Annotated in this window: 50 protein-coding genes (2 of these 50 running past the window's edge); 29 read left to right on the forward strand and 21 right to left on the reverse strand. The window is 35.7% G+C overall.

The genetic code is table 11. The features are described from left to right. On the reverse strand, positions 1-1924 hold the 5' portion of the coding sequence (locus CG11_RS21415; protein WP_052598891.1) for an acyl-CoA dehydrogenase. It extends 377 nt beyond the left edge of the window; the window shows 1924 of its 2301 coding nt (coding positions 1-1924); the start codon lies at positions 1922-1924; its stop codon lies beyond the left edge, outside the window. A gap of 504 nt (positions 1925-2428) precedes the next feature. On the opposite strand from CG11_RS21415, the gene CG11_RS21420 reads away from it, so the two are divergent. The 6 genes from CG11_RS21420 to CG11_RS21445 all read left to right on the forward strand — a co-directional run bounded on the left by CG11_RS21420 (position 2429) and on the right by CG11_RS21445 (position 8044). Then, complete coding sequence (locus CG11_RS21420; RefSeq protein WP_052598892.1) at positions 2429-2878, forward strand: MarR family winged helix-turn-helix transcriptional regulator; 450 nt, start codon at positions 2429-2431, stop codon at positions 2876-2878. A gap of 60 nt (positions 2879-2938) precedes the next feature. Beyond that, complete coding sequence (locus tag CG11_RS21425; protein WP_052598893.1) at positions 2939-3457, forward strand: NADPH-dependent FMN reductase; 519 nt, start codon at positions 2939-2941, stop codon at positions 3455-3457. 410 nt (positions 3458-3867) lie between these two features. Further along, positions 3868-4725 carry an SDR family NAD(P)-dependent oxidoreductase gene (locus tag CG11_RS21430; RefSeq protein ID WP_052598894.1) on the forward strand — a complete coding sequence of 286 codons (858 nt, stop codon included), beginning with the start codon at positions 3868-3870 and terminating at the stop codon, positions 4723-4725. Positions 4726-4942: 217 nt separating this feature from the next. Continuing rightward, positions 4943-5671 carry a pyridoxine 5'-phosphate synthase gene (locus CG11_RS21435; protein WP_052598895.1) on the forward strand — a complete coding sequence of 243 codons (729 nt, stop codon included), beginning with the start codon at positions 4943-4945 and terminating at the stop codon, positions 5669-5671. A gap of 372 nt (positions 5672-6043) precedes the next feature. Further along, complete coding sequence (locus tag CG11_RS21440; RefSeq protein WP_052598896.1) at positions 6044-6583, forward strand: EB domain-containing protein; 540 nt, start codon at positions 6044-6046, stop codon at positions 6581-6583. Between the two features lie 273 nt (positions 6584-6856). After that, a complete protein-coding gene (locus tag CG11_RS21445) occupies positions 6857-8044 on the forward strand; it encodes an acetyl-CoA C-acyltransferase (protein ID WP_052598897.1) in 1188 nt (395 codons plus the stop codon). 122 nt (positions 8045-8166) lie between these two features. On the opposite strand, the gene CG11_RS21450 is transcribed toward CG11_RS21445, so the two are convergent. Together CG11_RS21450 and CG11_RS21455 are read right to left on the reverse strand one after the other, a co-directional pair. Then, a complete protein-coding gene (locus CG11_RS21450; RefSeq protein ID WP_052598898.1) occupies positions 8167-8886 on the reverse strand; it encodes a LytTR family DNA-binding domain-containing protein in 720 nt (239 codons plus the stop codon). Between the two features lie 101 nt (positions 8887-8987). Next, positions 8988-10130, reverse strand: a complete 1143-nt coding sequence (locus CG11_RS21455) for a sensor histidine kinase (RefSeq protein ID WP_063833168.1) — start codon at positions 10128-10130, stop codon at positions 8988-8990. Positions 10131-10468: 338 nt separating this feature from the next. Here CG11_RS21455 and CG11_RS21460 point away from each other — a divergent pair, with 338 nt between their 5' ends. From CG11_RS21460 to CG11_RS21500, 9 genes are all read left to right on the forward strand, one after another. Further along, complete coding sequence (locus tag CG11_RS21460) at positions 10469-10840, forward strand: MotA/TolQ/ExbB proton channel family protein (RefSeq protein WP_052598899.1); 372 nt, start codon at positions 10469-10471, stop codon at positions 10838-10840. Positions 10841-11194: 354 nt separating this feature from the next. Continuing rightward, on the forward strand, positions 11195-12016 hold the full coding sequence (locus CG11_RS21465; RefSeq protein ID WP_156039849.1) for a hypothetical protein: 822 nt from the start codon (positions 11195-11197) through the stop codon (positions 12014-12016). Between the two features lie 215 nt (positions 12017-12231). Further along, on the forward strand, positions 12232-13167 hold the full coding sequence (locus CG11_RS21470; protein WP_052598901.1) for an ADP-ribosylglycohydrolase family protein: 936 nt from the start codon (positions 12232-12234) through the stop codon (positions 13165-13167). 179 nt (positions 13168-13346) lie between these two features. Continuing rightward, a complete protein-coding gene (locus tag CG11_RS21475) occupies positions 13347-14231 on the forward strand; it encodes an ABC transporter ATP-binding protein (protein WP_052598902.1) in 885 nt (294 codons plus the stop codon). Positions 14232-14465: 234 nt separating this feature from the next. After that, the gene (locus tag CG11_RS21480; protein ID WP_052598903.1) at positions 14466-18053 is read left to right on the forward strand and encodes a M1 family aminopeptidase; all 3588 of its coding nucleotides are present in this window, start codon (positions 14466-14468) and stop codon (positions 18051-18053) included. Positions 18054-18293: 240 nt separating this feature from the next. Further along, on the forward strand, positions 18294-20141 hold the full coding sequence (sppA, locus tag CG11_RS21485) for a signal peptide peptidase SppA (protein ID WP_052598904.1): 1848 nt from the start codon (positions 18294-18296) through the stop codon (positions 20139-20141). A 269-nt stretch (positions 20142-20410) separates the two neighbouring features. After that, positions 20411-20923 (forward strand): DUF2628 domain-containing protein, encoded by a 513-nt coding sequence (locus tag CG11_RS21490; RefSeq protein WP_052598905.1) that lies wholly within the window; start codon positions 20411-20413, stop codon positions 20921-20923. Between the two features lie 3 nt (positions 20924-20926). Beyond that, positions 20927-21439: a DUF2628 domain-containing protein gene (locus CG11_RS21495; RefSeq protein WP_052598906.1), complete on the forward strand. Its 513-nt coding sequence runs from the start codon at positions 20927-20929 to the stop codon at positions 21437-21439. A 136-nt stretch (positions 21440-21575) separates the two neighbouring features. Further along, positions 21576-22295 (forward strand): hypothetical protein, encoded by a 720-nt coding sequence (locus tag CG11_RS21500; protein WP_052598907.1) that lies wholly within the window; start codon positions 21576-21578, stop codon positions 22293-22295. Positions 22296-22350: 55 nt separating this feature from the next. On the opposite strand, the gene coaD is transcribed toward CG11_RS21500, so the two are convergent. From coaD to CG11_RS21515, 3 genes are all read right to left on the reverse strand, one after another. After that, positions 22351-22812 (reverse strand): pantetheine-phosphate adenylyltransferase, encoded by a 462-nt coding sequence (gene coaD / locus CG11_RS21505; RefSeq protein ID WP_052598908.1) that lies wholly within the window; start codon positions 22810-22812, stop codon positions 22351-22353. Between the two features lie 92 nt (positions 22813-22904). Beyond that, positions 22905-24701, reverse strand: a complete 1797-nt coding sequence (locus CG11_RS21510) for a DUF4139 domain-containing protein (protein ID WP_052598909.1) — start codon at positions 24699-24701, stop codon at positions 22905-22907. Positions 24702-24773: 72 nt separating this feature from the next. Beyond that, on the reverse strand, positions 24774-25346 hold the full coding sequence (locus CG11_RS21515) for a hypothetical protein (protein ID WP_052598910.1): 573 nt from the start codon (positions 25344-25346) through the stop codon (positions 24774-24776). Positions 25347-25742: 396 nt separating this feature from the next. On the opposite strand from CG11_RS21515, the gene CG11_RS21520 reads away from it, so the two are divergent. The 3 genes from CG11_RS21520 to CG11_RS21530 all read left to right on the forward strand — a co-directional run bounded on the left by CG11_RS21520 (position 25743) and on the right by CG11_RS21530 (position 28761). Then, entirely contained in the window at positions 25743-26597 is an 855-nt protein-coding gene (locus CG11_RS21520) for a DUF1853 family protein (protein ID WP_052598911.1), read from the forward strand. A gap of 181 nt (positions 26598-26778) precedes the next feature. Beyond that, a complete protein-coding gene (locus tag CG11_RS21525; RefSeq protein ID WP_052598912.1) occupies positions 26779-27339 on the forward strand; it encodes a hypothetical protein in 561 nt (186 codons plus the stop codon). Between the two features lie 201 nt (positions 27340-27540). Beyond that, complete coding sequence (locus CG11_RS21530) at positions 27541-28761, forward strand: acyl-CoA dehydrogenase family protein (protein WP_052598913.1); 1221 nt, start codon at positions 27541-27543, stop codon at positions 28759-28761. 89 nt (positions 28762-28850) lie between these two features. On the opposite strand, the gene CG11_RS21535 is transcribed toward CG11_RS21530, so the two are convergent. The 5 genes from CG11_RS21535 to CG11_RS21555 all read right to left on the reverse strand — a co-directional run bounded on the left by CG11_RS21535 (position 28851) and on the right by CG11_RS21555 (position 33732). Then, positions 28851-29189: a hypothetical protein gene (locus CG11_RS21535; protein WP_052598914.1), complete on the reverse strand. Its 339-nt coding sequence runs from the start codon at positions 29187-29189 to the stop codon at positions 28851-28853. A gap of 61 nt (positions 29190-29250) precedes the next feature. After that, positions 29251-29811, reverse strand: a complete 561-nt coding sequence (locus tag CG11_RS21540) for a hypothetical protein (RefSeq protein WP_052598915.1) — start codon at positions 29809-29811, stop codon at positions 29251-29253. A 329-nt stretch (positions 29812-30140) separates the two neighbouring features. Continuing rightward, positions 30141-31979: a 6-phosphogluconolactonase gene (locus CG11_RS21545; protein ID WP_052598916.1), complete on the reverse strand. Its 1839-nt coding sequence runs from the start codon at positions 31977-31979 to the stop codon at positions 30141-30143. A 211-nt stretch (positions 31980-32190) separates the two neighbouring features. Then, positions 32191-32433, reverse strand: coding sequence for a hypothetical protein (locus tag CG11_RS21550; protein WP_052598917.1), 243 nt, complete (start codon positions 32431-32433; stop codon positions 32191-32193). Between the two features lie 45 nt (positions 32434-32478). Continuing rightward, entirely contained in the window at positions 32479-33732 is a 1254-nt protein-coding gene (locus tag CG11_RS21555; RefSeq protein WP_052598918.1) for a DNA/RNA non-specific endonuclease, read from the reverse strand. A gap of 555 nt (positions 33733-34287) precedes the next feature. Between CG11_RS21555 and CG11_RS21560 the strand changes: the two genes are divergently transcribed. The 4 genes from CG11_RS21560 (at position 34288) to CG11_RS21575 (ending at position 38324) form a co-directional block, all read left to right on the forward strand. Beyond that, positions 34288-34794: a hypothetical protein gene (locus CG11_RS21560; RefSeq protein WP_052598919.1), complete on the forward strand. Its 507-nt coding sequence runs from the start codon at positions 34288-34290 to the stop codon at positions 34792-34794. 389 nt (positions 34795-35183) lie between these two features. Further along, positions 35184-36140 (forward strand): MbnP family protein, encoded by a 957-nt coding sequence (locus CG11_RS21565; RefSeq protein ID WP_052598920.1) that lies wholly within the window; start codon positions 35184-35186, stop codon positions 36138-36140. Further along, a complete protein-coding gene (locus tag CG11_RS21570) occupies positions 36133-37224 on the forward strand; it encodes a cytochrome-c peroxidase (RefSeq protein ID WP_052598921.1) in 1092 nt (363 codons plus the stop codon). The genes CG11_RS21565 and CG11_RS21570 overlap by 8 nt, the downstream gene beginning before the upstream one ends. Before the next feature lie 62 nt (positions 37225-37286). Then, a complete protein-coding gene (locus tag CG11_RS21575) occupies positions 37287-38324 on the forward strand; it encodes a cytochrome-c peroxidase (protein WP_052598922.1) in 1038 nt (345 codons plus the stop codon). A gap of 17 nt (positions 38325-38341) precedes the next feature. Here CG11_RS21575 and CG11_RS21580 read toward each other — a convergent pair whose 3' ends face one another. After that, on the reverse strand, positions 38342-39562 hold the full coding sequence (locus CG11_RS21580; RefSeq protein WP_052598923.1) for an SUMF1/EgtB/PvdO family nonheme iron enzyme: 1221 nt from the start codon (positions 39560-39562) through the stop codon (positions 38342-38344). Positions 39563-39799: 237 nt separating this feature from the next. Between CG11_RS21580 and CG11_RS21585 the strand changes: the two genes are divergently transcribed. After that, positions 39800-41488 carry a T9SS type A sorting domain-containing protein gene (locus CG11_RS21585; RefSeq protein ID WP_052598924.1) on the forward strand — a complete coding sequence of 563 codons (1689 nt, stop codon included), beginning with the start codon at positions 39800-39802 and terminating at the stop codon, positions 41486-41488. Between the two features lie 67 nt (positions 41489-41555). Here CG11_RS21585 and CG11_RS21590 read toward each other — a convergent pair whose 3' ends face one another. Beyond that, the gene (locus CG11_RS21590; RefSeq protein WP_052598925.1) at positions 41556-41948 is read right to left on the reverse strand and encodes a hypothetical protein; all 393 of its coding nucleotides are present in this window, start codon (positions 41946-41948) and stop codon (positions 41556-41558) included. A gap of 101 nt (positions 41949-42049) precedes the next feature. Between CG11_RS21590 and CG11_RS21595 the strand changes: the two genes are divergently transcribed. Beyond that, positions 42050-42790, forward strand: coding sequence for a D-Ala-D-Ala carboxypeptidase family metallohydrolase (locus tag CG11_RS21595; protein ID WP_052598926.1), 741 nt, complete (start codon positions 42050-42052; stop codon positions 42788-42790). Positions 42791-42797: 7 nt separating this feature from the next. On the opposite strand, the gene CG11_RS21600 is transcribed toward CG11_RS21595, so the two are convergent. Beyond that, positions 42798-43484, reverse strand: coding sequence for a YdcF family protein (locus tag CG11_RS21600; RefSeq protein WP_197043904.1), 687 nt, complete (start codon positions 43482-43484; stop codon positions 42798-42800). Positions 43485-43719: 235 nt separating this feature from the next. On the opposite strand from CG11_RS21600, the gene CG11_RS21605 reads away from it, so the two are divergent. After that, positions 43720-45249 (forward strand): WG repeat-containing protein, encoded by a 1530-nt coding sequence (locus CG11_RS21605; RefSeq protein ID WP_063833169.1) that lies wholly within the window; start codon positions 43720-43722, stop codon positions 45247-45249. A gap of 192 nt (positions 45250-45441) precedes the next feature. Beyond that, positions 45442-46458, forward strand: a complete 1017-nt coding sequence (locus tag CG11_RS21610) for a Rieske 2Fe-2S domain-containing protein (RefSeq protein ID WP_052598928.1) — start codon at positions 45442-45444, stop codon at positions 46456-46458. Between the two features lie 658 nt (positions 46459-47116). On the opposite strand, the gene CG11_RS21615 is transcribed toward CG11_RS21610, so the two are convergent. The 7 genes from CG11_RS21615 to CG11_RS21645 all read right to left on the reverse strand — a co-directional run bounded on the left by CG11_RS21615 (position 47117) and on the right by CG11_RS21645 (position 54884). Beyond that, the gene (locus tag CG11_RS21615) at positions 47117-47797 is read right to left on the reverse strand and encodes a DUF4386 domain-containing protein (protein WP_052598929.1); all 681 of its coding nucleotides are present in this window, start codon (positions 47795-47797) and stop codon (positions 47117-47119) included. A gap of 182 nt (positions 47798-47979) precedes the next feature. Further along, entirely contained in the window at positions 47980-48753 is a 774-nt protein-coding gene (locus tag CG11_RS21620) for a helix-turn-helix domain-containing protein (RefSeq protein ID WP_052598930.1), read from the reverse strand. A 189-nt stretch (positions 48754-48942) separates the two neighbouring features. Then, entirely contained in the window at positions 48943-50055 is a 1113-nt protein-coding gene (locus CG11_RS21625) for a glycosyltransferase family 2 protein (protein WP_052598931.1), read from the reverse strand. Then, positions 50052-50999 carry a bifunctional riboflavin kinase/FAD synthetase gene (locus tag CG11_RS21630; protein WP_052598932.1) on the reverse strand — a complete coding sequence of 316 codons (948 nt, stop codon included), beginning with the start codon at positions 50997-50999 and terminating at the stop codon, positions 50052-50054. The genes CG11_RS21625 and CG11_RS21630 overlap by 4 nt, the downstream gene beginning before the upstream one ends. A 74-nt stretch (positions 51000-51073) precedes the next feature. Next, a complete protein-coding gene (locus tag CG11_RS21635) occupies positions 51074-51547 on the reverse strand; it encodes a GNAT family N-acetyltransferase (RefSeq protein WP_081909621.1) in 474 nt (157 codons plus the stop codon). Between the two features lie 209 nt (positions 51548-51756). Continuing rightward, positions 51757-52356, reverse strand: coding sequence for an SH3 domain-containing protein (locus CG11_RS21640; protein ID WP_052598933.1), 600 nt, complete (start codon positions 52354-52356; stop codon positions 51757-51759). A 383-nt stretch (positions 52357-52739) separates the two neighbouring features. Then, on the reverse strand, positions 52740-54884 hold the full coding sequence (locus CG11_RS21645) for a von Willebrand factor type A domain-containing protein (protein WP_052598934.1): 2145 nt from the start codon (positions 54882-54884) through the stop codon (positions 52740-52742). A 487-nt stretch (positions 54885-55371) separates the two neighbouring features. On the opposite strand from CG11_RS21645, the gene CG11_RS21650 reads away from it, so the two are divergent. From CG11_RS21650 to CG11_RS21660, 3 genes are all read left to right on the forward strand, one after another. Beyond that, entirely contained in the window at positions 55372-56223 is an 852-nt protein-coding gene (locus CG11_RS21650) for a M15 family metallopeptidase (RefSeq protein ID WP_081909622.1), read from the forward strand. A gap of 298 nt (positions 56224-56521) precedes the next feature. Continuing rightward, positions 56522-57571 (forward strand): hypothetical protein, encoded by a 1050-nt coding sequence (locus CG11_RS21655; RefSeq protein ID WP_052598935.1) that lies wholly within the window; start codon positions 56522-56524, stop codon positions 57569-57571. Between the two features lie 27 nt (positions 57572-57598). Continuing rightward, positions 57599-57671 carry the 5' portion of a DUF2254 domain-containing protein gene (locus CG11_RS21660; RefSeq protein ID WP_052598936.1) on the forward strand. It continues 1211 nt past the right edge of the window, so the window shows 73 of its 1284 coding nt (coding positions 1-73); the start codon lies at positions 57599-57601; its stop codon lies beyond the right edge, outside the window.

Below are 57671 nucleotides of genomic sequence, written 5' to 3' on the forward strand. Positions count from 1 at the left end.
GTCCTACCGAAACCATTAAATCTCGTTCTCTATAAACAAAAGCATCTAACTGAAAAGTAGGGTCTTTGAGATGACCTTCGTCGGTGTTGTGAGTATTGACAAAGTTCTTTTCTCGAATCGTTGCAATAAAACGCTCCGAGGCAAAATTGACCATTCCTAGCAACCCGCCACTAACAATCTCTTTGTTAAAATCGCCCAACACTCCTTTTGCCACCAATTGCATGAGCACCGTATTATCTCCTTCAAAGGTGGTAAAAATATCTGAGTCTGCTTTAAAATCAGCAAAACGATTTTCAGCCAAATAGCCTTTTCCCCCACAAGCCTCTCGGCACTCTTGAATTGTCTTGGTCGTATACCAAGTTGCGACAGATTTTAAACCCGCTGCTAAGGTTTCTATTTCTCGCATATCTTCCTCTGTTCGATTTGAAAAACGATCTGTTAGATACGTCAAAGCAAAATCTAAAGCATATGCTTTTGCCAAAGGAGGCATTAATCGACGTTGATGCGAAGGATAATCCATAATAAGCATTTCGGGCTTACCATCTTCACCAAACTGCCTCCGTTTCAAAGCATACCGAATGGCAATTGTCAAACTTGCTTTAGCAGCACTTAAACCCGCTCTAGGCACGCACATACGCCCTCCAACCAAAGTACCTAACATCGTAAAAAATCGCTTTGACTCTTTCTCTATTGGACTCGAATAGATCCCGTGTTCGTCTATATTCCCAAATCGATTCAATAAATTGAAACGAGGTACTCGAACTTGGTCGAACCAAATACGACCATTATCAACACCATTTAACCCCAATTTATACGCACAATCTTCAATACTAACTCCAGGCGCTATATTTCCTTCTTCATCTCGAATATCTACCAATATAGCATGTACCCCGTGATTTTTGCCATCGACAATCAATTGAGCAAAAACCGAAGCCATCTGACCATGCGCTGCTGCATTGCCTATATAATCCTTTCCAGAAGACAGCGTTGGAGAATTGATAATAATTTCATCCCTAACAGGGTCATAAGTCGCCGTTGTTTCACAATCTCGAACATTTGATCCATGTCCAGTCTCTGTCATGGCAAAACATCCAGGCAGTTTCATTGTCCCAATATCATTCAAATAACGCTTGTGGTGTTTTTCAGTACCCAACCACAAGACAGAACCACCCCATAATCCAAACTGTACCCCAAACTTTACTACCAAACTCAAATCGTGATAACCTAACGTTTCAAATACAGCTGCATAAGCTCCCATGTCGTCAATGCCACCATATTCTTTAGGAAAATGCAATGCACCGTATCCTTGTTCAGCAAGTAGGTGTACCCATTTTAATACGTGTTCTCTATACGTTTCTTTGTTCCGAATGGTCTCCAAATTAAACATTGGGTCGTGCAAAATTTTGAAAACATTGGCTCGTATTTCTATATAATCATCATCCAATATGTGTTGCAAGGCTTTCACATCAATGTTAGAATGATTTAGCGTCGCTTCTCTTTCTTCTATAATTTGTTGTTGTGTTAGAAGGTGGCTGTGCAATTCTAAGCTAACAATACCAATCGCCTCTTCTAGTTTTTTTAAAGCTTCAACAACCTTGGGAGTCAACCATGTTTGATTATCGGATTGTATTTTTGCCATTTCAATTCCCAAATCTACCAAAGTTTGTCGTCCATCTGAATTCATGCTTTGAGCGGTCGATTGGATACTTTCTGCCCATTCTTGATGGAGACTATCTGATGGCGGATTCGTTGGATCCATCCATGATAATAAAAGCTGTTTGTCTCTTTCTTTTATCCAGTCAAAATTATTAATCTTATTTTGTATCAACTTTATTTCACTAGGTCCTAGCACCGCATCAGACCATCCGATATAAAACAAAGGAATTAAAGAAGCAACTTGTGGAGAATACTTTTCGGGTAACATGGCGTATTTTTTTTATAATAATTCAATAATCATCATTACTTCACAATAAAATCATACCACACTAATAATCAAAATGATATAACTTAAATTGGCAAAACATTTAAAACCAACATAATTTGAGCTATCTTTTATCAAAAACTCCAACCAACAAGCTAAGTTTGGAAATTTAGGATTGATGAAAAGAATTGAGTAGTGTAGCTAAGTATTACAATTATTAACAGAACAAATAAATGCTGTTTAGGTTGACGCATCACAATTCTAAATTAAATATTTACAAAGGCATAGCTAGAACAAATCATTCTGTTATTGTTATTAAGGTAGCAATACTTCGACAAAAAACAGAGTACTGTAGAATAATTCAAAATAGAAAGTTCGAAATAATCATAATCCATCTGCCTTTTTATTTTAGAGAATACATTTTTTTTTTGAAAAAAGGCACATTTATTTGTAATTACAAATAAAAAGCTATACATTTGTAATTACAAATAACGGAATAACATAAATATGGACATAAACGAAGCAATACAACAAAAGAAATTCGAAAATGAGTGGGAAAAAGCACTTGTCAATCTACACTTCACAAGCAATGTATTTAGTGACCGATTATTGGCAATACTAAAACCTTATTCTATTCATGATCAACACTACAATATTTTACGTATTCTGAATGGAAGATATCCCGATGTAGCTTGCCCTGGAGATATTAAGGCAGTTTTACTCAACAAGCGAGGAGACCTAACTCGGCTACTAGACAAGCTAGATAAACTAGGTTATGTAGAACGAGCTACCAACCCGACCAATAGACGAATGGTAGATATTAAAATCACAGCAGCTGGCATTGCTTTGCTAAAAAAACTCAAATCTGAGATAAAAACTACTGAAGCGATAAAAAAGAATTTAACAGAAGCAGAAGCCACTCAGCTCAGTTTATTATTAGATAAAATAAGAAAATAATTTTTTTTAAATCAACATCTGTAATTACAAATATTGTACAAACACTTAAAATACTATATTATGAAAAAAATACTTGCATTTTCAGGAAGCAACAGCTCAAGTTCTATTAACCAACGATTGGTACACGCTGCTGCAAAGTTAGTAAAAGAGATAGATGTTATTGACCTAAGAGACTATGATGCTCCTATTTATAGCGAAGACATCGAAAAAACAACTGGTCTGCCTCAAAACATTACTCAACTATATGATTTGATACAAGAATACGATTCTATTATTCTTGCTTCACCAGAACATAATGGGCTACCGACTGCTTTTCTAAAAAACATCTTGGATTGGCTTTCTCGCAACAAAGGACAAAAATTTTTGCAAGATAAAAAAGTTGTCTTATTAAGTACTTCACCTGGTGGAAATGGAGGAGCAAGTTCCTTGGCAAAATTACAAGAAGTCATTCCTTATTGGGGCGCAACTGTAGTTGGCAAACACAGTCTTGGTAATTTTCATGACAAAATAGATTTAGAGAACAACCTCAAATTTGAAGCTGATCGAGATGCCCTAAAAAAGGTTCTAGAGACACTTTAAGTGTTGCAAATGTTACAATATTAGCCAACCTAAAACAGGCATTAGCTTGCCCTGTTTTAGGTTTTTTATTTTATTTTTCTTAATTAAGCAATCTCTCAAAATTGGCATCCAGCCTCTTATTTTTCTAAACGATTGTTTAAGATTCTTAAAATAGATAGTATCTTAACTCTAATAAAAATCTATTTGATATAATATAGTACTTAGCTGCGGTGCTACTTCGTGGTAGTTCCCTACGGTCGTGAGATTGCTATCGCTTAGTTTTTTTGTAAAAAACTAAAAAAAGCATCTTTGCATCAGTTTAATTATCAATGCTTTAAGAAATCAAACAACAAAACATACTCTATTGATAATCATACTAATACAATTTACCCACGAAGTAATAATCAAAATCATCCATTAATTTCCAATCAATGAGAAAAAGCAAAAACATTGTTGTTACAGGTGCCTCGACAGGAATCGGCTATGCCACTGTAGCATCTTTAGTAAAAAGAGGGTATAAAATTTTCGGTTCTGTTCGCAAACAAGAAGATGCCGATCGCCTTAAAAAAGAATTTGGGGATTTATTCGAGCCTCTCTTGTTTGACGTAACCGATATGCAAGCTGTTCGGCAAGAAGCGGCAAGAGTAGAACAACTTATTGGCAATGAAGGCATTCATTCCTTGATTAATAATGCAGGAGTGGCTGTCTGGGGACCAATGATGCACCTGCCTTTGGAAGATTTACGTTGGCAAATGGAGGTCAATGTAATTGGGCTGGTTGGTGTTACACAAGCTTTTTTGCCTCTTTTAGGAGCGAAAAAAAATTGCCCTCATGCCCCTGGTCGTATTTTTAACATGAGTTCTGCCGCAGGCGAAATTGCCAATATTTTTATGGGACCTTACTCGGCAAGCAAACACGCTCTCGAAGCCATTTCAAAAACTATGCGTATGGAACTCTTACTGTATGGAATTGATGTGGTTGTTATTGGTCCTGGTGTTGTAAAAACTCCAATTTGGGACAAAGCAGAGGAAGTTGATTTGAGCAAATTCGAAGAAACGGACTATATAGAGCCTGGCAAAAAGTTCAAAAATTTCATGCTAAAAATGTCTAAAATAGGCTACGAACAAGCTAAGTTTGGTGACATGATGGCAGATATTGTCGAACATAAAAATCCCAAAGCACGGTACCCGCTTGTTTATGGGAAACTCAAAAACTGGATTATCCCTCGGTTAATTCCAACTCGAAAATTTGCTGCTATGGTGGGCAAAATGCTAGGTCTCTCAAAATAAATTCAAAACATCCATCAAGTAATTCTCAAATCATATTATCTTTGGGACTTCTTTTAATTTTTCGTTCTTTACACTGTTTTGCATCAAACTATATTCCATTGGTTATCAATATAATTTATTTCAAAAATTAAAACTAATAATCAATAATATATAACTTCATCATCACAGGAAGTAACCCACGAAGTATTATTATATATTTTATACTAGGTACTAAATTATGAAAACACGTCTAAGTGTCAATGTCAATAAGATTGCTTTGATTCGCAATGCTAGAGGAAGCAATTATCCTGATTTAATAAAAGTCTCCAAAGATATAGAAGCCTATGGAGCCGAAGGTATTACTGTCCACCCTCGCCCAGATGAGCGCCATATTACTTATGCGGATATTCCTGCCTTAAAAGCAATTGCAACTACTGAATTTAATATCGAAGGAAATCCACGCACTCAAAAATTTATGGATTTGGTTTTAGCCAATGCCCCTGATCAATGCACGTTGGTTCCTGATGCTCAAAATGCGTTGACTTCTGACAGTGGCTGGGACACGATCACACACGAAGCTTTTTTAACAGAAACAATTGGTGCCTTGAAAGAGAAAGGCATTCGCGTTTCTATTTTTTGCGACCCTATTGAAAAGTTTATTGAAGGGGCAAAAAAAGTGGGTGCTGATCGAATAGAATTTTATACAGGTCCTTATGCTGAAAATTATCACAAAGATAGAGCAGCTGCTATACAGCCTTATGTCAATGGGGCAAAAATTGCCAACGAATTGGGAATTGGTATTAATGCAGGGCATGATCTTAACTTAGATAATTTGCGCTATTTTCAAGAAAATATTCCCAATCTATTGGAAGTTTCTATTGGGCATGCTTTGGTCGTAGATTCATTGTATTATGGGCTACAAAACACCGTGCAAATGTACTTGGAGTGTTTGACAGTGAAGGATTAGACAATCCTTTAAGAAATAAAAATGCCTGAATACAGGATATGCTGTATTCAGACATTTTCTATAGCACTTTATCCCATTGTCACTGCTCTTCTAACATTCAATAACACCTTTGAAAGCTGCTAAATAACTTACCCCCTACTTAAAAACTACCATATGAATTGACAGAAGAGACATTCTTACAATAGTTCGCTAATAACGAGTACTAAAATAGTGAATCAAAGTCGCTATTTTTGATAAAATTCTGTACATTTGCAGGCATTTTTATTACTTCATTTTATAAGGTCAGAAAAAGAGCCTAACAAATTCTTAATCTTATAATTTGAGCCATAAACTAAAATCTTAAAATAATTATTTTTAAAAAATTTATTACCTATGAAAAAATTTATTAAAGGAGTTTTTTTGACCATGATTCTATTTACAGGGGGAGCAATAGCAAGTTCTTGTGATCCATGTTCGGGAGTCGTTTGTACCAATGGAAATTGTAGTAATGGTATTTGTGTTTGTGACCCTGGCTACAAGAAATCTGACAACAAATGTGTTTCCATTAGTTCAGACTATACGGGAGAAAATTGGCATGGTACTCAAATTGGCTATTATACATTTATGCGTAGTGATACGCAATCTGTTGTCTATACGATAGAGATGTCAGAAGTTACTCCAAACCAAATTATTCTAAAAAACTTTTTAGGTCATATTGGAAATGATATCCCTCTCACTATAGATTTAGAAAAAAAGAATATTTTTGTTGAAGAGACTGTATTACCTGTAGGTATAACCAATGGTTCAATTACAAATCCTTCTTTTCTTCCTGTTCCTTATGATGTTGCTGGTACGATTAAAGCGAATAAAATAAATCTAACTTTGAATGGAAGTGGTATTATTGAAGACTATAAACTCGTTTTGCAGCGATAACAATTCACGACTGTCTTTTATTTAGTTTATATAGTGCTCTACAAAAGGAGTCAAATGTGACAAGGTGTTTTCTTAGACAATAGTCGCTTTGGATCAAATAACTGGTGAACTTACTTGTCGATTTACACTACATTTAAAAACCGCTGTTTAGCATAGATTTCAACCTCTCTCCTGTTATTTTATTAGAATAAAACCTAGACAAACTCCAATATTTTTTGTAGTTTCGTGCCAAATTTTAAAATAATAATTTTTTACCATAAGAAAATTACAATCATGAAAGAAGTATATATTGTATCAGTTGCAAGAACTCCTATTGGAAACTTAGGTGGTATATTGTCTTCTGTTAATGTTATTGATTTGGGAAAAACAGCAATTACAGGTGCTATTGAGCGTGCAGGAATTGATGCCAAAGAAGTAGGTGAAGTGTATATGGGTTGCGTTTTAACAGCCAATACAGGACAAGCTCCTGCCAAGCAAGCTGCTTTAGCTGCTGGTATTCCGAATACAGTACCTTGTACGACCATCAATAAAGTATGTTCTTCTGGAATGAAAGCAATGATGCTAGGTGCTCAATCTATTATGCTGGGTGATAACGATTGTGTTGTTGTAGGAGGAATGGAGAGTATGTCTCAAGCACCACATTATATCCCTTCTGGGCGTACTGGAATTCGTTATGGCAATGGTCAAATGGTAGATGCCATCGTTAGAGATGGTTTGCAAGATCCTTATGATGGCAATATGATGGGTGTTTGTGGAGAGGTTTGTGCTGAAGGTAAAAATATCTCTAAGGATGAGCAAGATGAGTATGCTTTTGCTTCTTATGAGCGTGCTAGAGCTGCTTATGAGAATGGTTGGTTTGCAGACGAAATTGTTCCTGTAAGTGTGCCTCAACGTAGAAAAGATCCTATCATCGTTAGTAGAGATGAAGAGGTAGATAACAAACGTATTACAGACTTAGCTAGCGTCAAGAAAGGTCGTGCGGTCTTCAAAAAAGATGGAACTGTATCGGCTATCAATGCTTCTAAAATCAACGATGGTGCTGCTGCTGTTGTTTTAATGAGCAAAGAAAAAGCTGAAGCATTGGGCTTAAAACCGATTGCTAAGATTAGAAGTTTTGCTGACGCAGCTCAGGAGCCTGTTTGGTTTACAACAACTCCTTCTTTGGCAATGCCTAAGGCTGCTCAAAAAGCAGGCATCAAATTAGAAGATGCTGATTTATTCGAAATCAACGAGGCATTTTCTGTTGTTGCTTTGGCTAATATGAAAGAGTTGAACTTAGACCACGATAAAGTAAATGTGTTGGGCGGAGCTGTTTCTATGGGGCATCCTATTGGTGTTTCTGGTTGTAGAATTGTTATTACATTGCTTTCTGCTCTAAAACACAAAGGTGGAAAAATTGGTGTTGCTGGTATCTGTAATGGTGGCGGTGGTGCTTCTGCTATGGTAGTGGAGCTAGTATAATATAACTAGCACTAAACAGTGCTTTGTCTATCATATAATCAAGCTAAAATCTTTACCAATAAAGATTTTAGCTTTTTTTATGGGTTTTTTGCGAAAATAATTGGGTATTAGTATTGACAGCTTTAGTTTATGGTTGCTTCCAAACGAATCAAAGTCTCTTTTTTGTATCCTCGGCTAATAGGCAAAAAGACACCATTCACCTCTATTGCTTCGTTAGAAAATGAATGAATGGCATACATATTCACAATAAAAGAACGATGGATTCTTATAAAATGCTTAGCTGGTAATTGTATTTCAATGCTAGAAAGTGTTTGACGGGTTGTTATTAATTTATTATTAAGATGAATCTTTAAATAATCTCCAAAACTTTCGATATAAAGGATTTCCGAAAAAACAACTTTTACCATTTTCCGATCAGAACGAACAAAAATAAACGTTCGATGAATTGGCTCTATCTCCATCTTACTCATGGGCACAAAAGGACTAACTTCTACATAACTCTCTATCGATTGCAACAAACGTTCAAAAGAAATCGGCTTTAGCAAATAATCAACAGCTTTTAGTTCAAAACCTTCTAAAGCAAATTCTCGATATGCTGTCGTAAAAACTATCTTTTTGTCTTTTGAAATCGTTTTGGCAAATGACAAACCCGATATTCCTGGCATATTAATATCTAAAAATATAAGGTCTACTTCTTTGGTATTAATCGCTTCAAAAGCCTCTAAAGCATTTTTACAAATTGCCACAACATCTATTGTTGGAATTTTAGCTAAGTGAATGTTTAAAATATCTCGTGCTGTCGGTTCGTCATCAACAATGATAGATCTTATTCTTGAAGCCATTAATTTGTTATTTTTTATTGTATTAATTGTATCGAATCGGTTTATAAAAATCAAAACTGCACAGTAGTCCTACCATTTAACAAAGCTGTAAACAAGATTTCTTAGAACACAATATCCATTTTAAATTTGCTAAAATCCATTTTCCTTAAATAGTTTCTCTCTTCATTCGTATCATTGTTCAGATACAACTCTACCTTAAAACAATCGTCATTGACATCAAAATTAAGTAGATGCCTATCTTTGTATAGCAAATCCAATCGATTTCTAATATTCTTTAGCCCAATTCCTCCTACTTGAGAATCTTCAAAATCACTGCTAATACTATTGCTAATAGCAAAATAAATTTGTTCTCCCTTTACTTGAAGCTTTATCGTTATATCAAAAACACCATTTTTGATAGCACCATGTTTAAATGCATTTTCAACAAAGGGCAACATCAACATTGGGGCAACTAAAGTCGGACGTTCATTCATAGAAATCTCAAAATTAATATTCAGAACATCTTGAAAACGAAGTTTCTCTAGTGCAATATAATCTTGGATGTGTTCTACTTCTTCACGCAATTCAACGACAGCATCATTAATTTGATACAACAAGTAATCCAACAAGTTGGACAATCGTAGGATCATTTCTGCCGTATAGTCTGATTTTTGTAGCGCAAACCCATAAATTGTATTCAAGGTATTGAATAAGAAATGTGGATGAATTTGCATTTTTAAATAATTCAGCTTTTGGGCATTGAGTTTTAATTCTCTTTCGAGCAATTGATTTTTTAGCTCTTGATTTTTGGTAATAGTATGCTGATTTTGTCGTTCTAATGAAAAAGCACTCGCAATAAAAACGATGGTATACACTCCTATAAAAACCAACATGAAGTTTTTGGACATAGGAAGCATTTCATCTACGTTTAAGTCAGACAAAAAAACTAATCCTCCCAATATTGATAAAGCTATCAGACATGCTGAAATAGTAATTAGGTAAATACTGTAAATAAGAAACGTCCAATAGTGCTTTCTTAGTAGATATTTGGGAATTAAGTGGTAGATAGTTGCATAAGTTGTTGTGATGGTTACGGGCATTAACAAAAGAGAAAAATTAATAATTTTGGTAAAATCTTCTGTCTGAAACTTGAAGAATTGCGTAAAGAAAAACAATACACAACACCACAAGAAAATATGCACAACAACGATCTTTTTTCCTTCTTTGAAGGAGTATTTTTGCCCTTTTTTAACACCATTTAGCATACGATTGAGTATCTTTTGTTTATTTAACCGTCCCTACAAAAGCTGTCTTTGATTCGTTTTTTATAAAATTGGCGAACTCCTCACAAGCATTTAGCAAACAATGCTTTTTATACTAAAATAGTTTTTCACGCTCATTTTTACAACTATAAATGACAAATAACCAATTTAAATCTTTCTCCAAAAGTGCAATTCAATCAAGCATTTAGTTTTTGCAAACAACCGTAATTATGGCACATTACGGTACTTTTAATATTCGTTTTTGCTCTAGATAAAAGATTCAATTTCTTGAACAAAAAAGAAGCCCAATCAACCTAGCTAACTATTATAAATAAATAACTATGCTCTTACAATTTTTAATAGAAGGAGGACTACTTTTTACAGCACCTATATGTTTCATTGGGTTACTACTAATTTTTTTCTTTATCCAATCCCTTGTATCTATTCTCAAACAACAAAGCATACACAAACGCCTTTTATACATGCACAAATTAGGTTTGCTGGCTTTATTCTTAGGAGTTTTAGGACAATTAATTGGCTTAACTGCAAGTTTGCGCATCATTGAATCTGCTCATGGAAAAATTTCTAGAACGATCATTTACAAAGGGTTATTCATCTCTTTTATTCCTACCTTCTTAGGACTCATTATCTTTATACTTTCAAAAGTGGCTCGCCTTTATTTAAAGTGGTTTCAAAAATATCGTATCCAATAATTATAAAGCCAATCAAGTTATCCTCTCTAACCTTATCCTTTTTGCGCCTCTGTATCTATTGCAAGCAGAAAAACAACCAAACTCCGCTCAAAAGCGGTCATTCATCGCAAATAATAAAAAGTCTTATTTATTTATCTTATAATTGCATTGTCACATACATATTTAAAACACTCCCCTTCTGACACTTACGCCTATTACAAGCTATTTTTTTTAGCTACTGTAAGTTCTCTTTGTACTACAACATATAATATCTTCCCAACATTTTCTAGCAACTAACATAGTTGCTCCGATTTAAGTTTTGCACCAATTAAAGCACCCAAGAGGTGTACTCATTTATAACTAAAAACAATAAAGATGACACTTAAAAATCTTTTTTTATTCGCAATGATTACTTCTTTTTTGGCAATTTCTTGTGAAAAAGAAACGATGGAGCTGGTCAAACAAGAAGCAGAAGCAAAAAATCTTGCAATTGAAGATCAAACTTCAGAAAAACCACAAGAAACATTAGAAGAAATAAGTAAGCGGATGCAACAAAAAAATATAGAGTTTTTAACTCTTACAGAACAACCCATTCTATCAGAATTTCGTTCTCCAAACACAGCCGCTCGATCCTCTCACTCTGCCTATAATTCGGGAAGAATAAGCGTTGCTTATCCTTCTGTGCCCACCAATGGTTATGATTTATTAAACTTTGGAACTCGAACAGGCACAACACAGTGGATAGCCTTTAATTTGAACAATAGCTATCTCTACGCTTATCCCGATCAATACTCAAACAATCGCCCAGGAAAGCTACTCTTTACATTGAGTGGTGTTGGGCAAACCGTAACACTCAATTTTTCTATTAATCCTTACACACTAGCAGCTGTTATTACCCCAAGCACTACTGCAAGTTTACATAGTAGAGTTCATCCCAATACAAGTTTTACTTTTAGCAGTGATATGAGCCTAGTTATACACTCTAACACCAATGGATGGCTGTGGCTTGAAGTCAAAAAAGCCAATACCGTTGTCTTTAGTTCTCTTTATCGCTACAATTACAACTCTAGTTTAGATGCTAGAAATGGTGGCAACATTCGAGCCCTTGATTTTGGTTCTGTTGGCGTTGGTCCTCGACCTCCTTATTCTCTTGCGGGGATTACAACAAGCTATTCGGGGCATTGTGGTTGGTTTTAAATTAAAACTTTGCTAAAATAACTATTGCATAATCAGAACAGAGAATTAATTCTTTGTTCTGATTTTTATTTTTTAGTAAACTAGATCTAGCAGTTTGTTGATTTTTTTTGTTTATTTATAAAAAATTGCAATCGCTTTCTTTCATCGTAAGCAGCTCCTGTGTGCTACTAATCCAAGCTTGCTCAAAACACAAAATAACTAAACACTTATCAATCATGAACCTAAAATCTGCCATCCTTGGCTTGGCTGTAGGCGACGCACTTGGCGTTCCTGTTGAGTTTATGTCTCGCCAAACACTTCAAAAAAATCCTGTCAAAATCCTACGAGAATACGGCACACATCAACAACCCAAAGGAACATGGTCGGACGATAGTACCATGACCTTTTGTTTGATGGAAATGCTAGCACAAGGATATGACCTTAGACAACTAGGCAATCATTTTGTCAATTGGTATCGACAGGCTTACTGGACACCGCACGGCGTTGTTTTTGACATGGGCAACACGACTCGGCAAGCCATTTTGAAATTGGAACAAGGAATCGTTCTACCTCAAAATGCAGGTGGCAAGGATATACAAAGCAATGGGAACGGCTCTTTGATGCGCATTTTACCACTTATCTTTTATACTCAAAATCGTCCCATAGAAGAACGATGGGCAATGACAAGCGATGTATCTTCCTTAACTCATGGGCATTTTATTGCTCGTTTTGCTTGTTTTATTTATTTAGAATACGCTCGATTGCTACTACAAGGCAAAGAAAAACTAGAGGCTTATAAAGCTGTAATTATTGTAATCAATAATTTTGCTCAAACTCAAAACTTCTCTCAAGAACATTTAGCTGTTTTTGATCGAATCCTTGCTGTCTCTACACCTCTTTACCAGTTGCACCAAAAAGAAATCAACTCTGGTGGTTATGTTATAGATAGTCTAGAAGCTAGTTTGTGGTGCTTATTAAAGCATAATAGTTATTCTGAAACCGTTTTGGCAGCAGTCAATCTGGGTCGAGATACCGATACAACAGGCGCTATTACTGGAGGGTTGGCAGGAATCGTATATGGCGAGGTGGGGATACCAATCACATGGATTGCTTATTTGGCTCGTTTTGATGATATAATGGATTTAATTGAGCGTTTGCAGAGTAAATTATGACTTTCGTCTAGATGTCTCTCTTGCGTGGAATTATTTTTTTTTCTTAGACATTACTAAAAGTAGTTATCTATAAATACCTTTAATACAACCTATATTAGATAAACAACTAGTATTTTTAAACTTGAAATCTAGTTATTATTTTCATTCATTGAATATTTACTCTACTAAATTGTACACAAATGTCTAGTCTAAAAATTAATAATCTCTCCAAAACTTACCCCAATGGTGTCAAAGCATTGGATAATATATCTTTGGAAATCCCTAATGGAATGTTTGGTCTATTGGGTCCCAATGGTGCAGGGAAATCTTCCTTAATGCGCACCATTTCCTCTTTGCAAGAAGCCGATAGTGGCTCTATTTTTTTAGATGATTTAGATGTCTTTAAAAATCCTACCGATCTACGAAAAGTGCTGGGTTATCTCCCTCAAGAATTTGGAGTATACCCACACATTACAGCCTATCAACTTCTGGATCATATCGCAACCCTCAAAGGTATTAGTCAAAAAAAAGAACGCAAAGAGTTAGTTGACCATTTACTAGAAAAAGTAAACCTAAGCGAACACAAACATAAAAAAGTAAAAGGTTTCTCTGGTGGAATGAAACAACGAGTAGGAATTGCACAAGCATTGATTGGCAACCCTAAGTTAATTATCGTTGATGAGCCAACGGCTGGTCTTGATCCTGGTGAACGCAATCGCTTTCATAACTTGTTAGCTTCTGTCGGCGAAAAAGTCATTATCATTCTCTCAACACATATCGTAGACGATGTCAAAGAACTCTGTTCGAATATGGCCATTATGAACAAAGGACAACTAGTTTACCAAGGGACTCCACAAAAAGGAATTGATGAACTTAAAGGAAAAGTTTGGCGCAAAGTTATTGAACGTAGTCAAGTAACAGACTATAAGAGCAAGTACTATGTCATTTCAGATAAACTCATTGCAGGCAACCCACTTATCCATATTTTAGACGAGTCCAATCCAGAAAATGGCTTTGAACCTATTACTCCTAGTATTGAAGATGTATTTTTCAGCAAAATAAAACGAACCAACGAAGCGCACTAGTCCGCTAAAATAGTAGTCTACTTTGCCTGCTTAATAATTTCTTTGCTGTCACTTTCATTTATTTTTTAATAACGCTTTGGAGCACCTCCAAAAATCCCCCTCTAATATAAAAAGGGATATTTTTGATACCTGCCAACGAGTACGACTTCCCAATTACAAAGTCACTTCTACCCTATTTAACAGACCTTCTGGGAGATAAAACTCTTCACATAAAGCGGTTTTAATTTTTTAATTATGTTCGTAGAATTCTTCAAACGAGAGATATCCATGTCCATCAAACGACCTATGATTTGGATTTTCTTTTTAATTATAACGCTTCTTGTTTCTGGAGCTATAGCCAGCGATAATATCATTATTGGAGGTAGTGTTGGAAACATTTACAAAAATGCGCCACATGTTCTAACTCAATACACTATTATTTTGCTACTGATTTGCTTGATGATGCCTGCTGCCTTCTTTAACAATGCTGCTCTTCGAGACTACAATCATAAGTTTAATGAAATTCTCTTTAGTACTCCCATCCAAAAATCAGGCTATTACTTCGGGCGCTTTATGGGAGCTCTTGTCTTATCTATTATTCCCTTTTTAGGTATTTTTGTTGGCTTCTTTTTAGGCAGTCAAATTGCCTTAGCAACAGGCTCTGTAGATGCCGAACGGATTGGACCTATTTATGGTAGTGCTTTTTTTAATAACCTAGTACTCTTCATTATTCCCAATCTATTCATTGCGGGTGCTATCATCTTTTCTATTGCTAACAAATGGAGAAACACCGTTGTTTCTTTTGTTGGTGCATTGGTAATCATTGTAGCCTATTTTGCTTCAGGAAGCTTGGCTTCTAATCTTGACAATGAAACACTTGCTGCTTTATCTGACACCTTCGGAATTAGAACCTATAGTATTGACACTAAATATGCTACTACGGTCGAAAAAAATACGATTGGGGCTAGTTTCAGTTGGTTATTGGTAGTCAATCGATTGATTTGGATAGGAATTGGTTTGATGGTTTTAGTTGGTTCTTATTTTTCTTTCTCATTTGCAGAAAAAAAATCAACATCCAAAGCGAAACAAACAACCAATGCAGGAAAAACATCTCCCAAAAGTCTTCTAAAACCAGCCTTTACAACTGCATTTAATCGACAAACTACTTGGTTGAGTTTTATCAGTTTCTTCAAGCTAAATTTCTATAGTATTACCCGTAGTACCACTTACAAAGTGTTATTCATTTTTAGCGGTATCATGCTATTCACCTCCCTTTTTGGAGGTTTTGAGTATTACGGTCTGCAATCTTACCCTGTTACGTACAAAATGTTAGATGCCTTGAATGGTTCTTTGGTAGTATTCGAAATCATTATTGTCGTCTTCTTTAGTGGCGAACTTGTTTGGCGAGATCGCATGGCAAAAATTAATGAGGTAATTGATGTCACCCCTCATAATTCTATTGTAGCCCTGTTTGCTAGAGTAATTGCTTTAGTTTCTACTGTCAGTATCATCCATTTTGCAGCAATGATCATTTGTATGTTGTATCAAATACTAAATGGTTATTATAATTTGCAAATAGGATTGTACCTGCAAATGTTTTTACTTAAGATTTTACCCATTTTTATTTTTTGGTCTTTCACTTTGGTCTTTGTACAAATTCTCTGCAACAACCTGTACATTGGTTACTTTATTTCGGTTATTTTAATTTTTATTCTAGAGCTGATTTTCTTAATGTTTGACGTGCAATCAAATATGGTGAACCTAGGAGCTACGCCTTCCTTAACCTATTCAGATATGAATGGCTTTGGCCCTGCATTAATTAGTATACTTTGGTTCAACTTGTATTGGATTTTACTAGGAGTTGTTTTATTAGGTTTTGGTGGTTTAATTTGGGTTCGAGGAGCTTCCACAGGATTGAGCAGTCGTCTTAAATCCATAAAAAAACATCTGAATCCTCGCTATGCTATAGGTTTAGGAATTGCCTCTATACTATGGATAGCAACTGCTAGTTTTGTCTTTTATAACACACAAGTAATTAACGAGTACGACAGTTCTGATGCCACAGAGAAATTACTAGTCAATTATGAAAAAAATTATAAAAAATATCAAGGTATCCCTCAACCAAAAATCACGGATGTAACTTATAACATTGATATTTTCCCAAAATCTAGAACAGTGTTGAGCAATTCAAAAGTAGTGTTGACGAATAAATCACATCATGCCATTGACTCGCTACATTTTATTGTCGATGAAGACTGGAATATGAGCGTAACCGTTCCCAATGCCAAGCTAGTCTTTGAAGACGAAGAGATCGGATACTTAATTTATCAATTGGATGCCCCCTTAGCACCTCATCAAACAACTACAATTACAGTAGACGCCTCTTATGTCCCCAAAGGATTTGAAAATGAAGTTAGCAATTTGAGTGTTGCTCAAAACGGCACCTTCTTAAACAACAGTAATATCCTACCATTTATTGGTTACAACGAAAGCATCGAATTAAGAGAAAAATATACTCGAAAAAAATATGACTTGGGTCCCAAGAAATATATGCCTACCTTAGAATCTCCTTGTAGTGACCATTGCATGAGCAACTACTTGACAAATGGAGGAGCAGATTGGGTCAATGTAGAAACATACATTTCTACCTCTGAAGATCAAGTTGCCATTGCACCAGGAACATTAGTGCAAGAAACCAAAGAAGGAGGACGAAAAAAATATCATTATAAAGTAGATCGTGCTTCTCAAAACTTCTATTCTTTTATGTCTGCCAAATACGAAATAGCTCAACGCAATTGGCAAGGAATTGACATTGAAATTTATTACGACAAACAGCACTCTTACAACATTGATATGATGTTAGATGCAGTGCAGAATTCTTTAGAATATTTTACCAAAAACTTTGGTCCTTACTATCACAAACAAGCTCGTATTATTGAATTTCCAAGGTACTCTACTTTTGCACAAGCATTTCCTGGCACGATGCCATACTCAGAGTCTTTTGGTTTTATCATCAACTTGGAAGATGAAACTGATAATAATATTATTAATGCTGTTATAGCGCATGAAATGGCGCACCAATGGTGGGCACATCAAGTTATTGGTTCTAGTATGGAAGGGAGTACCATGCTGTCTGAAAGTTTTGCAGAGTACTCTTCCTTGATGGTTATGAAAAATGACCTAAAGGACGACTTGCGAATGAAACAGTTTTTAAAATATAATTTTGATCGTTATCTCGGGGGGCGTAGTTCTGAAACACGAAAAGAAACACCCTTGTACAAAGTACAAAATCAAGGGTATATTCATTATGGGAAAGGTGCTTTGATTTTATATGCTTTGCAAGATTATATCGGGGAAGATAGCCTCAATCAAGCTCTAAAAGAGTTCTTGGAATTGTATCGTTATCAAGATCCTCCCTATCCAACTTCTTTGGACTTTTTAAGACTTTTGGAACCCAAAGTGCCTGATTCTCTGAATTATTTAATGACAGATTGGTTTAAAGAGATTACGTTGTACGACTATCGTTTGAAAGAAGCCAGCTATCAAAAATTGGACAATGGTAACTATCAAGTTGATTTTAATATCGAAGCATATAAATTACGTGTGGACTCTATTGGTACTGAAACTAAAATTGATTTTGAAGATTGGGTAGATATTGGAATTTATACCGATGACGAGGAAAAAGAGCTTGTCAAAGTAGAACGTGTTTTGTTTGATGGCAATGATTTACATTTTAGCTTGGTCGTAGACAAAATGCCTGTTAAAGCAGCTATAGATCCCAAACGATTATTAATAGAACGAACCATTTCAGACAATGTAAAATCCGTTGTTCTAAAGGAATAGAAGCTGGCTGTTGATGAATTTTTGTCTTTAAAAATGATTGTTCGCAGATAAAAAATAGACATTAGTCTAAGGAAACTTATAAATTGGAACAAAAAACTAATATTTATGGTAATTCAATGGAACAATAGATTTACTAGGTTCTGCAAATAATTGATCAAAAAGACAAAAATTCTTATCAAAAACAGTAATTTAGTAACTTACTTTTTACACAAAAAATTATTAAAAAAAACAATATAAAATATGAGTTCTGAGAAACCTCAAGTTATAAAAGCAAAAGTTGGCTTTTTTAAACTTTTTTTCACTTCCTGTCTAGGCACGTTGCTGGCATTGGGAGTAATTGTTGGAGGTTTTATTTTTGTTGGATACCAAGCATCACAAGGTGGTCTCCCTGTAATAAAACCCAATACTGTTTTAAAACTACAATTCAATCAGCCTATTCCTGAATTGTCGAACAACTCGGCACAAGACCCTTATGATTTTCAAGATATGTTAAACGAGAATCTTGGTTTAACAGACATTTGCAAATTGATTGATATTGCCGTAAACGATGACAACATCAAAGGTATTTACTTGGACTTGAACTCGGTACCATTGGGATGGGCGTCTTCAAAAGTTTTGCACGATAAATTATTAGAATTTAAAGAAAGTGGCAAGTTTGTAATGGCTTACAGCAATTATTACGATCAAAAAAGCTATTACTTTGCTTCTGTTGCTTCTCCTGTATACATTCATCCTCAAGGAGGCTTCTCTTTCTATGGTTTTGCTGGTGAGATGACTTATTTCAAAGGCTTAATGGATAAACTTGGTGTTACATTTCAAATCTTTTATGCTGGTAAATTCAAATCTGCTACAGAGCCGTTTCGTCTTACAGAAATGTCTCCCGAAAATCGCAAGCAAGTAACGGAATACATGGGTGGTATGTATGATATGTATTTAGAAGATTTGGCAGCGGCACGCAATATTGATGCTGCAGAATTGGCACGCATTGCCAACAATGCACTTGTTAGAGAACCTCAAGATGCTGTTACGCACAAGTTAGTTGATGCAACTAAATACAAAGACGAAGTATTGGACGAATTACGCAGTAAATTAGGGACTGCTGAAGATGACAAAATAGAAGTTGCTACGCTCAAAAAATATGTATCTGTTCATAAAAATGAACTAAAATCTAACAATGGTTCAGATAAGATTGCTGTTGTGTATGCCGAAGGAAGTATCGTTGATGGCGAAGGAGAAAAAGGGTCTATTGGAGGTGATAAATACGCAAGCATTATCCGAAAATTGCGTAAAGATGAAGATGTAAAAGCAATTGTAATGCGTGTTAATTCTGGTGGTGGTAGTGCTTTGGCTTCTGATATAATTTGGAGAGAATTAGAAAAGGCAAAAGAACAAGGTATCAAAGTGATGACTTCTATGGGAGACGTTGCGGCTTCTGGTGGCTACTATATTGCTTCTAACTCAGAGCGCATCTTTGCAGAAGATCGTACGATCACAGGGTCTATTGGTGTTTTTGGTATGATTCCTAACATGAGAGGTTTGTTAGAAAATCACTTGGGAGTAACAATGGATACGGTTAAGATTGGTCGATACTCTATGATGTCTAGAGGTAGTGCTTATTACAAATTCAGCGAAGAAGAAGGACAAATCATTCAAGAAAGTGTTGATCAAGTATACAAAACCTTTAAAACACGTGTTAGTGAAGGTCGTGGCATGAGTATGGCAGCTGTTGATAGTGTTGCACAAGGACGTGTCTGGTTAGGTAAAAAAGCCCTTGAAATCGGCTTGGTTGACGAATTGGGTGGTTTGGATGATGCTATTAATGCAATTGCTAAATCAGCTAACTTGACGGAAGACAATTATAGTGTTGTAGGCTATCCAAAAACAAAATCATTTGAAGAACGCCTAGCAGCTGTTTTAGGTGGAGAAGACGATGAAGATGAAATCAAAACTCAGTTGCTGCAAGAGTTAAAATCTTCGTTGACGAGTAGCCAATACAACGAATACATTGAGTATATCAAAGCAGTGGAAACCGTTAAGTCTATGAAAGGAGTTCAAATGCGCCTTCCTTATCATATAGATATCAAGTAGTAAGCCGTCTTATAGTATAAACAAAAGAAGCTTTAATATATTTTAGAAAGGTCATTTTCTCTTTTGGGAAAATGGCTTTTTTTATACATTTATTTCAAGGCAAAATTTTCCTAACTTTGCTCAACAACTATTTCTCCTACTAAACAGAATAGAATAACTTCTGTCACAAGCTGCTTTTTGTCTTAATTACGTAATCGTTCAGAAAAAATAGCTATCTTTTATTTTATACGACATCCTTTATTCAATTGCTTATAAAACACTAAAACATCATGGAAATATTAGACAACCATATTTTTGAAGAGGAACTATCTGAAAAAGAAGCCGATTGGAAATTATTTATTGGCGACAAATTTGATTATTACTTACCCGTTTGGCAAAAGATGGAACAAGGGCAAAAAATTCACTTCAATCTATCTGCTTTTATTTTTTGGGTTGGCTGGGCAGCTTTTAGAAAAATGTATCTAATTTATTTTTTGCTCTTTGCTGCCCGCCAAGTAACCAATTACCTTCCATTCTTATTCAATGCTTCCCCTGAACTTACCCTATTTATAGAAACCATGTTCTTCTTTGTTTATTTGGCGTGGGGATTTTATGCCAATTGGGTGTATTATAATCATGCTCAAAAAAAGATAGCAAGCATTAAAGCCGCAGGTCTTTCTAAAGTCTTGGAAGAAAAGTCCATTCGAGATGCAGGGCAAACCGATATTCAGTTTCCCATATTTATGGGTATTGTCCTCTTTGTATTAACTAGATTTATAGAAACTTTTTTGGGAATAATTTAAATTATGGAAATACTAGACAACGAAATAGACATCTACCTTAGTCCCGATGAACACGAATGGGAAGTTTTTATTGGTGCCAATGCCTCTTATTACATCCCTATTTGGCGCAAATTTCAAAAACAAGATACCAAAGTCCACTTTCACTTCCCAGCCTTGTTTTTACACATATACTGGCTCAGTTACCGCAAAATGTATAAATATGCCCTCATTGGGGTTTTATTCCCTCATTTTGTCAATTTTATTATTATTATTTTACTAGGCATTGACAGCTATTGGGAAACTGTCTTGATCAGCTATTCCTTCTATCCTTTTTTTGGTTTGTTCAGCAACTGGATTTATTACAATCATGCTCAAAAAACAATCACTCAAATCAAACGAACGCACCCAACAGAAGCTAGTAGATTTTCTACCCTTGTAGAAGTTGGGCAAACGAATATTGCTGCGCCATTTATTTTACTCTTTGTTTCTACTTTTACTGGAATTTTAATGTCTTCCATGTTGCTTTTTTTCTACTAGAAAACATCCTGTCAAGAATTGGGCACAGCAATCGAAGATTATTTGCTATATTGCGAAAGTTTGGGGGTTGGTAGGTGATCACCTTCTTCACATCCACACTATAAATTTATATTTTGAGTTAAATTATTTGTCATCAATGTCCATTACCAACTATAGAGATGAGCAGGAAATTGCTACCGCAGAACGCTACAAACAAGTTGTTCCGCTTCCTCTTAGAATATTAGCAACAATCATTTCCATTATTTTTCATCCCTTGTTTGTGTTGAGTTACGCCTATGTATTGCTAGCTTATTTCAATCCATTTCTTTTTGGAGAGGCTAGTACAGAACGCATCTTTGCTTTTGGAAAAGTAACCTCCAAAGGGCTCTGGTTCGTTCACTTACTCTCTTTTAGCTGTATTATACCAATGGTTGGCGTGTTGTTGATGCGAGCCCTAGGAATGGTGCAAACACTTTCTTTAACCACACAAGATGAGCGCAAAATTCCTTATATTTTGACAGGTGTTTTTTATATGGCAATGGTGGCACAAAACAGCACAACAGGGCTTCCTTTGGAAATTAAGATATTTACTCTTGGGGCAACCATCGCTTTATTTATTGCTTTTTTTATCAATTTATTTACTAAAATAAGCATGCATACGGTTGGAATGGGAGGTTTTTTAGCTATGATTATCATTATCATAGCAAGAAGTTATGGTGGCGCAGAATTCTTGTTCATCTTTGGGATTTTGAGCTGTGGACTAGTAGGGACAGCTCGTTTATTATTAGGTTCTCATCAAGTTTCAGACATCTACGGAGGATACTTTGTGGGCTTCTTAGCTCAATTTGTCGCCTTAAATTATATGTTCAGCACTTAACATTCTAAAAGCAGCATCCATGATGGCAATAAGTACATCATGGATGGCACTCTGTTTACATCAAAGCAAGCACTTGCTTTGGCAAGAAAATACTGGCATCTCCCCCTCCTTTGATAATCTCCCGCACTACCGTTGAACTATAACAAGAATATTCCGCTGCTGCTATCAGAAAAACCGTTTCTAAGTTTTCGCCAATGGTTGCGTTCAAATTAGCAATCGTATTTTCATAATTAAAATCCGTCGAGTTACGCAAGCCTCTCAGCAAAAAATTAGCTCCTTTCTCTTGACAATAAAATGCGGTTAACTGCTCGTAGGTATCTACCTCTACCTTAGGTTCATCTTCAAAAGCTGCTTCCAAAAAAGCAATTCTTTGTTCCGTATCAAAAAAATATTTTTTAGCGGAATTGATTCCCATAGCAACAATAATCTTATCAAACATCGGTAGTGCTCGCTTAACAATATTGATATGACCTTTGGTAATTGGATCAAACGACCCTGCAAAAACAGCTGTTCTCATTTCTTTTTATTAAGGTTATTCTTTCATTAAAGTGGAGTGACACGCGCATCCATCCGCCCATCTACCACTTACATAATATGTGAATATACAACTTAATTTGTTTTTGTCACACCTCTATCTTTAGGATATTTAACCTCGTATTCAAACTTTAATTTTAGGGTCTCGTTTTTTTGAACATCCCTTCTCCATCTCAAAGAGCCATAAGGTTCATAAAAAATAGCACTCGTACTTTCCAGTAGTTTTATTTCTAATTCCTTATTCTTAGAAACAGGTACTTGATCCAATACCGTCACCTTAATCGTTTCGTTTTTGTTGTTTCGAACACTAATCTCAAACCCAAGATGTTCCTTTACAAAGTTCCCTTGTTCTTTCTGGACACTTTTAAGTTTTTCTCTACGCACACTAATTTTTTCATCTCTCCCCAACGATAACAACAAAGTATCGGTTGTTACTTTAGAATTCAGATACGATTGCCCCAGATAAACACCTTCAAAAAAGATATTCGCCTTACCACTCAACAGATTATACTGTCCATAATTTGTTATTTTAGCCAACAAAAAAGCCCCTTTATCCAATTTAGGAACAATGTGATACTCATAGTCCACTTCCATTTCATGACGTTTAACTTCTACAATATGCTGTTCTCCATCACTTGGAATATCCTGTAACAATTCTAAGTTAAAGTCCATCGTATGATTCTCATTCGCTAAGAGGTCGGTAAAAGCTTCGGTAGTTATAATTTCAGATTCAGGAATACTAACGTTACCAATGACACGTACTCCATCTACATAAACATCGTTACTGGACGACCGAGAACCGTTGGAGTTAATTGCTTCGCCCTCATCCAATGCATTAACAGTGGCTGTTGTAACTACAACACTAGAAATAGAGCGTTGAGGATTATGTCTAATAAAATCTATATCTCTCTTTTGAATTTGAGACTCTAACACCACGTTTCCAGAACCTTGGTACTGAATATATGTATTCCCTTTTTTCTTTTTGGTAGTAACATTTGTTGTCGCCAATAAATTTAATTGCATAGGGTTCAAAATAGGGCGATCGTGGCTCAAAGAAGGATCACTAGAAGAAAGTGTTAGCTTTACCTGTTGCCAATCAAAACCCGTTTGCTGAAAAACATGTGCCTTATACACCAACTCCAGAGGCTTGCCAACTCCTTCTGATTTCAGATCATACAAAGGACGCCATCCCGCATCTGTTACGACATAAACTACTTCAATATCCGTCGCTACATTAGATGTCGACTGTAACTTTAAAACAATTTCTCCAGAAGGTTTGCTTCTAGCACCATACAAGGCGTTTTGTTGTTGACGAAGTATTTGCTCTTGCTCTTGCAAAGCCTTTTTTTGATAATCCAATGCCAATAACTCTTTCTCTAGCGCTGCCAACTCTTTGCGTTTAAATTCCATGACTTCCTTGACTTCTTTCACCGTAAAGCCCTCTTTGTAACCTGAGCCCAAAGGATTGTTCTCCAATAAAGTTTTCTTAGCCACTCGAACAACACCTTCATCTAAGGTCAAGGTTTTAATTGCACGAGCAATTAATTCTAAAGAATCGTTAATTGTTTGAAAGCGCTCTGAGGCTTCTGTTTGTTTCAAGTAATTAATCCTCGGCACAGCAGAAACTAAAACCACATTGCTGTTACTTATTTTAACTTGAATGCTATTAATCAGTATCTTTTGGCTCAGCTGTTCTAAAATTAATTCACTACTCCCTGCGGGAATATTTGCCTTTGCTTTCCGAAGAATTCGAGCATTATTTTTGTAAACAGTAACGGATTCAATTGTGGATTTGGTAGACGTTGTTTTTTCTTGTCCCCATACCCCAAAATGAATACATAAAAAGAGCGTTAGTATGCTTAGTTTTTGCATAATATCAATTTAATTATAAATAATAATAATAGAGATTTTTTTCATCTTAACAACTAACGACACCCCCCAAAATCAACGCTTAATATCTTCCAAATAAACCTTCTCTCTTCTGTCACAATCCCATCCTACATTTAATGTTTTTTGTGCCTTTCGTTTTGGACAAACCTGAAGCAAACAACATGGATTTGCTTTTGCAAAATCCTTTTCGTCCTTTCTAACCAAAGATAATTTTAATTCTGCATCTATATAGAGTGGCAATACTCTTGTGTTTATTCTTATTGTTTGAACAAAACGTACATCTTCATAATAAAAGCCATGTATTCCAGGTTTCCGATCTGCCTTCAAGCGTTGTGCTATTTGATAGTCTGTATTAGGTCTAAATTTCAGTGCCATATCTACAGTATCAATATCCCCTTGCCACATCGATTCGTATCCATCTTCTACCTTAAGTTTCCAACCATCAGGAAGATCAATATCAATTACCATGATTAATTTGTTCGCAGATAGCAATTTGCCTGTCGTTTTTACTTTTAATTTAATATCTTCGTTATAAATACTTCTTTGTCCTAATAAACTAGAAGTGTTCCATAACAATAAAAAACAGATACTTAAAACGATTGAATAAAAAGAAAAAAGATGCTTCATGTTGTCGTTATTTGGTGTAGATGACGCATCTATATGAAGGTAGATGCCAATCGAATGAATTTTGGTGTATCAGCACTTCATAGGAATCACGTCGTAACAGCGTAACTAAGTGCTCACGTATACGACCTTTCCTATTGTTGGGTCTATCTGCTTTTTAAATAGAGGTTGTATTTTTCATTACTCCGTTAAAAATCGCATCAGCCTAATTACCAGCAAGATACCCCTCACTTGCCTTAACTCTAAAAAACTGATAATCAAACTTAAAAACTAAGCTTGCGCTCTCACGACCGCAGGGAGCTACCACGAAGTAGCACCGTAGGTAATCAACGGAGTACTAATTTTTATATCATTATTCTAATTCACTTTTTCCTTTTTGTTACATCAAAAACTATTCTTGTGCACACTATTCCCATACATCAACGCTTAATACAGCAATACCAAGGCTTTCTACAGGGACAAGATGTTAGAACATCCCATCAACGTCAAAACTTTTCTATTTTTGAAACCAGTGCTCCATCCATTCCGACAACATCCATCTTACAACATTGGGAGCAGGCCATTTCTCCCAATTTAGTACTGGGCAAACGAGTAGAACATTTTATGAGCTATTATCTACAAAATGATACCCCTTACAGAATTTTAGCTCAAAATATTCAAGTTTTTGATAACAAAATCACCCTTGGAGAAATAGACTTTTTGATACAACACTGCCACAGTAGACAAGTAATTCATTTGGAACAAGTTTATAAATTTTACTTGTATGTCCCTAAAGCAAGTTTATACCACAACGATCCTTGGATTGGTCCCAATTACAAAGATAGTTTGCAACAAAAAATGGATAAGCTTTCCCAAAAGCAGTTTCCATTATTACAACGCCCCAAAACCCAAGATTTGCTCCACGAGTTAGGCATCAATTCTTCTACCATAGAACAACATCTAAGTTTTAAAGCTGCCCTTTTCGTACCCTATTATGCTCCTTTTTGTGAAGACCACTCTATCAACAAAGCCTGCATACAAGGTTATTGGATGCGTTTAGATGAATTTGAGACCAACAAGTTTTTTCAAGATCAACAATTTTTTCTACCCCAAAAACAAGATTGGGGCAGCGCTCCTATACATCATACAAATTGGAAGTCTTATTCTATCATTCTGGAACAAATTAAAATTAGTCTCGCCAATAAAAGGGCTCCTATGTGCTGGGTAAAACAAAAAGGAGGCAGCTACTCAAAACTCTTTATTGTTTGGTGGTAAATTTTCAACTATTAATCACAAACTTTAACATAAAAGTTCAATCTAAAATAAGGTTTTAAACAATTTTGGTTCTTTTTTTGCTCGATTTTCATTCAATTCAAATCATCTTTTATATCCTTCATAGTTTACCTAACTAAGCTTGCAATCTCATGATTGCCTAGCGAATTTAAAAATACAACTTATGAAAACAAGACTATTTATTCTTTTTATTATTTCTAGCTTATTCGGTCTAGCATTGAGTTGTTGTGACCGTCCCGACTACTGGAATTTAACCACTTTACAGATCACACCAATTAGCTTTGATGGTCGTGTTATACCTATTCAAGATACGATTGTAACAGATACACTTGTACTAAGAGTAGAATACGAATACGAGTTTTTGAGCGACCATATCCAACTAGGTCCAAATCCCTTTATCAGTAGTGCCTATGCAATATCTTGCCCTATTCCTGGTGAGTTGGGCATGAAGGACGGCTTGGTTGATATTACGATTACTAGCAGCGCCCCATTCAACAATTATTTGCCTGGGCATTCTTTGCTTCCAATGCTGCTTATTAATGGTATATCTGCTCAAGAATGGATCGACAATAAGTATTTTGATAGCTACTATATAGACAATTGGAACATTACCTTTCCCCAAAAACCAACAGCGAGCAGCAATACACATGATTTTAAAATTCGTCTAACCTTTAATTCTGGTCGAACAGAAGAGGTTCAGTTAGGGGCACTTACTTGGCTTTGATTTGTCAAACCCAGCGCTCCAAACTTATCAATAATAAGCAATGAAGCTCCTATATCGGAAGAATTCTCCTTTAGAATATTAGACCATTTATAGACAAATCAATTTATTCTTAGTAAATTTGCGGCAACATTTGTTGCAGCGTTTGATCAGTGATTACAAGCCTGCCCCAAAACAACTATTTAACCGTTGAAAATTTATTTTATGCAAAATCTAACTGTTGATAGCACAACATTCAAAAGAGCAGCAAAAACAGATCGTTATGCTGGTCATGATTATTATGATTTAGATGGTTTACTAACAGAAGAGCAAAAAATTGCTCAAATGGCTACTCGTGAATGGGTAAAAAAAGAAGTTAGTCCAATTATAGAAGATGCTTACGAGCGTGCCATTTATCCTAGACACTTGCTCAAAGGTCTTGGCGAGTTGGGTGCTTTGGGCCCAAGTCTACCTGAAAAATATGGCTGTGCAGGTGCTGATGAGGTAACATACGGCTTGATGATGATGGAATTGGAACGTGGTGATTCTGGAATTCGTTCTGCGGCTTCTGTTCAAGGTTCTTTGGTCATGTATCCAATCTACAAATATGGTAGCGAGGAACATCGTGAAAAATACTTACCCAAATTAGCTAGTGGTGAAATGATTGGTTGTTTTGGTTTGACTGAGCCTAACTCTGGTTCAGATCCAGGATCAATGACCACAAACATCAAAAAAGATGGTGATTACTATATCTTGAATGGTGCAAAAATGTGGATCACCAACTCTCCTATCGCTGACATTGCGGTTGTATGGGCAAAAGATGAAGAAGGTGTCATTCGTGGTTTAATTGTTGAAATGGATACACCGGGCTGCTCTGCTCCTAAGATTGAAGGCAAATTATCCTTGCGTGCGTCTGTCACTGGTGAATTGGTTTTTGAAGATGCTCGTATTCACAAATCTCAATTATTACCAAACATCAAAGGTTTAAGAGGTCCATTATCTTGCTTAACCAAAGCGCGTTATGGAATTGCTTGGGGAGCAATTGGTGCTGGTTTGGATTGTTACGATTCTGCTCTGCGTTACTCTTTAGAGCGTGAGCAATTTGGTAAACCAATCGCTGGTTTCCAATTGACACAAAAGAAATTGGCTGAAATGATCACTGAAATCACAAAAGCTCAATTGTTAGCTTGGAGATTAGGAACCTTGTTTGATGCTGGAAAAGTAACTCCTGCTCAAGTATCTATGGCCAAACGTAATAATGTTCACATGGCATTGGAAATTGCCCGTGAAGCACGTCAAATCCACGGTGGTATGGGGATTACAAACGAATATCCTTGTATGCGTCACATGATGAATCTGGAAACAGTATTGACTTACGAAGGTACTCATGATATTCACTTGTTAATTACAGGAATGGATGTGACTGGGCTTAATGCTTTTAAATAAGCTTATAGATATCTTTGTATATATGAAGTCCTCTCGGTAAGCAATACCGAGAGGACTTTTTTCTTTCAATAGATGGATTGAGATTGACTCTAAGCGTTATAATTTGCACAATAATTATTCAATCCTTGCTTTAAAGCATCAACAGCAAGTGCTGCAAGAGCTTCCCATACCTTATCTTTCGTATCAACTGTCTTATTCAAATGACTTGCAAGTGTTTCAACAAGTTGATCTATATTTTCTTTGGTAATCTTTCCTGAAATAGAACTCTGATGACCACAAATTGCTTTCTTAATTTCCTTTTCGTGTTTGGTATAAAACGCTTCTCCCGCTTCTACTACATCTTTTGCTCCTGCTTCTATTTTTCCCACAATTGCCATTAACTCTTTATGCGTTTTGTTTTCTAAATCTTTCCAATTTAACTTACTCATGATATATATATTTTAAATTATTGTTGTTGTTTTAATACTATTTTTTGGGGAGAATAAACGATCAATCTACCAATAACTGGGTGATAATAATATTGGTATTCTCTTGAGCTGGAACAGAAGCAATTCTAAATTGTATCGTGACATCTTCGCCTTTTACATTCTTACCTTTATAAGTTTTGGAAAGTGCAGAATGCCCATCTTTTTTGACATCGTCAGCTGCTTTTTTAGGGCTATCTGAAAAAATAACACAAGTTTTTTCCGAACCAATTTCTGGATTGTCAAAGCCTATAGCAATGTCTAACGTTTCTGTTTCCCCTCCTTCTTCAGGCATTTCCAATCGAAACGCAGCACCGCCTTGAAGCCCTGTTAAAATAGTCCCATCTGAGTCTGCCGCAGAAAATGTCATGGCGCTAAATTCATCAATATTGGTGGGAGCCTTCCATAATTTTCCCCAATCTTCATGAGAAGCAGTAAAAATTAATTTGAATTGTGTTTTGTTGTAGACCTTAATCACCATTGATCGGTTTCTACCTTCTAAGGTTTTAGAACTTTCTGATAATGAAATTACAACATCACCAATTTCTTTAGCAAGTTCTAATGCATCTAAAATACCTTCGATCATATTTGCTTGTTTTAAGTGGAGTTTTTAAGGAATTCTTCACCACAAATAACCGCAAAATCAAGTAGTAATTTTATTGGTCATTCACTATGAAACTTACCTCTAAAAGCATCTCCTTTCTCTGTCAAGATTGACATTAAAACAAAGCTATTATTATTATATTTAAAATATTACTTTTTGTTATAGACAGGCTTGGTATTGTTCTAAAATGTTGATTTTTTGTTATAACTATTTTTCAGATAGATAAAGAAGAAGCATAAGAATCAATATGATTCTAAACACTTGCGAAATGTTTAAGGTAGGGTTTCTTAATAAAGTTCGTTTATTTGCTCTTAATAAGAAGACTTCTTACGCTGTTCCTCCACCCGTTCTACAAAATCCACTATAATATGAGTTGCTTTTTCTGGATTGACCATATGGTAAAGATGTTCTCTAAACAAATCCGTTTCTTTTTCGTCCGTTACATCAACGACCGTTACATTAGGTGTTTGGTGTAATTTAGGCGAAAATTTGGCGATAGCATCCTTTTCACTTTTAAGAATTAAAACAGGCACATTGTATTTGGCCATATTTTCCATTGATGTTTGCTTATCGTGTGATTTAGATTCTAACAAAGCCGCATGGACTTGTATGGCAAACACTTTGGCAGGCAAACGACTCAACGCTCGCTCAATTGGTATTCTATCCAAGTGAGGAACAGAATCTAGATTGGTCATAATATATAAAATCCGCTCTTTTACGGCTTGCCAAATTCGCTCTCGTGTGACCGAATCTTTTCGAATCAGCCAATCAGTCAATCGGATGCCTCTTTTTCGCACCCCTTTGCGCGTATCCAAAGGAACCAAGCGACGCAAGGTCATCAACATTGTTTTCCACCCTGTATTTTTTCTAAAACTAACAGCAGGCAATAAAACATTATCTAGGAAACCTATAAAGGCATGTTTGGCGTGTTCGCAGAAAAACGGGTTTGCTCCAATTCTACCACACAAGTATTTTTGGATTCCAGATAGGCTTTTGTAATCTCGATCCATTAGCATAAAATAGGTATTCCCCATAGAGTGATCGAAGATGTATACAGAATGCCCTCGCTCTCCAAAATAAGTCACAACCTCATTGATGTTCTTAACCACGTGATTTGAATACAGCTTCGGGGGGAGATCATGAGGAATAGAACCATAGTGCATCGCTGCTCCAATACACTGATGTGTTGGCAATTCTGCCAAAATTCCATCAAAGGAATTCAAGCCCAAAAATCCATGAATTAGTAAAACAACAGGCAATTTTTCTGTCGCATGCTCATCATAAGGCTTGGCAAAGTCTAAACGAATGGTACTAGGACCATAAGGCGTTTGGCGCACAATCTCTATCTGAGGCCAAGTCAATGCCTGATCGTCTATAAATACCGTCATTCGATCTTGGACCTTGTCTATGTGGCGTAAAAAACTTGGACTTTCATTGGCTTTTCCCCAACGATAATACAACCATGCCAATGGACGGCGCTTGTCTGACTTGGTAGCCAAAAATGCAATGCGCTTTGATTTTGCCAAAAAACTAGGAGTCCCTGTTATTTCCTTCTCTCCTACGTCATCAACAATAATCACAAGTTCATCAGATGCAAAAGCCTCAGAGTTTCTAGAAACAGCGGCCACTTTTCCTGTTGGGTCAAAACTCAGAAAAACATAATCAAACCCGACCTTGTTATTTTCTTTTAAATAGTTCTTGAGACGATTATTAAACCCTTCTGCATATTGATCTATATCATCTCTATTTAGACTTCTTCCTAAGATTTGATCTTTGGTTATAAGCCCTTTACGAAGCATTTTAGTCAAAAATGCCCGTGCATCCATAACACCTTCTAAACCTCGTTGGCGTTTTAATCTAGAATTGGTGAATGTAAAACGAATAAGCGAAGGATTGCTTATTTCATGGTAATGTTCCAAAATATACTCGTAAGCACCAGCGGGAGATTGCCCATGTGCCAGTCCAACCAGAAATTTTTGTCCCTGCCCTATTATTTTATTGGCATACTCAATAAAGTCCTGCCCTACAGCTCGATCAAACTCTTCTTTAGTTCTGAAATAAAGTGTTTCTGGAACTTCAAGATCGGAAGTGTTGCTAATCTTTTGGGAATGAGGAAATGGGGTAAACTCAAAAGATTTATTTTTCGTCATTATATTTTATAATTGATTTTCGTATGAACGTTGTCAATAGTTTGTTATAATCGTCTAATACAAACTACCAAACTGCTATAATAAGCTTTTTTTCTGCAAAATGACAAACATTTTTAAACATTTCTATTCGTCTTAAAGTAAGTCTTTAAACTACTTTTCTTCCAAAAACATGGTTATAGACATTACAAACACACCAGCTACCAACAATCACTTATTGATTAGGAAATTTTTCGAATAGTGCAATTTTGCCTGTAATAGTTTGTTGCTGGGCAGGACTAAGGGCTCTAAATATACCATACAAGTCATCCTCCAACTGATAAGTCTCTCCTGTCTCTTCTTCTATAAACTCTTTTATTTTTGTGCGAAGTAATCGGCGAGATACTTTTATTTTTTCCAACTGTTCTTCTGGTGTTAGATATCTTTTTTCTTCCGTTTCGTTATTATTCTCTTCCATAAATTATATGATTTAATCACCTCTCCAACATTAAAGGGCTCTTCTTTATCGGGGTAAAGCTTTTCCTTTATCATCTAAAAAAGTAACTTTTTTTTCATTTTCAACTGTCATCGTTGGCTTTCCCTTATAATCTGTTATTTTTCCTGTAATGCATATTTTTTTTCCTAAAAATTCAATTTCAGGGTCATAGCTAAAATTCTTAATATTACTAGCCCAAACCGAGCCAGAAAAAGTGTGATTAGGGAATTTGGCATCAAAGTTAAAGAAAACCGAACCTCCATTCGTTTTGCGTGTCGAAACAACCATGCCACAAACACATGCTTTTTTATTCATAAACAAATCTGCTTCAACAGAGTTCAAGGTATTTTTAGGTCGTTCGCTTAATTTCAAAGGTTCTTGTGTAGGAATTTCGCCCTCTTTGAGTTCTTCCCATTTCGCATAATCAAAATTAGCTTCTAACTCGCTTTCCAATGTCTCATCCAAATTGGGAAAAAAGTCCAAGCCTGTTATTTTTTCTACTTCGTCAACAGAAACAGCGTAAGAGACCAAAGGTTGTGTACACAGTTCGTTGGGCATTACAAAAGCAATTGCCTTTTTCTCTTCGCCAGTTACATCTAAAATCACTTTATAAAATCGCTTGGGAATAGATACAACATTAGGTCCTTGCGTGATCGTTTCCATTTCGTTATCAAAAACAGGTCCTGTAATTACATAGAGTTGTTCATTTTTAACCCATACATGCTTTCGAATAAAACTTTCTAAATCTGCCCACCCCTCTCGATTTAACTCTGGACGTTGTGGAGCCATATTCGAATAAACATATGATTCACTAATTGCTCTGCTCGACCATCTAAAATCTGCCGATGGAGCTAGATGCCCTCTATCATAACCACTATACCAATAATCTGCTTTGACAGCGGATCCAGTAGAGACCAAAGAATCTCGCCGAAAGTCGTTGGTTCTAGACAAATTACCTTTGTTGACAGCTGGTATAATAATATGAGCTACCCAATTGGCTTGTTCATGGGTTTCGTTATAACCTAATATCATAGCACCATGTTCTACCACTTCATTTTTCACAGTTTCAGGCACTTCAGGAAGCCCAACAGAACGAATATCTTCTTTAATTTTTTTTAAGCGCAAAATTTCCAAATCATCTGCCAATGCTGCTTGACGTGCTTCTAAATTAAGTGCTTCTTTTTCTAAATTGGCAATTAAATCTGCTGTTTTTACTTGAGCTAACATAGGGTAATTTCCCAATAAAAAAAGAACAGCAAACCAATTAATATGCTTTAACATTTGGTCAAAGTTTTTTGAGAGTATGCTTAAAAAAAATTGGTTTTCACAGCTAAAATTTCCAAGCCTATCCCTGATATAAAAAGTGCATTCAACCTTCATTCAAAAGAATAAAGAATTTTTAAAGATACAACTATTATCAACAATATTTTAGTAGAAATTAAAGGAATCCATTCCTTAACATAGAATTCAGTTTTACTTAAAGCAAGAGTGCAACAATGTTTTAGGACAATTTTCTAGATAAAAAGTAGCATTCTATTCTCTAAATTACTAGCAAATAAACGGGTATATATTTAGGTGTTTTGTACCTAAATATCTTTTTTCCTCTCTTTTTATTACAACTAAGATTTAACACTTTTAGCTTATAATAAAAAGATTCTACAAAAATAAACACCATCTCTTAAACATCGTATCTTGACAATCTAATTACAGATTAGAATCGTTCATTCGTTGTTTTTTTATTCAAAATATATCTTATCAAATTAATAAAAAATCCTATTTTAATAACAAAAATAACCACTTTAATAAAACTTTATTTCAAAAATCAATCCATCTTTCATGTTCTTAAAGTTAATTCATATTCTCAATATTTGGACGGTTCTATTCTCTACCATAGGGATTGCAACCTATAGTCATTATTGTCAAGATGAATTAAAAGCCATTGCTTTTTTTGTTAATACCATACAACCTTGTTGTAAAAAACAAAAAGCAAAAGAACAAAATGCATTCCCAAAGGTACTAGCTAAAACTTGTTGCTCAAACTCCAAAAACTTATACCTAAGTTGCTTTGATCAAGCTCTCTTGCAGCAACAAAACTCTTTTAAGAAGAAGCCTTGTTGTTTAGATGAACAGTCATTGGCAAAATCTGACTTAAACGCTGTTTCTTCAGAATTAGATTTAGAAACAACCGCCCAATACCTTCATCAACTCCCTTTTTATGCACCTATATTTCCAAAGCAACATACTATACTAGGGTTTAGCTCATTTGCTCAGCATCCTATTGCTTATTTTTTCCCTCCGCCAGATGTTCCTTTATACATTTTGCATCAATCATTTTTATGTTAGAGAGCAACTATTTATAGCTACTTTATAGCTACAATAGAGACACCAGACCTATTGTGTTATAAGCTTATTTAGCCCTGCTTGTTGATTTTTTATGCCATAACCAATGGTATAAAGTAGGTCTTTAGTGTACTAAATGACAAATCAATCAATGAACAAGCATAACAATAACTTTTTAAAGTCTATTAACAATAGTTCGTTGAAACCACGCAGTAGCAGCGCAGCTAAACTTTATTAGCTTGATAATCAATAAGTTGTAAATTTATTGCGTTTTGTGTTAAAAATTTGATTATCAAACTAATATAAATGTGCTTTTTTATCTTTTTGGTAAAAAAGTAAAGAATCAACGAACTACTATATTAAAATAGTTAATCACAATAATATACATAATAATGAAAAATATAATTTTATTCCTCTGTGCTACCTTAGCATTACAGACATCCTATGCTCAAAAAGACGTCTACTTCAAAATTAATCATCTCCTTGGAAGCAGCAATTTTGCTTTTAACCAGACAACACCCAATAATGTTGGTAGTGATTTTCAAGTAACTCGTTTACAATACTACATTAGCAATATTACGCTTTACCATGATGGTACTCAAACAGCTGTCAACAATACCTTTATTTTGGTTAATGCCAATACCTCTACTAATCAATTACTAGGTAATTTTAATATTAACAACTTAGATAGTGTTTCTTTTGGCATTGGGGTAGGTAATGCAGAAAATCATTTAGACCCAACGACTTATCCTGCCAATCATCCTCTAGCGCCACAATCACCTTCTATGCATTGGGGGTGGACAGCTGGCTATCGTTTCGTTGCATTCGAGGGCGTTTCAGGTTCCTCTATGTCTGATGTTTTTCAAATGCACGGCTTAGGCGACAGCAACTACAAAGTTAAAACGATTGTGACCAATGGTTATATCAATAATAATGATTTAGAAGTAATTATTGATGCAGATTATGCCAAAGCATTGCACTCTATAGATGTCAGTTCGGGAGTTGTTAGTCATGGAGAAACAGGTGCTGCTAGGACTGTTCTCAACAATTTTAACACCCTAGTATTTTCGGATGGTTCTATGTCTGTGCCTGTTGTCAAGTTGGCTTCTAGCACGATTTCTATATATCCCAATCCCGTAAGAGTAGGGCAAACATTAACGATTGATGCTGATGAATCGTTGGATACTAGTGTTGAGATTTATGATATGACGGGCAAAGTATATTCCAATATTATTGCCTCTCCTGACAAGAAGAACATCCAATTTTTAGATGCTGGTTGGTATATTTTGAACCTAAAAAAAGAAGGACAAGTTATTACTTCACAAAAAATATCCGTGACTCATGAATAACAGTAATAACACAAAACTTCTTCCTGTTTGCCTCTTACTCTCAATTATATTGTTGGGATACGGGTGCCACACCAAAGAAGAACCACTAGTTTATAAACCTATTGCTTATCAATTAGAAACTGGAGACTTGCCACCACCAAATCTGCCAATGGACAATCCACTTACAACCGATGGTGTGCAATTGGGGCGGATGTTATTTCACGAAAAAAAGCTGTCTTTAGATGCTTCTATTAGCTGCTCTTCTTGCCATTTGCAAGAGTATGGTTTTTCTGATACCGCTACTTTCTCAAAAGGTGTTAATGACCTTCGAGGGCATCGACAAGCAATGTCTGTCTTTAATTTAGCATGGAATACCAATGGATTTTTTTGGGATGGACGTGCCGAATTGCTTAGGCATCAGGCATTGTTACCAATACAAGATGCGCTGGAAATGCAAGAAACGATGCCCAGTGTAGTCGCTAAACTACAGGCGGAACAACAATACCGCAATCAATTCTTTTTGGCTTTTGGCGATGAGACTATTACAGAAGAACGCATAGCGTTAGCACTAGAACAGTTTATGTTTTCTATTGTGTCCGTAGATAGCAAATATGACCGACATTTGCGAGGTGAAGTCGCTCTAACAACCGCTGAACAAAGAGGAAAAGATTTATTTTTCAACGAATACAATCCATCTTTTCCTGCTATATCTGGTGCCGATTGTGCGCATTGCCACTCAGGAAAAAACTTCGAGAATGATGATTATATGAATAATGGCTTGGACTCTATTTTTACAGATAATGGAAGAGAAAAGGCAACTCTTAATAGTTCTGACAAAGCTAAATTTAAGGTTCCTTCGTTGAGAAATATAGCATTGACAGCTCCTTATATGCACGATGGTCGCTTCAAGACCTTAGAGGAAGTTGTTCAACATTATAATACAGGTTTGATCAACTCTCCTACTATAGATCCAGCATTATTATACCCTTATCACAATGGAGGGTTAATGCTCTCAAACCAAGACATTCAAGATTTAATTGCTTTTCTGAAAACATTAACAGACGATAAGCTAGCAACCAAGGAGGAATATAGCTCTCCTTTTTAGTTGATTACTAATAGAGGCGTAGTTTTAAGGCTACGCCTCTACAATCATATCAAATATAACTTATGCTAAAAGTGGTTACTCTATCTTTGTGGGTTTTTATTTTTTGCTATGGCACAATAGGATGCCATACAGCTAGTTCTTCCATGGGTTTTTATGATAATTTACCTCATAATTTCCCAAGTATCCAACACCCTGAAGATAACTTACCAACAGAACTCCGTGTTCAGTTAGGGCGAATGCTTTTCTACGACCCTATTCTATCTAAAGACAGCACCGTATCTTGTGCCAGTTGTCACAAACAGCAATTTGCTTTTGCCGACAGTGTGCCCCTTAGTTTGGGTGTAGAACAACGTCTCGGGACTCAAAATGCGCCCTCTCTAGTTAATGTTGCCTATGCCCCCTATTTTACAAGAGCAGGAGGTGTCCCTACTTTAGAAATGCAAATCTTAGTTCCTATTCAAGAAACACATGAGCTCGATTTTAATATAGTATTGGCCGCCCAACGAATCGCCAAAGACAGCCTCTATAGTACCATGAGCCTAGCAGCTTATAATCGCCCTCCTGACCCTTATGTTGTCACCCGTTCTATTGCTGCTTTTGAACGCAGTTTGGTTGCTGCCCATTCTCCTTACGACAAGTATACTTACTATCGTAAAAAAAAGGCGCTTAGTTCTAGTGCTCAAAGAGGGCTACAACTATTTATGAGTCATAAAACAGATTGTTCTTCGTGTCATACCCCGCCTCATTTTTCTAATTTTTCGTTTCAAAACAATGGTCTATACGAACACTATGCTGATTCTGGTAGAATTCGGCTGACTTATCAAGAACAAGATCGGGCTCTTTTTAAGGTGCCTTCCTTAAGAAACATTAGCATGAGTGCTCCATATATGCACGATGGCAGCCTTCAAACCTTAGAAGAGGTCATCCAACATTACAACAGAGGAGGACAACCACACAAACACAAAAGTCCTCTTATTCGTCCACTTCATTTGAATACTCAAGAACAAAAGGATTTGGTGGCATTTTTAGAATCACTGACAGATAAGTATATTCTAACTCATCCTTCTTTTAGCAATCCCCATCATTCCATAAAACATTAAAAATGTATCGAATCTTTTTACTCCAATGGTTCTACTCTAGTCATCCCACATCTAAAACCAATCAAACGCTCTTGTTGCCCTCCAGCTTTTGCGCCTTTTCGGTTTCCTGGGCTTTTTTCATTAACAGATTTAGCGCCCTTAAGTACACGTAAGCTATTGGCATCTACCTTTAAATGAGACTGAGCAGCCTTCCCTTTTGCGACCACTTCTTCCCATGGTGTTTCTATGACACTCATTTGATCTTCAGGAATTGTTTTTTGAGTATCCTTGGATTGAGGTGCCGTTATTGGTTTTGGAATGTTTTCCACTACTTTGGAAATAGGTTGATAAACATCGTACACCCATTCTGCTACATTCCCATTCATATTAAAAATCCCATAAGCATTAATATCTCCTTCAAAGACACATTTAGGCAAGTTGTGTTTCTCAGCATTATAATAATTAGGAACAGGATATTTTCGAGCGTGGCGCAAGGCTTTTTTTCTTTCTTGGTTTATCTCTTTTTTATAATGCTTTTCTTTCCCGTCCGTAGGTGTCGATACTAATTGTTGGTTAGCCACATAACCATCCTCATTTTGAAGGCGCTTGCCAATTAATGCCCAAGCTGCATACTCCCATTCTGCTTCGGTTAGTAATCGATGATTGGGCAAGAATAGATTGTGACCATTAGGAAAATCTATCCCTTCTTTTTTATGATAAGTTCCCGAAAGGAATTCAGCCGTAGAAAAAGCATATTTCTCTTGCATCTCTGAAGACCACAATCCGCTTGTTTTAGCGAGCTGTTCGTTATAACGGTCCGATTTCCATTTTGTAAATGCAGTAGCTTGCAACCAAGATACCCCAACAACAGGATAATAATCAAATGCTGGAAGTCTAAAATAATCGTTAACAAGTTGCTCACCGACCTCTTTAGAGACACAACGTTGCCATATACTTGTATCAGGTAACATTGCTACTACCTGTGATTTATTGTGCTTATTTAGCCAATTGATGAATGCCCTATATTCCTTATTCGTTACTTCCGTTGGTGCTATATAAAAGGCACTAACCGTTACTCTACGAACAATATCCTCCTCTGCATCTTGCCCCATGTTATACGTACCTCCTTCTATAAATAATAAGTTGTCTTTCTCTATTTGTTTACTCGACATCCAATTCCCAGATTGAGCCATTCCTAACATAGGAAATAACAACCATAATAAAACCAACTTAAGTTCTTTGTTTAATAGTGTGTTCATGGTAATTATTCTTTTATTTTTTTAAAATCTATCAATACGTCCTTTTAGCAGACTTTTGTTAATCTAGCAACTCATTGAAACCGCACGGTAACAATACAACTAAATCATCTTGTTTTTAGATCTATTCTTTTTCTACTAAAAAGGAATCACGCAAAGCAAATTATTTTTATCGTTAAAAACTCCTTTAAAATCATTATATTAAAGTGATCAAACTTTTTACAATCAAAACCAAATCGAATGAAAAAACTTATTTTACTCTGTGTTTTCTCTTTTTCTCTGCTTCAAACTAGCCTAGGACAACAACATTTAGTTTCCTATCAACTCGTACAACATTACGACATTCAAGATGTCCAAGCGATTTTAAATGGCTTTGGGATTCCGCCTACTGTTGTAGCCCCTGAATTTGAATTAGATTATTACAAAGTAAGTTATACAACATCTAATGCAAGAGGGAATGGAACGACAATTGCCACAGGAGCACTTGTAGTGCCAACGGGTGTTACCTGTCCTGTTCCTTTGGTCAGTTACCAACACGGAACAACAACTACCAAAACAAGTGTTCCTTCTTATCAAGGTGGCTCCGAGTATCAAATTGGGGTATTGGCATCTGCTATTGCTGGCGTCGTTTGTGCCATGCCCGATTACTTAGGCTTAGGAGACGAACCTGGATTTCATCCCTATATAAATTCTAGAACTGAGGCTTCTGCCACTATTGACATGATGCGAGCTGCTCGTGAGCTGAAAGATAGTTTAGGTTTTAATTTAAACGACCAAGTTTTTTTGTTTGGCTATTCTCAAGGTGGTCATTCTACAATGGCAGCATTCAAAGAAATTGAAACCAATCTTTCCAACGAATTTACAGTAACTGCTTGCGCTCCTATGTCGGGACCTTACGATGTATCAGGTGTACAAGCTGCGACCATTACGAACCCTCAACCTTATGCAACTCCAGCTTATTTACCTTATGTTATTTTGGGTGCGCAAGAGGCATATGGGAATGTCTACAACAATCTTTCTGAGATTTTCCGTTCTCCTTACGATACATTACTACCAAGTTATTTTGATGGCGTTCATTCTACAGGTTGGATTAACAATCAATTACCAGATACCCCAAGTCATATGCTGGATTCTACTTTTTTTAGTAATTATATAAACGACCCCAACCATTTTGGTAGGGTATTATTAAGAGAGCAAGATGTTTATAGTTGGGTTCCTCAAGCTCCTTTGGCTATGTATTATTGTGAAGGAGACGAACAGGTATTTTATGGCAATTCTGTTGTAGCACTGGACACAATGACTGCTTTGGGCGCTCTAAATGTCTCTGCAACAGAACTAGGACCTACCTTAGATCATACGGCTTGTGCTCCATTAGCCATTCTTTCTGCTTTTGCATTTTTTGAACTATACATGGATTTAAGTGGTGGAATGACATTGAACAACACTGTTGTAGATGCTTCCTCTGGCACTAGTAACGACGGCTCGATTACACTTTTAGCCAACAATGGTACAGGACCCTATGTTTATGATTGGCAAGGCAGCTTAGCTGGTCAAACTACAGATAGCGTATCGGGGCTTGCACCCGATGTGTATGAAGTTAGGGTATCCGATGCACGTGGTTGTTATATCAAGCAAGATATTACCGTTAGTGTCGCATCTTCTATCACCTCTATTGATCCTGCCAGCAACTACTTTAAAATAATGCCTAATCCTAGTCAAAATACATTCTATCTAAAAGTTGTCCGACCACTCAACAGCTCTTATAACGTTAGCATTATAGATATGTTGGGACGCACTGTTCATCAGACATTTAATGCAGATAGCCCCTTTATTAGTTATGACGTAAGTCAAATTCCGAATGGAACATATTGGGTTCGTCTAGAACATGAGGCAGATATTTACACTCAAAAGTTAGTCATCCAACGATGACCTGGAATTCAAGCATTGTAAACGTTATCAAAACACTAGATAATCTTCTATCCTAAGCGATAGAAGATTATTTTTCAGTTTCCTTTTTATGAGGGGTTGCTCGATGAGTATATGTGAATAAATCGCCTTTATTTCGATGCAATAATTGTATTGCGACAAGACATTCAAAATTATCAGGGAGTTCTGTCAACGTAGTTTCTATTTCATAGCCATCTCTTAACTCAATTCCATATAACCAACCTGTTTCTGCAACCAACGCATCGTTAATAAAAATTTTCATTTGTGGATAATCGTTCCTTGAATAAGTTCCTTTTGCTTCAAAAACAAGGCAATACCCCTCGTATGCTTTGCATTTTTCTAAGTGAATTCCTTTCAATTCCAAGTCATTGATTACTTTTTGTGCTTGTAAAGGTATGCAAGCGACAATTCCTAAAATCAAACTAAGCATAAGTCTTTTCATATCTCGATTTTAATAGGTGATTCCATCTTTCAATAATTCTTTTCAAAGATAATACCAAGATTATATACACTTCATAAGCAAACATCATATCTTAAACTTCTATGAAAAAACGCTTATTAAAAACACTCTGCTCATTAATTATAATTGGTAGTATTGGAATCCTAATTTCTTTTTCAGCAATCAGAGATAAGGTAGAAATGGTCTGCTATGATCTTTTTAACAAAAATGATTATATAGATAATAAAGCAGCAATACAAAACCTTCTTGCTTCTTTTAAAACTGTTTCGTTGGATGATTTGCCTAAAGAATATTTATCAGAATCGCAACTGAATCATTCTTCTTATTTATCTTTAACTAAAGGAATTCGTTTTTATGTTCTAAAGAAAAAAGATTGTTATAAAAAGATAATTGGTAATAATCGAATCAAAGATTTAATTTCTAAAGACAATCGGTATAAAAACTTGTGGTATTTTTCTGATCAAGAGCTTTACTGGGGAATAGACCAAAGAGTTTTGTTCAAAGCACTCGAATTACAAGAAGCATTAAAACAACTCAAATTAAACCAAGATGCCATACAAATCACCTCAGGGCATCGCACCCCACAGCAAAATAAATTGGTAAACGGTGCCTCCAAAAGTAGACATATCAAAGGACAAGCTTTGGATTTTTGGATTGGAGATGTTAACAAGGATGGCAAATATACATCCGAAGATAAAGCAATTGTCTTAGAACTTTGCGATAAAAAAATTATTGGCAATAAAGGAGGCATAGGACTTTATCCTGGCACCCAAGTCGTCCATATTGATGTGCGTGGACGTCGAGCAAGATGGAATAGTTACTAGCCAACATTTATTTATTTTTTTTGCTCTTAGGATCATCCCCTTCTTCATACTCTATAAATTTCCCCATTGTTCCTTGAAAACGAATAAAGCCATTTTCACGTTCGGTAATTGATTTAAAATCATCTACATAAGCTGTACTAGGATCTATTGCTGGTGTAATCAAATCTATTTTGCTTAGCGTATCAAATACAATTGGTAGAAAACCAATATCATGTAATTTGATTTTATTAGCAAACCCTCTCAAAAAAGAACCTTGGAAAGGATCTGTTGCCAAAGCTACCTTTTTTAAGTTGTTATCTTTGGCAATTCGATAAGAGTAGTAAAGGTTTTCTGAACTATGCTCTGCCCTTTCTTCTGTATAAATATGCGCTGTATCTACGCCCAATTGTTCGGCATACAAAGCCATAATTTTGGCTTCTACGTAAGGGGAATAAACCGCACTCCCAGAGAAAATAATATTTTTAGTTGTTCCCTGATTATACAAGTAAACAGCCCAATGCACTCTCATTTTCATAATCTCACTCCACTCGTCATTTTCAAAAGGTACTCCTGGAACAATAATCGCATCGTAAGGACCGTATACACCATACCGTTCAAAACTACGCCTTGCACTCCTATTAATACAAGAACTTACTATTATAGCTAAGACACCCAGTATCGCTATTTTTTTCATTATATTTGTTAACTGATTCATTATTTTCTAATTTTAAAAAACGGACAATTTACTTTGGCTAATATGCCTTTAAAAATGGCGTATATTGTTGCTTCATTTTGTTACATACAAACGGATAAATAACTCACAGACAACATACTCTACGATCCAGATAAAGCATTGTTTAGTATATAGAAGAGAAAAAGCCGAAAAAAGTTTGATGAAATTTAGAAAAATTTAAAAATTCTTCCGTTTACCCTATTATAAATCAACACCAATGCACTTAAAAGCTACCTATACCTTAAATATTTTCATTGCTTATCACCCCAAAGATCAAGTACAATTTGAGGAATTGCTCCATAACCTAGAAGGCCTAGACAAAAAAAATGCAGGTTATGTAGTCAATAAGGTTTGGTATGATGGAACAGATTTATCAGAGTCTGGTCGAGCAAGTATCCGTGAATTGACAGAAGCCGCTGATTTGGTCTTGTTACTTATGAGTGACAATTCTATTTTATCTCCCTTTTTTATCTCCCAAGAACTACGAGAAACACTACAACAACACGATAATGAACAAAGTATTGTTGTTCCTATTATATTAAATACTTGTTGGTGGGAAGATACAGTATTCAGAAATTTGGATGTCCTACCTAGAGCAGGGCTCCCCATTTATGATAGTTCTAATATCAAAAATGAATTATTTGATCAAGTCGTTCAAGAACTAGATCGAAAGTTAGAAAAAGTACGCCAACGCAAAGAAGAATTAGAAGAAACATTTAAATCAAAAATTACAGAAGCCGAAGCTATTTTTAACAATTGGCAAAAGCGCCCAGGGCGCTTGCGTGCCGCTTTACCGCTTTACAAAGAAGCCGTTAAATTATGGAGAGAAGGGTTTGCCCCTGATATAAAAATCATTGAGGCTCATGTAGATATTTGCCATCGAGAAATAGATTTTCGTCATTACTCCAAAGCCGCTCACGAAGCCTACAAAAATCAAGATTATCAAACTTGCTTTTTTAATTGTAAAGATGCTTTAGATTTAAGAGATGATGCCGTCATTCGTCGTTTGTACAATAAGGTTAAAAACTATTTGGATGAAATTGAATTAAAGGAAAAGCGAGCGCCTTTTGAAGCACACTTAACACAAGGACACGAATATTTTTTGGCGCTTATGTGGAAAAAGGCAAAAGAGCAGTATACTTTGGCCTTAGAGCATTACCAACCTAATTTTATGCCTGAACGAAAAATCATTGAGCGCAAAATTAAGATTTGTGAACGAGAAGCGATACTAGAATTCGCACTGTCAGAAGCTACTAGGCTTTACAGTATTCAAAATTATCAACGAATGGCGCATGTCTTAATCGATAGCATTCAAACCATTAATCACGAAGCACTTTATCGCATTGAGCATGCAACCAAACTTATTGGCTACTTGCAACATGTAGAGCCTTTTTTGGATAAAAAAACAGATAAATGGGGATTTGTCAATAACAAAACGCACAATATTATTATCGCTCCTAAATATACTGCTGCCTATAACTTTAGTGAGAATTTGGCTGGTGTAAAAAAATGGGAACGATGGGGTTTTATTGATATTGAAGGAAATGAAGTCATTCCTTTCTTATACAACTACGTTAGTCATTTCCAAAATGGTATTGCCCAAGTTATTAAAAATGGTGAGACCTATTGCATCAATCACAAAGGAGAACGAGTAGAGGCAGATGTTTATCAAGTAGAAGTTCCCATTGATACGCCTGATGATGAAATTCCTAAGCTACTTCCTCCTGATTTGGATGGGATTTTATAACTCAACTTTAAAGTCCTTTGTTGCTATCCTTGCCATTGTTATATTTCACAACTTTTTGGGTACAACACACCTATTATTAACCAAAAAAATAAACTGTTCGCTTGAACAAGTGATTTAAATTTATTATTTTATTTTTTGTTAGGTAAATAGGCGGCGCTAACTCAACATTATTAATAGCACTAATAAAAAACAATGGCATCAAAAGAACGTGTTTTACCTCCATTTCCCAATGGCTGGTATGTAGTTGAAATATCAAAAAAATTAAAAAAGGGACAGATACACACTAAAAAATTCATGGGGCAAGATGTTGTTGTCTTTCGCACTCAAAGTGGCGAGGCTTGCATAATGGACGCATATTGTCCACACATGGGGGCGCACTTTGGTTTTGGGGGCGATGTTCAAGGGGAATGCATTCGTTGCCCTTTCCATAGTTTTGAGTTTGACACCAAAGGAAATTGTACCAAAACAGGCTATGGCACCAAACCTCCCTCTAAAGCAAAAGCGAATATTTTCCCAATCAATGAAATCAATGGAGTCATTTTGGCATACTATGACTCTGAAGGAAAACCTCCTCATTGGCAGGTTCCTCAAATTGACCTAGAAGGCTGGATGCCTTTTGAGTGGGTAGAATGGGAATTGCGCAGCCATCCACAAGAAACAAGTGAAAATAGTGTTGATGTGGGGCATTTTTCTGAAATCCACGGTTACAACAAAGTATCTATTCTTGAGGAGCCTTTTGCCGAAGGTCCTTATCTATCCGCGAAGTATGGCATGGAGCGACATAGTTTCTTGGGCAAACACTTCAAGCCTATTCAAATAGAATTTACTCCTCATGTTCATGGTTTAGGTTTCTCTTTTGTAGAAGCCAAAACAAGTCCTTATGGACTAGAAACAAGGCATTTTGTCTTGCCAACACCTACCGATGGGGATCGTATCATTCTTAGAATTGCTTCTTCTCTAAAAAAAATCACACAGCCTGGTCGCATCAATCCATTGCTCAATCTTGTCCCCAAATCCTTGCTTAGCTATATCATTTCCAAACAAGTCATTCGAGAATACAAAAATGATGTTTATCAGGATTTCAAAATTTGGGAAAATAAGAAGTATATTATTCGTACGCCTTTAGCTCCTGGTGATGGTCCTATTGGATTTTATCGCCTTTGGGCTAGACAATTTTATAATGAGCCAACCGCAGATGTATTAAGTTAGCTTCAACTATTTTATCCACTTAACAATCAAAATATCAATTTAAAACCAAACTAAAATCAAAAGATGTAGGTTAGTGAGCAAAGAAAGCAACTAGGTTAAAGAAATAACAGAACTTATTACCTTGTATATTCGTTGTATCAAATATTCATAACGACTTTGCCAACTCAAACACATGTACAATCTTTTATTAGACGAACATCATCCGCCCTCACAAGGCAAGGTGTATAGATTCATAGAACGATCCTTACTCTCCACTAGATGTAAAAAGGTTTTAATTTATACACATGCTATCGTCTATCTATTGCTATTATACTTACTTTTAAAAATAGAGCTATTGCTGTTGTTGTTTCCTACTATCTATGTCAACATACTCTTTTTATCCCTATTAGATACTCTAACCAATAACAACAGAAATGGCAAAACAACACTCATTAATTTAAAACGCAGAACAATTGAATTCTATCGTTATCAATATCCTCAATCATTCGATTATGCCAAATTAAAGGTATTTATCAAGCACAAACATCTAAAAATAGTAGCCCAACAGAACTTCTTTGTTTCTTCCTATTATTACGGTTCCTTGAATAAAATTTTTCCATCACCGGATAGCTTTCTTGAACAGTTAGAAAAAAATGGCGCTACAATAATAAATGCCTCTTTAGTTCGCTTTTCGTTCCTCCAATCCTTTTACAATCAACCAAATACTCAAAACTATTTCTTGAAAAACCAAAGGAAGACTCAACATAGCAAACGAAGTGGAGATGACATCTATTTGAGAAAATAGAATTAGAAAGCTAGCTAACATGGCCAATAAATTGCCAACCAGCCCCCATATAGACAACCATTTGGGAACTAAATGCGCTTTGTAGAAAATAAAATACATCAACAAGTTCCCTAAACCAGTTGCTAACATAACGCCTAAATGATTGGTCAAATCTCGCCCTAACTTCAGCATACCTCCAAGTTGATCAAAAGATAAGCCATTGGTTACTTCTGTTTTTATAAACTCTTGGCTTAACAGGACAAACACAGGCAACAATATAATGCCTATTAATTGAAATACGCCTGCTACAAATCGAAACCCTACAAATCCCAATGCTAAATTCTCTTTGTAATTCTTTAAAATGGGATACAGCAACAAAGCGAACCCTATGTATATTGGCACCAAAAAGAATTGAAATAAAGCTCCCCAAAGTACTTGGTTTTTGTGTAGATAAGCTTGCCGAAGGTAGTCTTCGCCCTCTACAGCAGGTACAACACTTAAAATACCTGATACAATTCCCAAAAGAATCAAGCTACCTGCTATGATGGATACTTTTCTGTCTGATTTTATTAACATACCTTTTTTTGAATTGAAGTTTAGTTGTATTACGCCTCTCTCGTTACTCCGTTAAAAATCGCGTTAAATTAATTATCAACAGATTACTTCATGAGCTTTATAACACAACATAAAATTGTTTTTTAAATACAATTCAAAGGTAGGTGGAATAAAAAATCCTTAATTGTAAAAAATGGACATTCTTATTTATGCTCCTCTCCTATTTTCCAAAATGCAGTTGGGTTATATCCTGTAAATGTTTTAAAATCATGTATAAAATGTGCTTGATCATAATACCCATTGGCATAGGCGACATCGGTTAGATTGGAGGTATTGGAGTAGCTTTGTAAAACCGATTCGAAGCGTATAATTCTTGAATACATTTTAGGGCTGAACCCTGCAAATGCTCTAAAGCGTCTTGCAAATTGTTTTTGCGACAAACAAAAGTCATTGGCGAGCTCATTAACTTTAATAATTCCGTTTGATGCTTTTATTTTTTTTATGGCTCCTATAATTATTTTGTCCTCCATTTGCTGTTTTCTTACCGCAGCAATAAAATAATCTGATAGTATTTTAATACGGTGTTCGGTGGTTAGAGCAGTGGCTATTTTTTCATTTAAAACCCTTCCTTCATATCCCAAAAATGTATCTAAAGCAATAAATTCCTCATTTAATTCTGACGACGGCATCTTAAAAACAGTAGGTATTGCATAAGAATAAAAGGCAACGCCTAATAAATGATAAAATCCTTGTACAGGCAATTTATTCGGCAAACTAGTATGTCCTTGTACCACTGAAAACAATAAGTTGGAGTGTTGACGATGAGAACTAAAGGCAAAAGTTATTTCCGTCAAACTATTCGCAACAATATAGTAGGTCTCATTAGGTGGCTGTTCTAGAACATTCCAAGTTCCAACCCAAAAATGACTAATGACATTCCTAAGTTCTTGAGGAGGTAATATGATCCGATAGTCCATTTTTTACTGTATTTGATACTAATTACAATAATTAGTAGTTAGCTACGCTGCTACTTCGTGGTCGTTGATTAGTTCGTGAGCGCTGCGCTTTTAGTTAGCAGCACAGCTAACTATTAAATAATCAAAATGGCTATAAAGCTATCAATGAGTTGTCACATAATTGTCTAACTTAACTTATACACTCAACCACTACAATTCCAAGTCATTAAAAGTCTGTTTACCTTTTACAAAATGCTGCCAAACAATGCTCTTGGGATACACACCTGTTTTTCGGTAAGTAGCTTGTTGTTCATAAGCATATTTTTTTACCGTTTCAGCAGTCCTTTTTCGCTTTTGTTTGTTCTTTCCATACTGAGCAAAAAACGACCAATGGGCTCGAATAATAGCCTTGATATTGGCAAATTCGCCATTCATCAAAAAACGACAGCCAGCAATAGCATCCAATAATAATCGAATGAAAACAATTTTATACGCTTGGTTGCCTGTTTCATTTTTAAAAATAGTCGATAAACTATTCCTAAAGTTCAAAAATGCTTTTTGAGGGCTATGTTGTGGCAATGTCCCTCCGCCTACATGCCAAACAACAGACTGAGGACAAACCATGACTTTGTAATTGGCACGTTTTAATCGCCAACACAAATCAATCTCTTCCATGTGCGCTTTGTAATCCGCATCAAATCCACCCAAGTTGTGAAACAATTCTTTTCGAATAAACAAGGCGGCACCTGTCGCCCAAAACACTTCTTGTATATCATCGTATTGTCCTCTATCCTCTTCCACTTTGGTAAAAATTCTTCCTCGACAAAATGGATAACCCCACTTATCAATATAGCCTCCAGAAGCTCCTGCATGTTCAAATAAATAAGGTTCTGCAACCATACGAACTTTGGGTTGACAAGCCCCTATTTGCGCATCATTTTCCATTAGGTTAATAATGGGCTGAATCCAATCTGAAGCAACTTTTACATCTGAGTTCAAGAGAATATAATAATCGGCATCGACATACGGCAAAGCTTTGTTGTATCCTCCTGCAAACCAATAATTTTCCTCCAATTCAATTAAATATCTTGGAAAATCATGGTCTTGTTGGCTTTTATCGGTGTGTGGCTGAAAGCCTTCACTTTTCAAGTAAGCAACAGAATCATCGGTAGAATGATTATCAACAACATACAATTCTAAGTTGGCATAATCAGAGGCATAAACAGAAGGCAAAAATTGAGCTAAATAATCATCTTTCATGCCATTGTAATTCAAAATCACAATAGCTACTTTAGGGAGCTCTGTTAAGGGACTTAACGTCATAGTTTTATTTTTTTTCTAGCTTCAAATACCTTCAAAGCAGCTTTTTTATCTTCTGTTAATTGATTTTTTAATGCTTCCAATGTCGAAAACTTAACATCCCCACGCAGATATTCAATAAAATCTATCTTTAATTCCTCTCCATAAATATCCTGATTAAAATCAAAGATGTTTACTTCTATGGTTTGCTTCAAATTATTGTCAATAGTTGGTCTATTCCCTATATACAACATTCCTTCGTAACGGCGGTCATAATCTACTTCAACAGCATAAATCCCTTCTGGAGGAATCAATTTAAATGGGTTCGCAACTTCTATGTTGGCCGTAGGATAACCAATTGTATTTCCTATTTGCAATCCTTTTACAACCGTTCCTCTAAGCCCATAGGGATGTCCTAATAAACATTCCGCTTGATGCACGTTTCCTTCTAACAAGGCTTTTCTTACTTTAGTAGAACTAACTGCTATATCAGCAACCTCTTGTTTAGATATTTCAACGACTCGAAAGTTGTATTTGCTTTCAAACTTTTTTAAATAAGAAATGTCTCCAACACGATTTTGACCAAACTTATGATCATAACCAATCGCTATAATTTGGGGATTAAAGTGTTTCACCAAAAAATCTTGAATATAGGCATCAGGGCTTTGACTCGCAAACTCCTTAGAAAAAGGCACAACGACCAATACATCAACGGCACACTGTTCCAACAAATTGGCTTTCTCTTCGAGCGTATTCAAGAGTTTTAAGTTATCTTGCCGCTTTCCAACTACAAATCTAGGATGTGGATCAAAGGTAATTAGAATAGACTCACCATCAATTGACCTTGCCAAATCATTAATTTGTTGAATAATTTGTTGATGCCCAACGTGTACACCATCAAAAGAACCTATTGTTAAAACTGCATTTTTGAATGCTGGTAAATTATTTAAATCTTTATATATTCTCATTCTTATTTCCCATTACTTCGTAAAAACACCTTTAACAATTGTATGAGTAATAATTACGAAGCAAGCGTTTTAATTTATAATAACAACTCATAAGCTTGGTCACAACGAGCCACCATATGATCTGATTCAAATCGTTGAAATCCATTTTTCTTATACAAACCAATTGCCTCTTTTAAGACACTAGCCGTATCCAATTCGACTCGTTGAAATCCTAATACTTTTGCTTTTTCTAATAATAATGTCAACATCCATTGTCCCAATCCTTTGCCTCTGTGCTCCGAACGCAAATACATTTTTCGCAATTCCAAGCTTTGATCATCCAAAGGATAGATTCCTCCTGTTCCAACAACAACACCATTTTGATCTAAAATAACGACAAAATACCCACCTCGCTCAAAATAATGCTTTTCTACATCGTCCAAACAAAAATCAATAGCTCCTGGCTTTAGTCCATACTCTTCCAACACATCAAATACCAATTGCTTCATCTCTTTGGTATAATGATTTGTTGCTGGTATTAATCGATATGTTCCTCGTTTTTTTTCCACTTGCGTTTAATAGAAGATCATTAGTTTGTTTTAAGTAAAAGGTCCGAAAAAATAAGAACAAAAAATGAGATTATTGTTTTGCTAATCAAAGAAGAAAAAGGAAGGCTTAGCGAGCTAAGACAAGTTTTTCTGATGAAGAGTAGCGCAAAAAAAGGCTGCTTTAGTTGCGCTGTTACTGCGTGGTATTTGTTATTTTTTTGAACGATTACTTAATTTCCTGATGTGTTGGTACTCGTTGGCACAGGATAAAATTGAAGATAAGCTCCAAATGCCCATCCAACTTGCCCTGCTTTATTTTTAACCTTAATCCAAGGAGCTGTCCTTACCTCGTCTGGAGATACACGCAGTTTTTCTAATACCGTACGCTCCCCCAAATCAATCACTTCCTCACCATACATTAAATAAGTGACCAATTCGCCCCCCAAATTTGGCGCTTGTCGCACTCTCAAACTATCTGTAATAACATATAATTTTCGACCACCTCCATTGTTGGCAACAACATTGGTCGTTGTTGTTGCAGCCCCATTATTATCGTTATCAGATCCTGAAAATGAACTTCCATTGTCATCTCTTGGCTCTGGTTCTGATCTATGATTTTCTGTTGTAGAATCGACCACTTCTTCTGTTACAACAGGACCTTGAGGCGTTTCTACAGCAGGCTCTTTGCCACATTTAGATATTCCATACAACAAAAATGCGACACAAAACAAACCTATCCCTAATAGTTCCATGTTATTTAGTTTACCTTTAGAACTTTTTTGCGGTTGTGTTTCTTCTTCTTTGCGTCTACGTGGTCTATTTGATGCCATAATTTGCTATTTTCTACAAACAATAATGATTATCACGAATAGATATTCTGTTTTTTCTTTACATCACTTCGTAAAAAATCGTATCAATTTGATAAATTTTCACCATTTAACTCCTTAAAGAATTAATAATCAAACTCTCGTAGAGGTTATACGTCTTTCGATGATACAGGTAAAACAAAAAATGCTATATCGAACCCCACAACTCCATTCGTGATAATCGTTAATAGTATTATAAATTTCAATGTGCGAATATACTGAAAATTCAACGCATGTTAGAATCACGTGTCAATTTTATTTTGCTCAACAATATATAGAAAATAAGAAAGCCATCTTAGAAAAATCTAAGATGACTTCATAACGAACCATAACCAATAAAACGCTTTTTATTTTTGTTTGTTAGCTTGTGCTGACATAGACGATACATTTTTGACCATACGGATAAACTCCTGGCGATAACCTTCCTTATCGGCTCCTTTCGCTCCTTGAGCTAAGGACAACACGTTCTCATAAGTCAAATCATTCGAAAACTTAGATGCTCTCAACAACATACCAAACCCCGCTACTGAAGTTGCAAATCTAAAGTTTTCGGAAGCTTCGGCAATAGGCTTGATGTCTTTTGGGACAGGCAACGCCATTAAAACACTTTTTGTTCCTTTTGGTTCTTTATAACGCAATTTAATAGTCATTAAATCTTTGCTGCTATGCGCTAAACTCGTCGCTTTATTTTTTTGATAAATCAATGCATCTACTTTTTTCTCTCTTTTGCTCTCCTTATAATTATCTGCCAAAACAATTTCGTACAAAGCCGTCACTGTATGACCTGCTCCTAACTCACCAGCATCTTTGGCATCATTATTAAAATCCTCTTTATTCAACAAACGATTTTCATACCCAACCAGTCGATAAGATTTAACTTCTACAGGATTAAATTCGATTTGAAGTTTGACATCTTTTGCAATCGTATAGAGTGTTCCTCCCATTTCTTTGACTAACGTTTTTTTAGCCTCCTTTATATTATCAATATATGCATAATTACCATTTCCTTTGTCTGCCAATACCTCCATTCTATTGTCTTTGTAATTTCCCATGCCATATCCTAACACGGTCAAAAAGATATCGTCTTTTCTCTTTTCTACGATGAGCTTTTCCAAATCAGTTGTAGAAGAAGCCCCTACGTTAAAATCGCCGTCTGTTGCAATGATTACGCGATTATTGCCATCGGCTACTAAGTTTTTCTTAGCAATTTTATAAGCCAATTCGATTCCTGCGCCTCCTGCGGTAGAACCCCCTGCTTCTAATTTATCCAAAGCCTCTAATAATTTATTTTTGTCACTAGTAGATGCCTGAATCAGCCCCGCAGCTCCTGCATACACCACCAAAGCCATTTTATCTTTAGCTCTCATATTGTTAATGAGCAGTTTCAGAGACTCTTTTAGCAACGGTAATTTATTGGCATAAGACATAGATCCAGAAACATCTATCAAAAACACCAAATTACTAATAGGCGCTTTTTCCAAATCAATTTTCTTTCCTTGCAGACCAATCTGCACCAATTTTGCCTCTTTGTTCCAAGGGCAATCCGATACTTCTGTATGAACACGAAAAGGATGCTCGTCTTTAGGTTGTTCATAATCATAATTAAAATAATTAATCATTTCTTCTATCCTAATCGCATCTTTAGGTGGTGGTTGCATCTGATTTAAATGGCGGCGAATATTGGCATAAGAAGCTCGATCCACATCAATGGAAAAAGTTGACAGCGCTTCATCACGTACCGCTATGTACTCATTTTCTACAAAAGAACCATACTCCTCGTTACTTGGTTTTTCTACAGAAGCAATGCCTTTGGATGACGTCGTTTGATCTTCTTTTGCGGTTGCCATTGAACCCGCAGCTCCAAATGTAGGGCATCCCAACTTTCTATTCCTTGCTCTTTTTCCTCTTCGTTTTCCACCTTTTCGGGCTTTAGGGGCTGGTGAGCCATTCACAAAAATCAGGTTACTATGCGCTCTTGAACCAGCTCTTGAAATCCCCTTTCCTTTGCTTTTCTGATGTACGCCTGCTGTTGTTGATATAATATTTGATATATTTCTTGTGGGCATATTTTTAATATCTTCTGCCCCCAATACCTGACCACCAGAAGTAGCACTCTGCTCAATCAATGGAATTCGATAAGCTCTTACAACCACTTCTTCTACATTAACCCTTTCTTCCATTTCTACATCAAAAGTAACGACCTGTCCTAATTTGATAACAATATTTTCTATTTTCACTGATGGATACCCCACATAGGATACTGTCAAATCATACGTATCTGCTTCAATATTCGAGAAGTTATAATTGCCATCAAAATCTGTCTGCCGACCTGCAATTAAACTATCGTCCTTTTCTAAAAGCACAGAAGCAAAAGGCAAACCTTCATCATTGGTTACGTCAATTACTTTCCCTTGCAATGTTCCTGTTGTTTGCCCATAACTCGTTATTACAATAACAAAAAACAAGATGCTAAAAATAAAATATTTACTCATGGTTTATTCTGTTTAAAGGTGTGAAGGAATTCATTTAGTTATTAGTACATAGTAGTTCGTTGATTTTTTACTTTTTTACCAAAAAGATAAAAAAGCACATTTATATTAGTTTGATAATCAAAATTTTAACACAAAACACAACAAAGACATAACTTGTTGACTATCAAACTAATAAAGTTTTTCAACGAACTATTGAGCACAAACGCAATCACTCAAAAAATGATCAAATTTGTCTATACAGATAGGATAAGTTGGTAAGAAGCTCAGTTTATTGATTGTCAATAGTTCGTTGAAACCACGAAGTAGCAACCTAGCTAACTACTAATTGTGCAAAGTGGTGTATTATAATTGTGCATGAAAATTGTTATCACTTCAAATTATTATGGGGAATCTAAGCTTATAAATTATTAGATGCAGGTAGATTTATTTTTGGTGGGTTTGTTGAATAATTTTTATCGAAAGTCCCTTAGATTTTATATTTTTAGTTATGAAACTACTTTTACAACATCTTATTTTATGGAGTTTGGGGTTAAGCATTCTATTGGCTTGCACTACCAAAAGCAAAGAACCCAACCACGTTCCAATCAATTCCACACATTCTCCCCTTCTTAACGTTCGTTCTCAAACCATTCAACAGGCAATTCCTATTGGTTTACAAAAATTAATTGCAGCATATCCAGAACAAAATTTCAAAGCTAGCTCTACCGCCTTGATTTGGATGGACGGTGACACGATGCCTTATCGAGACAGTACTCCCAATAAAGATTTTGAGATGTTGCTCAACCATCCTGATTTAGAAGACCAGTTTATAATGCCTTATCCTAAAGGAATTGATTTTCCTATCCCCAGTCGAAACAGTGACCCAGGACGAGTTCGAGTGGAAGCATTTTTTTTAAAAATGTATGGTCAGACGAAAGAAGCTGTTCGAAAAAATTTGGTTGAAATCGATTTTTTAGGAACGTCACTGCTTGTTACTAAAATCAATTCTATTGACAAAAAATTAATTCATATCGCCAAAAAATTAGCACAATATCCTGAATTAAAAAAATACGTAGAAAACGTAGGAGGTACTTTTAATTGGCGCAAAATAGCAGGAACCAATCGTTTGAGTACCCATAGCTTTGGAATGACCATAGATATCAATGTCAAGTATTCAAATTATTGGCGTTGGGCGGTTCAAGATAAAACAGAAGATGGAAAACGTCCGATTGTTTATAAAAATAGAATTCCTCTAAAAATTGTACAAATATTTGAAGAGAATGGTTTTATTTGGGGAGGCAAATGGTATCATTACGATACGATGCATTTTGAATATCGTCCAGAATTATTAATTGAATAGTTGCTATAATTTAATACTCCGTTGATTTTTTAGTTTTCCTACGAAAAACGTAAAAAAGCATCTTGCATTAGTTTGATTACCAGCCTTTTAGCACAAAGGTTAACAAAAGCACATCTTACTGATAATCAAACTAATACGATTTTTCAACGGAGTAATGATAATTAATACTCCATTGATTTTTCAACGGAATGGTATATAATGTAAGTAGTTAGCTACGCTACTGATATGCAGTTGAATAATATTGATAATACCGAAGCTAGTTAAAAATCAAGTACAGCCATACAAATTATAATTTACAATGTTAAAAAACACAAACTTACTGCTCTTATTAGTCTTTTGGGGAACATTGCTTTTTGCGCAAAATGCAACAGAAGAAAGTTACCAACACTGGTATCCTTTTGATGGAAAAATTCTAGATTTAAAGACGTTGCAATACACCTCTACCAATCATGAATTGCCAGCGTCATTTAAGACAAATAGTCCATATGCGGTTCGTTACAAAGGCTTAGCGGTTGATAAATTAGCCTACCAAGGTGTGCTCTTTGAAATAATAGAAGACAATAGTATTTTGCTAAAAAACCTAGAAACTAAGGCGGTTACTCCTCTACCAAACAAAGAAAAAGGCTTACCCATGCAAGGTCGGAGTTTACTACTTGAGGCAATTGATGGCGTTATCTGTATCAAACCACTAAAAGCTGATAATGGGTATATCGTTTACAAATACGATAAAACGGGCAAAGAATTATTTGGTGTCCAAATAACGCATAGCGAATTTGTTCAACACAACGAATTGACTTATCACCTACCGTATTTGGGTTACGTCACCCATACGGCTAGTAATGTTGTTTTTGCTTCTTACGTCAACCGCATTCCCAAAACAGTGGTTTTAAATACTATTGACGGTAGTCTTTCTCAGTTTGACTTTTCTGCTGTAGGCATCATTCGAGATGCTGAAATGGATATGGATGTACATGGATTTGTCCAATTGGACAAAACGAATGGCAGTATTCAAGTAACCTACATTAGTGATAATTTTGAATTCAAAAACCCTTCTTTTAAAAACATTACACATATAGAAACGTTAATAATAGAAAATACACTCGTTTTAGCAGTTTATAATGGTCGGTCGCCTGAAGTTCATTTAATGGCAATTGACCTATCCACCCAATCCTTGAAATGGGAAGCCGATGTCGCTCCATTTGGTACCAATGCAACGAGTGCTTATTTTAATGCTGTTTGGTTGAGTGCTTATGAGGGAAAAATTATCTTAGAAGGCTACGAATCGAAGGGCAAGCATTTGCAAATTTTTGATGGTTCCAATGGAAAGCGACTTTGGAAATCATTTTAATCTCCTATTTTCCCCTTAACGAATCATATGAAAGCCACTTTAAAATTTATCAATAAATTAAAAAGTGCTATAATTCATAGCATTGCCTTTTACCCTATTT

Source organism: Aureispira sp. CCB-QB1, from assembly GCF_000724545.1.
GTDB lineage: Bacteria > Bacteroidota > Bacteroidia > Chitinophagales > Saprospiraceae > Aureispira.

What these genes read in the sequence shown, in the direction of transcription:
- CG11_RS21600 (WP_197043904.1), bottom strand. Translation starts at nt 43,484, where the DNA reads ATGAATCAGTTAACAAATATAATGAAAAAAATAGCGATACTGGGTGTC.
- CG11_RS21435 (WP_052598895.1), top strand. Translation starts at nt 4,943, where the DNA reads ATGAAAACACGTCTAAGTGTCAATGTCAATAAGATTGCTTTGATTCGC.
- CG11_RS21420 (WP_052598892.1), top strand. Translation starts at nt 2,429, where the DNA reads ATGGACATAAACGAAGCAATACAACAAAAGAAATTCGAAAATGAGTGG.
- CG11_RS21565 (WP_052598920.1), top strand. Translation starts at nt 35,184, where the DNA reads ATGAAAAATATAATTTTATTCCTCTGTGCTACCTTAGCATTACAGACA.
- CG11_RS21450 (WP_052598898.1), bottom strand. Translation starts at nt 8,886, where the DNA reads ATGGCTTCAAGAATAAGATCTATCATTGTTGATGACGAACCGACAGCA.
- CG11_RS21425 (WP_052598893.1), top strand. Translation starts at nt 2,939, where the DNA reads ATGAAAAAAATACTTGCATTTTCAGGAAGCAACAGCTCAAGTTCTATT.
- CG11_RS21490 (WP_052598905.1), top strand. Translation starts at nt 20,411, where the DNA reads ATGGAAATATTAGACAACCATATTTTTGAAGAGGAACTATCTGAAAAA.
- CG11_RS21560 (WP_052598919.1), top strand. Translation starts at nt 34,288, where the DNA reads ATGTTCTTAAAGTTAATTCATATTCTCAATATTTGGACGGTTCTATTC.
- CG11_RS21480 (WP_052598903.1), top strand. Translation starts at nt 14,466, where the DNA reads ATGTTCGTAGAATTCTTCAAACGAGAGATATCCATGTCCATCAAACGA.
- CG11_RS21570 (WP_052598921.1), top strand. Translation starts at nt 36,133, where the DNA reads ATGAATAACAGTAATAACACAAAACTTCTTCCTGTTTGCCTCTTACTC.
- CG11_RS21555 (WP_052598918.1), bottom strand. Translation starts at nt 33,732, where the DNA reads ATGTTAAAGCATATTAATTGGTTTGCTGTTCTTTTTTTATTGGGAAAT.
- CG11_RS21430 (WP_052598894.1), top strand. Translation starts at nt 3,868, where the DNA reads ATGAGAAAAAGCAAAAACATTGTTGTTACAGGTGCCTCGACAGGAATC.
- CG11_RS21540 (WP_052598915.1), bottom strand. Translation starts at nt 29,811, where the DNA reads ATGATCGAAGGTATTTTAGATGCATTAGAACTTGCTAAAGAAATTGGT.
- CG11_RS21475 (WP_052598902.1), top strand. Translation starts at nt 13,347, where the DNA reads ATGTCTAGTCTAAAAATTAATAATCTCTCCAAAACTTACCCCAATGGT.
- CG11_RS21500 (WP_052598907.1), top strand. Translation starts at nt 21,576, where the DNA reads ATGTCCATTACCAACTATAGAGATGAGCAGGAAATTGCTACCGCAGAA.
- CG11_RS21605 (WP_063833169.1), top strand. Translation starts at nt 43,720, where the DNA reads ATGCACTTAAAAGCTACCTATACCTTAAATATTTTCATTGCTTATCAC.
- CG11_RS21455 (WP_063833168.1), bottom strand. Translation starts at nt 10,130, where the DNA reads ATGCTAAATGGTGTTAAAAAAGGGCAAAAATACTCCTTCAAAGAAGGA.
- CG11_RS21645 (WP_052598934.1), bottom strand. Translation starts at nt 54,884, where the DNA reads ATGAGTAAATATTTTATTTTTAGCATCTTGTTTTTTGTTATTGTAATA.
- CG11_RS21460 (WP_052598899.1), top strand. Translation starts at nt 10,469, where the DNA reads ATGCTCTTACAATTTTTAATAGAAGGAGGACTACTTTTTACAGCACCT.
- CG11_RS21580 (WP_052598923.1), bottom strand. Translation starts at nt 39,562, where the DNA reads ATGAACACACTATTAAACAAAGAACTTAAGTTGGTTTTATTATGGTTG.
- CG11_RS21535 (WP_052598914.1), bottom strand. Translation starts at nt 29,189, where the DNA reads ATGAGTAAGTTAAATTGGAAAGATTTAGAAAACAAAACGCATAAAGAG.
- CG11_RS21655 (WP_052598935.1), top strand. Translation starts at nt 56,522, where the DNA reads ATGTTAAAAAACACAAACTTACTGCTCTTATTAGTCTTTTGGGGAACA.
- CG11_RS21585 (WP_052598924.1), top strand. Translation starts at nt 39,800, where the DNA reads ATGAAAAAACTTATTTTACTCTGTGTTTTCTCTTTTTCTCTGCTTCAA.
- CG11_RS21545 (WP_052598916.1), bottom strand. Translation starts at nt 31,979, where the DNA reads ATGACGAAAAATAAATCTTTTGAGTTTACCCCATTTCCTCATTCCCAA.
- CG11_RS21515 (WP_052598910.1), bottom strand. Translation starts at nt 25,346, where the DNA reads ATGAAGCATCTTTTTTCTTTTTATTCAATCGTTTTAAGTATCTGTTTT.
- CG11_RS21595 (WP_052598926.1), top strand. Translation starts at nt 42,050, where the DNA reads ATGAAAAAACGCTTATTAAAAACACTCTGCTCATTAATTATAATTGGT.
- CG11_RS21590 (WP_052598925.1), bottom strand. Translation starts at nt 41,948, where the DNA reads ATGAAAAGACTTATGCTTAGTTTGATTTTAGGAATTGTCGCTTGCATA.
- CG11_RS21510 (WP_052598909.1), bottom strand. Translation starts at nt 24,701, where the DNA reads ATGCAAAAACTAAGCATACTAACGCTCTTTTTATGTATTCATTTTGGG.
- CG11_RS21630 (WP_052598932.1), bottom strand. Translation starts at nt 50,999, where the DNA reads ATGAGAATATATAAAGATTTAAATAATTTACCAGCATTCAAAAATGCA.
- CG11_RS21640 (WP_052598933.1), bottom strand. Translation starts at nt 52,356, where the DNA reads ATGGCATCAAATAGACCACGTAGACGCAAAGAAGAAGAAACACAACCG.
- CG11_RS21470 (WP_052598901.1), top strand. Translation starts at nt 12,232, where the DNA reads ATGAACCTAAAATCTGCCATCCTTGGCTTGGCTGTAGGCGACGCACTT.
- CG11_RS21625 (WP_052598931.1), bottom strand. Translation starts at nt 50,055, where the DNA reads ATGACGTTAAGTCCCTTAACAGAGCTCCCTAAAGTAGCTATTGTGATT.
- CG11_RS21615 (WP_052598929.1), bottom strand. Translation starts at nt 47,797, where the DNA reads ATGTTAATAAAATCAGACAGAAAAGTATCCATCATAGCAGGTAGCTTG.
- CG11_RS21525 (WP_052598912.1), top strand. Translation starts at nt 26,779, where the DNA reads ATGAAAACAAGACTATTTATTCTTTTTATTATTTCTAGCTTATTCGGT.
- CG11_RS21440 (WP_052598896.1), top strand. Translation starts at nt 6,044, where the DNA reads ATGAAAAAATTTATTAAAGGAGTTTTTTTGACCATGATTCTATTTACA.
- CG11_RS21445 (WP_052598897.1), top strand. Translation starts at nt 6,857, where the DNA reads ATGAAAGAAGTATATATTGTATCAGTTGCAAGAACTCCTATTGGAAAC.
- CG11_RS21550 (WP_052598917.1), bottom strand. Translation starts at nt 32,433, where the DNA reads ATGGAAGAGAATAATAACGAAACGGAAGAAAAAAGATATCTAACACCA.
- CG11_RS21610 (WP_052598928.1), top strand. Translation starts at nt 45,442, where the DNA reads ATGGCATCAAAAGAACGTGTTTTACCTCCATTTCCCAATGGCTGGTAT.
- CG11_RS21495 (WP_052598906.1), top strand. Translation starts at nt 20,927, where the DNA reads ATGGAAATACTAGACAACGAAATAGACATCTACCTTAGTCCCGATGAA.
- CG11_RS21465 (WP_156039849.1), top strand. Translation starts at nt 11,195, where the DNA reads ATGACACTTAAAAATCTTTTTTTATTCGCAATGATTACTTCTTTTTTG.
- CG11_RS21620 (WP_052598930.1), bottom strand. Translation starts at nt 48,753, where the DNA reads ATGGACTATCGGATCATATTACCTCCTCAAGAACTTAGGAATGTCATT.
- CG11_RS21530 (WP_052598913.1), top strand. Translation starts at nt 27,541, where the DNA reads ATGCAAAATCTAACTGTTGATAGCACAACATTCAAAAGAGCAGCAAAA.
- CG11_RS21650 (WP_081909622.1), top strand. Translation starts at nt 55,372, where the DNA reads ATGAAACTACTTTTACAACATCTTATTTTATGGAGTTTGGGGTTAAGC.
- CG11_RS21575 (WP_052598922.1), top strand. Translation starts at nt 37,287, where the DNA reads ATGCTAAAAGTGGTTACTCTATCTTTGTGGGTTTTTATTTTTTGCTAT.
- sppA (WP_052598904.1), top strand. Translation starts at nt 18,294, where the DNA reads ATGAGTTCTGAGAAACCTCAAGTTATAAAAGCAAAAGTTGGCTTTTTT.
- coaD (WP_052598908.1), bottom strand. Translation starts at nt 22,812, where the DNA reads ATGAGAACAGCTGTTTTTGCAGGGTCGTTTGATCCAATTACCAAAGGT.